Source organism: Escherichia sp. WS2035, from assembly GCF_046487065.1.
Taxonomy (GTDB): Bacteria; Pseudomonadota; Gammaproteobacteria; order Enterobacterales; family Enterobacteriaceae; genus Escherichia; species Escherichia coli.
The window spans coordinates 173,015-230,685 of sequence record NZ_JBJQKD010000005.1 but is presented as its reverse complement, the minus strand read 5'-3'; the positions used below and the strand labels follow the sequence as shown (position 1 = coordinate 230,685).

Annotated in this window: 52 protein-coding genes (1 of these 52 cut by a window edge); 30 read left to right on the top strand and 22 right to left on the bottom strand. The window is 51.3% G+C overall.

All coding sequences use genetic code 11. The features are described 5' to 3' along the window. Window positions 1-15 precede the first annotated feature (15 nt). Window positions 16-729, bottom strand: a complete 714-nt coding sequence (gene msyB, locus ACJHX4_RS11415; protein WP_001102393.1) for an acidic protein MsyB — start codon at window positions 727-729, stop codon at window positions 16-18. A gap of 25 nt (window positions 730-754) precedes the next feature. Then, window positions 755-1,159: a DUF2541 family protein gene (locus tag ACJHX4_RS11410; RefSeq protein ID WP_000843689.1), complete on the bottom strand. Its 405-nt coding sequence runs from the start codon at window positions 1,157-1,159 to the stop codon at window positions 755-757. Between the two features lie 370 nt (window positions 1,160-1,529). Between ACJHX4_RS11410 and dnaK the strand changes: the two genes are divergently transcribed. After that, a complete protein-coding gene (gene dnaK, locus ACJHX4_RS11405) occupies window positions 1,530-3,446 on the top strand; it encodes a molecular chaperone DnaK (protein WP_000516135.1) in 1,917 nt (638 codons plus the stop codon). 88 nt (window positions 3,447-3,534) lie between these two features. After that, window positions 3,535-4,665, top strand: coding sequence for a molecular chaperone DnaJ (dnaJ, locus tag ACJHX4_RS11400; protein WP_001118464.1), 1,131 nt, complete (start codon window positions 3,535-3,537; stop codon window positions 4,663-4,665). A 103-nt stretch (window positions 4,666-4,768) separates the two neighbouring features. On the opposite strand, the gene mokC is transcribed toward dnaJ, so the two are convergent. Then, entirely contained in the window at window positions 4,769-4,921 is a 153-nt protein-coding gene (gene mokC, locus ACJHX4_RS11395; RefSeq protein ID WP_000809168.1) for a type I toxin-antitoxin system toxin MokC, read from the bottom strand. A 613-nt stretch (window positions 4,922-5,534) separates the two neighbouring features. Here mokC and ACJHX4_RS11390 point away from each other — a divergent pair. The 5 genes from ACJHX4_RS11390 to nhaR all read left to right on the top strand — a co-directional run bounded on the left by ACJHX4_RS11390 (window position 5,535) and on the right by nhaR (window position 11,564). After that, window positions 5,535-6,296, top strand: coding sequence for an outer membrane protein OmpK (locus ACJHX4_RS11390; protein WP_001274833.1), 762 nt, complete (start codon window positions 5,535-5,537; stop codon window positions 6,294-6,296). 20 nt (window positions 6,297-6,316) lie between these two features. Then, window positions 6,317-7,810, top strand: coding sequence for a sulfatase (locus tag ACJHX4_RS11385; RefSeq protein ID WP_001173016.1), 1,494 nt, complete (start codon window positions 6,317-6,319; stop codon window positions 7,808-7,810). A 128-nt stretch (window positions 7,811-7,938) separates the two neighbouring features. Then, window positions 7,939-9,198, top strand: a complete 1,260-nt coding sequence (locus ACJHX4_RS11380; RefSeq protein WP_000494928.1) for a hypothetical protein — start codon at window positions 7,939-7,941, stop codon at window positions 9,196-9,198. 234 nt (window positions 9,199-9,432) lie between these two features. Further along, window positions 9,433-10,599, top strand: a complete 1,167-nt coding sequence (gene nhaA, locus ACJHX4_RS11375) for a Na+/H+ antiporter NhaA (protein ID WP_000681384.1) — start codon at window positions 9,433-9,435, stop codon at window positions 10,597-10,599. A 65-nt stretch (window positions 10,600-10,664) separates the two neighbouring features. Continuing rightward, window positions 10,665-11,564 (top strand): transcriptional activator NhaR, encoded by a 900-nt coding sequence (gene nhaR / locus ACJHX4_RS11370; RefSeq protein ID WP_001295755.1) that lies wholly within the window; start codon window positions 10,665-10,667, stop codon window positions 11,562-11,564. 57 nt (window positions 11,565-11,621) lie between these two features. Here nhaR and ACJHX4_RS11365 read toward each other — a convergent pair whose 3' ends face one another. From ACJHX4_RS11365 to rpsT, 3 genes are all read right to left on the bottom strand, one after another. Next, the gene (locus tag ACJHX4_RS11365; RefSeq protein WP_000008156.1) at window positions 11,622-13,661 is read right to left on the bottom strand and encodes a TIM-barrel domain-containing protein; all 2,040 of its coding nucleotides are present in this window, start codon (window positions 13,659-13,661) and stop codon (window positions 11,622-11,624) included. Window positions 13,662-13,688: 27 nt separating this feature from the next. Beyond that, window positions 13,689-15,062, bottom strand: coding sequence for an MFS transporter (locus tag ACJHX4_RS11360; protein WP_247773261.1), 1,374 nt, complete (start codon window positions 15,060-15,062; stop codon window positions 13,689-13,691). Window positions 15,063-15,450: 388 nt separating this feature from the next. Beyond that, window positions 15,451-15,714, bottom strand: coding sequence for a 30S ribosomal protein S20 (gene rpsT, locus ACJHX4_RS11355; RefSeq protein WP_001274021.1), 264 nt, complete (start codon window positions 15,712-15,714; stop codon window positions 15,451-15,453). Window positions 15,715-15,816: 102 nt separating this feature from the next. On the opposite strand from rpsT, the gene ACJHX4_RS11350 reads away from it, so the two are divergent. The 11 genes from ACJHX4_RS11350 to carB all read left to right on the top strand — a co-directional run bounded on the left by ACJHX4_RS11350 (window position 15,817) and on the right by carB (window position 29,039). Beyond that, a complete protein-coding gene (locus tag ACJHX4_RS11350) occupies window positions 15,817-16,035 on the top strand; it encodes a DUF2575 family protein (protein WP_012896724.1) in 219 nt (72 codons plus the stop codon). 7 nt (window positions 16,036-16,042) lie between these two features. After that, on the top strand, window positions 16,043-16,984 hold the full coding sequence (gene ribF, locus ACJHX4_RS11345) for a bifunctional riboflavin kinase/FAD synthetase (RefSeq protein WP_000767329.1): 942 nt from the start codon (window positions 16,043-16,045) through the stop codon (window positions 16,982-16,984). A gap of 42 nt (window positions 16,985-17,026) precedes the next feature. Then, window positions 17,027-19,843: an isoleucine--tRNA ligase gene (gene ileS, locus ACJHX4_RS11340; protein ID WP_001286823.1), complete on the top strand. Its 2,817-nt coding sequence runs from the start codon at window positions 17,027-17,029 to the stop codon at window positions 19,841-19,843. Beyond that, window positions 19,843-20,337: a signal peptidase II gene (gene lspA, locus ACJHX4_RS11335; RefSeq protein WP_000083380.1), complete on the top strand. Its 495-nt coding sequence runs from the start codon at window positions 19,843-19,845 to the stop codon at window positions 20,335-20,337. The genes ileS and lspA overlap by 1 nt, the downstream gene beginning before the upstream one ends. A 107-nt stretch (window positions 20,338-20,444) precedes the next feature. Further along, window positions 20,445-20,894, top strand: coding sequence for an FKBP-type peptidyl-prolyl cis-trans isomerase (gene fkpB, locus ACJHX4_RS11330; protein ID WP_000004655.1), 450 nt, complete (start codon window positions 20,445-20,447; stop codon window positions 20,892-20,894). A gap of 1 nt (window position 20,895) precedes the next feature. Next, window positions 20,896-21,846: a 4-hydroxy-3-methylbut-2-enyl diphosphate reductase gene (gene ispH, locus ACJHX4_RS11325; RefSeq protein WP_001166395.1), complete on the top strand. Its 951-nt coding sequence runs from the start codon at window positions 20,896-20,898 to the stop codon at window positions 21,844-21,846. Window positions 21,847-21,911: 65 nt separating this feature from the next. Further along, window positions 21,912-22,826 carry a ribonucleoside hydrolase RihC gene (gene rihC, locus ACJHX4_RS11320; protein ID WP_000550598.1) on the top strand — a complete coding sequence of 305 codons (915 nt, stop codon included), beginning with the start codon at window positions 21,912-21,914 and terminating at the stop codon, window positions 22,824-22,826. A 22-nt stretch (window positions 22,827-22,848) separates the two neighbouring features. After that, window positions 22,849-23,214, top strand: coding sequence for a DUF805 domain-containing protein (locus ACJHX4_RS11315; RefSeq protein ID WP_000220881.1), 366 nt, complete (start codon window positions 22,849-22,851; stop codon window positions 23,212-23,214). Window positions 23,215-23,374: 160 nt separating this feature from the next. Further along, a complete protein-coding gene (gene dapB / locus ACJHX4_RS11310) occupies window positions 23,375-24,196 on the top strand; it encodes a 4-hydroxy-tetrahydrodipicolinate reductase (RefSeq protein WP_001531366.1) in 822 nt (273 codons plus the stop codon). 455 nt (window positions 24,197-24,651) lie between these two features. Continuing rightward, complete coding sequence (carA, locus tag ACJHX4_RS11305) at window positions 24,652-25,800, top strand: glutamine-hydrolyzing carbamoyl-phosphate synthase small subunit (RefSeq protein ID WP_001295757.1); 1,149 nt, start codon at window positions 24,652-24,654, stop codon at window positions 25,798-25,800. A gap of 17 nt (window positions 25,801-25,817) precedes the next feature. Beyond that, on the top strand, window positions 25,818-29,039 hold the full coding sequence (carB, locus tag ACJHX4_RS11300) for a carbamoyl-phosphate synthase large subunit (protein ID WP_001126342.1): 3,222 nt from the start codon (window positions 25,818-25,820) through the stop codon (window positions 29,037-29,039). A gap of 7 nt (window positions 29,040-29,046) precedes the next feature. Here the strand turns inward: carB and ACJHX4_RS11295 are convergent, their stop codons facing one another. Beyond that, entirely contained in the window at window positions 29,047-29,265 is a 219-nt protein-coding gene (locus ACJHX4_RS11295) for a hypothetical protein (protein ID WP_000196510.1), read from the bottom strand. 34 nt (window positions 29,266-29,299) lie between these two features. On the opposite strand from ACJHX4_RS11295, the gene caiF reads away from it, so the two are divergent. Beyond that, window positions 29,300-29,695, top strand: coding sequence for a carnitine metabolism transcriptional regulator CaiF (caiF, locus tag ACJHX4_RS11290; RefSeq protein ID WP_000333124.1), 396 nt, complete (start codon window positions 29,300-29,302; stop codon window positions 29,693-29,695). A 118-nt stretch (window positions 29,696-29,813) separates the two neighbouring features. Here the strand turns inward: caiF and caiE are convergent, their stop codons facing one another. The 6 genes from caiE to caiT form a co-directional block, all read right to left on the bottom strand. Continuing rightward, on the bottom strand, window positions 29,814-30,404 hold the full coding sequence (gene caiE / locus ACJHX4_RS11285) for a carnitine operon protein CaiE (RefSeq protein ID WP_001295758.1): 591 nt from the start codon (window positions 30,402-30,404) through the stop codon (window positions 29,814-29,816). A gap of 5 nt (window positions 30,405-30,409) precedes the next feature. After that, complete coding sequence (gene caiD, locus ACJHX4_RS11280) at window positions 30,410-31,195, bottom strand: crotonobetainyl-CoA hydratase (protein ID WP_000004399.1); 786 nt, start codon at window positions 31,193-31,195, stop codon at window positions 30,410-30,412. A 108-nt stretch (window positions 31,196-31,303) separates the two neighbouring features. Then, window positions 31,304-32,857, bottom strand: coding sequence for a crotonobetaine/carnitine-CoA ligase (gene caiC / locus ACJHX4_RS11275; RefSeq protein ID WP_001531367.1), 1,554 nt, complete (start codon window positions 32,855-32,857; stop codon window positions 31,304-31,306). Between the two features lie 72 nt (window positions 32,858-32,929). Next, a complete protein-coding gene (caiB, locus tag ACJHX4_RS11270; RefSeq protein ID WP_000349970.1) occupies window positions 32,930-34,147 on the bottom strand; it encodes an L-carnitine CoA-transferase in 1,218 nt (405 codons plus the stop codon). A 128-nt stretch (window positions 34,148-34,275) separates the two neighbouring features. After that, window positions 34,276-35,418, bottom strand: a complete 1,143-nt coding sequence (gene caiA / locus ACJHX4_RS11265) for a crotonobetainyl-CoA dehydrogenase (protein WP_000347117.1) — start codon at window positions 35,416-35,418, stop codon at window positions 34,276-34,278. 30 nt (window positions 35,419-35,448) lie between these two features. Continuing rightward, window positions 35,449-36,963, bottom strand: coding sequence for an L-carnitine/gamma-butyrobetaine antiporter (caiT, locus tag ACJHX4_RS11260; protein WP_000787105.1), 1,515 nt, complete (start codon window positions 36,961-36,963; stop codon window positions 35,449-35,451). 472 nt (window positions 36,964-37,435) lie between these two features. Here caiT and ACJHX4_RS11255 point away from each other — a divergent pair, with 472 nt between their 5' ends. From ACJHX4_RS11255 to ACJHX4_RS11210, 10 genes are all read left to right on the top strand, one after another. Continuing rightward, entirely contained in the window at window positions 37,436-38,206 is a 771-nt protein-coding gene (locus tag ACJHX4_RS11255) for an electron transfer flavoprotein FixA (RefSeq protein WP_000692217.1), read from the top strand. Between the two features lie 14 nt (window positions 38,207-38,220). Beyond that, window positions 38,221-39,162 carry an electron transfer flavoprotein subunit alpha/FixB family protein gene (locus ACJHX4_RS11250; protein ID WP_001091513.1) on the top strand — a complete coding sequence of 314 codons (942 nt, stop codon included), beginning with the start codon at window positions 38,221-38,223 and terminating at the stop codon, window positions 39,160-39,162. Between the two features lie 50 nt (window positions 39,163-39,212). After that, entirely contained in the window at window positions 39,213-40,499 is a 1,287-nt protein-coding gene (locus ACJHX4_RS11245) for an FAD-dependent oxidoreductase (RefSeq protein WP_001287712.1), read from the top strand. Continuing rightward, window positions 40,496-40,783 (top strand): ferredoxin-like protein FixX, encoded by a 288-nt coding sequence (fixX, locus tag ACJHX4_RS11240; protein WP_000203744.1) that lies wholly within the window; start codon window positions 40,496-40,498, stop codon window positions 40,781-40,783. The genes ACJHX4_RS11245 and fixX overlap by 4 nt, the downstream gene beginning before the upstream one ends. 58 nt (window positions 40,784-40,841) lie before the next feature. After that, on the top strand, window positions 40,842-42,173 hold the full coding sequence (locus tag ACJHX4_RS11235) for an MFS transporter (protein ID WP_001183209.1): 1,332 nt from the start codon (window positions 40,842-40,844) through the stop codon (window positions 42,171-42,173). A 107-nt stretch (window positions 42,174-42,280) separates the two neighbouring features. Next, window positions 42,281-42,811 (top strand): glutathione-regulated potassium-efflux system oxidoreductase KefF, encoded by a 531-nt coding sequence (gene kefF / locus ACJHX4_RS11230; protein ID WP_000600725.1) that lies wholly within the window; start codon window positions 42,281-42,283, stop codon window positions 42,809-42,811. Then, window positions 42,804-44,666 (top strand): glutathione-regulated potassium-efflux system protein KefC, encoded by a 1,863-nt coding sequence (gene kefC / locus ACJHX4_RS11225; RefSeq protein WP_000377124.1) that lies wholly within the window; start codon window positions 42,804-42,806, stop codon window positions 44,664-44,666. Before kefF ends, kefC begins: the two co-directional genes overlap by 8 nt. Window positions 44,667-44,857: 191 nt before the next feature. Next, window positions 44,858-45,337 (top strand): type 3 dihydrofolate reductase, encoded by a 480-nt coding sequence (gene folA, locus ACJHX4_RS11220; RefSeq protein WP_000624375.1) that lies wholly within the window; start codon window positions 44,858-44,860, stop codon window positions 45,335-45,337. Between the two features lie 85 nt (window positions 45,338-45,422). Continuing rightward, on the top strand, window positions 45,423-45,656 hold the full coding sequence (locus ACJHX4_RS11215) for a type II toxin-antitoxin system CcdA family antitoxin (protein WP_000125566.1): 234 nt from the start codon (window positions 45,423-45,425) through the stop codon (window positions 45,654-45,656). 2 nt (window positions 45,657-45,658) lie between these two features. Then, window positions 45,659-45,943 carry a CcdB family protein gene (locus tag ACJHX4_RS11210; RefSeq protein ID WP_001160964.1) on the top strand — a complete coding sequence of 95 codons (285 nt, stop codon included), beginning with the start codon at window positions 45,659-45,661 and terminating at the stop codon, window positions 45,941-45,943. Between the two features lie 26 nt (window positions 45,944-45,969). On the opposite strand, the gene apaH is transcribed toward ACJHX4_RS11210, so the two are convergent. The 6 genes from apaH to lptD are packed head-to-tail and all read right to left on the bottom strand — an operon-like array spanning window position 45,970 to window position 52,705. After that, complete coding sequence (gene apaH / locus ACJHX4_RS11205) at window positions 45,970-46,818, bottom strand: bis(5'-nucleosyl)-tetraphosphatase (symmetrical) ApaH (RefSeq protein WP_000257181.1); 849 nt, start codon at window positions 46,816-46,818, stop codon at window positions 45,970-45,972. Window positions 46,819-46,824: 6 nt separating this feature from the next. After that, window positions 46,825-47,202 carry a Co2+/Mg2+ efflux protein ApaG gene (apaG, locus tag ACJHX4_RS11200; RefSeq protein ID WP_000610901.1) on the bottom strand — a complete coding sequence of 126 codons (378 nt, stop codon included), beginning with the start codon at window positions 47,200-47,202 and terminating at the stop codon, window positions 46,825-46,827. A gap of 2 nt (window positions 47,203-47,204) precedes the next feature. Further along, window positions 47,205-48,026, bottom strand: a complete 822-nt coding sequence (rsmA, locus tag ACJHX4_RS11195) for a 16S rRNA (adenine(1518)-N(6)/adenine(1519)-N(6))-dimethyltransferase RsmA (RefSeq protein WP_001065365.1) — start codon at window positions 48,024-48,026, stop codon at window positions 47,205-47,207. Next, a complete protein-coding gene (pdxA, locus tag ACJHX4_RS11190) occupies window positions 48,023-49,012 on the bottom strand; it encodes a 4-hydroxythreonine-4-phosphate dehydrogenase PdxA (protein ID WP_000241227.1) in 990 nt (329 codons plus the stop codon). The genes rsmA and pdxA overlap by 4 nt, the downstream gene beginning before the upstream one ends. Beyond that, on the bottom strand, window positions 49,012-50,298 hold the full coding sequence (gene surA / locus ACJHX4_RS11185) for a peptidylprolyl isomerase SurA (protein WP_000800457.1): 1,287 nt from the start codon (window positions 50,296-50,298) through the stop codon (window positions 49,012-49,014). The genes pdxA and surA overlap by 1 nt, the downstream gene beginning before the upstream one ends. 52 nt (window positions 50,299-50,350) lie before the next feature. Further along, on the bottom strand, window positions 50,351-52,705 hold the full coding sequence (lptD, locus tag ACJHX4_RS11180; protein ID WP_000746171.1) for an LPS assembly protein LptD: 2,355 nt from the start codon (window positions 52,703-52,705) through the stop codon (window positions 50,351-50,353). Between the two features lie 254 nt (window positions 52,706-52,959). On the opposite strand from lptD, the gene djlA reads away from it, so the two are divergent. Continuing rightward, complete coding sequence (gene djlA, locus ACJHX4_RS11175; RefSeq protein WP_001200577.1) at window positions 52,960-53,775, top strand: co-chaperone DjlA; 816 nt, start codon at window positions 52,960-52,962, stop codon at window positions 53,773-53,775. A 149-nt stretch (window positions 53,776-53,924) separates the two neighbouring features. Here the strand turns inward: djlA and rluA are convergent, their stop codons facing one another. The 3 genes from rluA to polB form a co-directional block, all read right to left on the bottom strand. Continuing rightward, window positions 53,925-54,584, bottom strand: coding sequence for a bifunctional tRNA pseudouridine(32) synthase/23S rRNA pseudouridine(746) synthase RluA (gene rluA, locus ACJHX4_RS11170; protein ID WP_000525208.1), 660 nt, complete (start codon window positions 54,582-54,584; stop codon window positions 53,925-53,927). An 11-nt stretch (window positions 54,585-54,595) separates the two neighbouring features. Then, the gene (gene rapA, locus ACJHX4_RS11165) at window positions 54,596-57,502 is read right to left on the bottom strand and encodes an RNA polymerase-associated protein RapA (RefSeq protein ID WP_001117001.1); all 2,907 of its coding nucleotides are present in this window, start codon (window positions 57,500-57,502) and stop codon (window positions 54,596-54,598) included. 164 nt (window positions 57,503-57,666) lie between these two features. Continuing rightward, window positions 57,667-57,671: the 3' portion of a DNA polymerase II gene (gene polB, locus ACJHX4_RS11160; protein WP_000035602.1), read on the bottom strand. The gene runs 2,347 nt beyond the window's last position; only the last 5 of its 2,352 coding nucleotides appear in the window; its start codon lies off the right edge, out of view — the gene reads right to left on this strand; the stop codon is at window positions 57,667-57,669.

The window sequence follows — 57,671 nt, the reverse complement described above, 5'->3', positions numbered from 1 at the left end:
CCCCGGTTTCCGGTATCAGACCTGAGTGGCGCTAACCATCCGGCGCAGGCAGGCGATTTGCAGTACGGCTGGAATTGTCACGCGATAGGCACTGCCGCTGACCGCTTTAACCCCATTTAATGCTGCGCCCACAGGGCCTCCCAGACCCGCGCCGCGCAGCAAACCATGCCCAAGCACGCTCATTGCTGCGTGGGTGCGTAAAATGCGGGTCAATTGGCTGGAAAGCAAATGCGACACACCTTTTGCCAATAATTTGTCTTTCATCAGCAGCGGCAGCAGCTCTTCCAGCTCATTCACCCTGGCATCGACCGCGTGCAGAAACTCCTGCTTATGTTCCTCGTCCATTTTCTTCCAGGTATTACGCAGAAATTGTTCCAGTAACTGTTGCTCAATTTCAAACGTAGACATCTCTTTGTCGGCTTTCAGCTTCAATCGCTTTGAAACATCGAGCAAAATGGCGCGATACAATTTACCGTGTCCGCGCAGTTTGTTGGCGATACTATCGCCACCAAAATGCTGTAATTCTCCGGCAATCAGCTGCCAGTTGCGGCGGTGTCGCTCGGGATGTCCTTCCATCGATTTAAACAGTTCGTTGCGCATCAGTACGCTGGAGAGGCGAGTTTTGCCTTTTTCATTATGGGTGAGCAGCCGGGCGAAATTTGCCAACTGTTCCTCACTACAATGCTGGAGAAAATCCAGATCTGAATCATTCAGGTAATTAACATTCATTTTTTGTGGTTTCTATATTCTGGCGTTAGTCGTCGCCGATAATTTTCAGCGTGGCCATATCCGATGAGTTCACTGTATGACCGGAAAAGGTGATTTTTGAGACGCAGCGTTTGTTGTCGTTATCGCTGTTAATGTTGATCCAGTCAGTGGTTTGCCCTTCTTTTATTTCTGAAGGAATATTCAGGGTCTGACTGGCGCTTCGGGTGGCTTTGAAATAAATCGATGCACCGCTTAACTGCAAATCGCCATGGTCGGCTGAGAGTTGTATGCGTTTAACAATGCGACAAACAGGAAGTTTCAGCGCCAGATCGTTGGTTTCGTTTCGCGGCATTGCAATGACGCCGAGGATTTTATGGTCGTTTGCCTGCGCCGTGCAGCACAGCATCAGGCTAATCGCCAGGCTGGCGGAAATCGTAATAACGGATTTCATAAGGATTCTCTTGGTGGGGAGGGGTAAGGGGATGAAACTAGTTTACCGCTGATAAAGAGAAGTTTCAGGCACGTAATATTTTCTTTTTATTACAATTTTTTGATGAATGCCTTGCTGCGATTCATTCTTTATATGAATAAAATTGCTGTCAGTTTCACGTCTTGTCCTGCCATATCGCGAAATTTCTGCGCAAAAGCACAAAAAATTTTTGCATCTCCCCCTTGATGACGTGGGTTACGACCCCATTTAGTAGTCAACCGCAGTGAGTGAGTCTGCAAAAAAATGAAATTGGGCAGTTGAAACCAGACGTTTCGCCCCTATTACAGACTCACAACCACATGATGACCGAATATATAGTGGAGACGTTTAGATGGGTAAAATAATTGGTATCGACCTGGGTACTACCAACTCTTGTGTAGCGATTATGGATGGCACCACTCCTCGTGTACTGGAGAACGCCGAAGGCGATCGCACCACGCCTTCTATCATTGCCTATACCCAGGATGGTGAAACTCTGGTTGGTCAGCCGGCTAAACGTCAGGCAGTGACGAACCCGCAAAACACCCTGTTTGCGATTAAACGCCTGATTGGCCGCCGCTTCCAGGACGAAGAAGTACAGCGTGATGTTTCCATCATGCCGTTCAAAATTATTGCTGCTGATAACGGCGACGCATGGGTCGAAGTTAAAGGCCAGAAAATGGCACCGCCGCAGATCTCTGCTGAAGTGCTGAAAAAAATGAAGAAAACCGCTGAAGATTACCTGGGTGAACCGGTAACTGAAGCTGTTATTACCGTACCGGCATACTTTAACGATGCTCAGCGTCAGGCAACCAAAGACGCAGGCCGTATCGCTGGTCTGGAAGTAAAACGTATCATCAACGAACCGACCGCAGCTGCGCTGGCTTACGGTCTGGACAAAGGTACTGGCAACCGTACTATCGCGGTTTATGACCTGGGTGGTGGTACTTTCGATATTTCCATTATCGAAATCGACGAAGTTGACGGCGAAAAAACCTTCGAAGTTCTGGCAACCAACGGTGATACCCACCTGGGTGGTGAAGACTTCGACAGCCGTCTGATCAACTATCTGGTTGAAGAATTCAAGAAAGATCAGGGCATTGACCTGCGCAACGATCCGCTGGCAATGCAGCGCCTGAAAGAAGCGGCAGAAAAAGCGAAAATCGAACTGTCTTCCGCTCAGCAGACCGACGTTAACCTGCCGTACATCACTGCAGACGCGACCGGTCCGAAACACATGAACATCAAAGTGACTCGTGCGAAACTGGAAAGCCTGGTTGAAGATCTGGTAAACCGTTCCATTGAGCCGCTGAAAGTTGCACTGCAGGACGCTGGCCTGTCCGTATCTGATATCGACGACGTTATCCTCGTTGGTGGTCAGACTCGTATGCCAATGGTTCAGAAGAAAGTTGCTGAATTCTTTGGTAAAGAGCCGCGTAAAGATGTTAACCCGGACGAAGCTGTAGCCATCGGTGCTGCTGTTCAGGGTGGTGTTCTGACTGGTGACGTAAAAGACGTACTGCTGCTGGACGTTACCCCGCTGTCTCTGGGTATCGAAACCATGGGCGGTGTGATGACCACGCTGATCGCGAAAAACACCACTATCCCGACCAAGCACAGCCAGGTGTTCTCTACCGCTGAAGACAACCAGTCTGCGGTAACCATCCATGTGCTGCAGGGTGAACGTAAACGTGCGGCTGATAACAAATCTCTGGGTCAGTTCAACCTGGATGGTATCAACCCGGCACCGCGCGGCATGCCGCAGATCGAAGTTACCTTCGATATCGATGCTGACGGTATCCTGCACGTTTCCGCGAAAGACAAAAACAGCGGTAAAGAGCAGAAGATCACTATCAAGGCTTCTTCTGGTCTGAACGAAGATGAAATCCAGAAAATGGTACGCGACGCAGAAGCTAACGCCGAAGCTGACCGTAAGTTTGAAGAGCTGGTACAGACTCGCAACCAGGGCGACCATCTGCTGCACAGCACCCGTAAGCAGGTTGAAGAAGCAGGCGACAAACTGCCGGCTGACGACAAAACTGCTATCGAGTCTGCGCTGACTGCACTGGAAACTGCTCTGAAAGGTGAAGACAAAGCCGCTATCGAAGCGAAAATGCAGGAACTGGCACAGGTTTCCCAGAAACTGATGGAAATCGCCCAGCAGCAACATGCCCAGCAGCAGACTGCCGGTGCTGATGCTTCTGCAAACAACGCGAAAGATGACGATGTTGTCGACGCTGAATTTGAAGAAGTCAAAGACAAAAAATAATCGCCCTATAAACGGGTAATTATACTGACACGGGCGAAGGGGAATTTCCTCTCCGCCCGTGCATTCATCTAGGGGCAAATCAAAAAAGATGGCTAAGCAAGATTATTACGAGATTTTAGGCGTTTCCAAAACAGCGGAAGAGCGTGAAATCAAAAAGGCCTACAAACGCCTGGCCATGAAATACCACCCGGACCGTAACCAGGGTGACAAAGAGGCCGAGGCGAAATTTAAAGAGATCAAGGAAGCTTATGAAGTTCTGACCGACTCGCAAAAACGTGCGGCATACGATCAGTATGGTCATGCTGCGTTTGAGCAAGGCGGCATGGGCGGCGGCGGTTTTGGCGGCGGCGCAGACTTCAGCGATATTTTTGGTGACGTTTTCGGCGATATTTTTGGCGGCGGACGTGGTCGTCAACGTGCGGCGCGCGGTGCTGATTTACGCTATAACATGGAGCTCACCCTCGAAGAAGCTGTACGTGGCGTGACCAAAGAGATCCGCATTCCGACTCTGGAAGAGTGTGACGTTTGCCACGGTAGCGGTGCAAAACCAGGTACACAGCCGCAGACCTGTCCGACCTGTCATGGTTCTGGCCAGGTGCAGATGCGCCAGGGTTTCTTTGCCGTGCAGCAGACCTGTCCACACTGTCAGGGCCGCGGTACGCTGATCAAAGATCCGTGCAACAAATGTCATGGTCATGGTCGTGTTGAGCGCAGCAAAACGCTGTCCGTTAAAATCCCGGCAGGGGTGGACACTGGAGACCGCATCCGTCTTGCGGGCGAAGGTGAAGCGGGCGAACACGGCGCACCGGCAGGCGACCTGTACGTTCAGGTTCAGGTTAAACAGCACCCGATTTTCGAGCGTGAAGGCAACAACCTGTATTGCGAAGTCCCGATCAACTTCGCTATGGCGGCGCTGGGCGGCGAAATCGAAGTGCCGACCCTTGATGGTCGCGTTAAACTGAAAGTTCCTGGCGAAACCCAGACCGGTAAGCTGTTCCGTATGCGTGGTAAAGGCGTCAAGTCTGTCCGCGGCGGCGCACAGGGTGATTTGCTGTGCCGCGTTGTCGTCGAAACACCGGTAGGCCTGAACGAGAAGCAGAAACAGCTGCTGCAAGAGCTGCAAGAAAGCTTTGGTGGCCCAACCGGCGAGCACAACAGCCCGCGCTCAAAGAGCTTCTTTGATGGTGTGAAGAAGTTTTTCGACGACCTGACTCGCTAACCTCCCCAAAAGCCTGCCCGTGGGCAGGCCAGGTAAAAAAAAGGGTGCGTTGAAGATATGCGAGCACCTGTAAAGTGGCGGGGATCACTCCCCGCCGTTGCTCTTACTCGGATTCGTAAGCCGTGAAAACAGCAACCTCCGTCTGGCCAGTTCGGATGTGAACCTCACAGAGGTCTTTTCTCGTTACCAGCGCCGCCACTACGGCGGTGATACAGATGACGATCAGGGCGACAATCATCGCCTTATGCTGCTTCATTGCTCTCTTCTCCTTGACCTTTCGGTCAGTAAGAGGCACTCTACATGTGTTCTGCATATAGGGGGCCTCGGGTTGATGGTAAAATATCACTCGGGGCTTTTCTCTATCTGCCGTTCAGCCAATGCCTGAGACAGACAGCCTCAAGCACCCGCCGCTATTATACTGCGCTTTTAATTCACTTCTGTTTTATCAATTCTTTTTCTGAAGACGCCTCGCATTTTTGCGGAATAATATTTCAATACATCAATTTATTTAACTTAAATATATCCAGGGATTCACAAAAAAGGTGTTTTCCTCTATCAAAAGTGAATGGCTAAAGGAAATTAATTATTAAAGGTTAGTGTAATACTATAGAGAGACAAAGAAATACGTTCAGCAGCCAATGCTAAGTTCATCATGAAAAATGCCTATAAATCAAAGGGTGATATTTAAAACAGACACATTTTCTGAAACACGATATCCCTCCGCCCGTTCGCAAAAGTAATCTGCGATCTTCATCACGCTTCGATAGTCATCTTTAAATATACTGGCCTGGTCATTCTTAATAAAAATGAATTGTCTGGTGTATTAATTCCTATGGAATCATAAAAACAATGAATGGAGAACATATTATATGTCTGCCAAAAGACGACTTCTTATTGCGTGTACCCTGATAACAGCTATCTATCATTTTCCTGCATATTCTTCATTAGAATATAAAGGAACCTTTGGTTCAATAAATGCGGGTTATGCAGACTGGAATAGTGGATTTGTAAACACTCACCGTGGTGAAGTATGGAAAGTGACTGCGGATTTTGGGGTAAATTTTAAAGAAGCAGAATTTTACTCATTTTATGAAAGTAATGTACTCAATCATGCTGTAGCAGGGCGAAATCATACGGTTTCAGTAATGACGCATGTCAGACTCTTTGACTCTGATATGACATTCTTTGGCAAAATTTATGGCCAATGGGATAACTCATGGGGTGACGATCTGGACATGTTTTATGGATTCGGTTACCTCGGCTGGAACGGCGAGTGGGGCTTTTTTAAACCGTATATTGGATTACATAATCAATCTGGTGACTACGTATCAGCTAAATATGGTCAAACGAATGGTTGGAATGGTTATGTTGTTGGCTGGACAGCAGTATTACCATTTACGTTATTTGACGAAAAATTTGTTTTATCTAACTGGAATGAAATAGAACTGGACAGGAACGATGCTTACACGGAGCAGCAATTTGGCCGGAACGGGTTAAATGGCGGTTTAACTATTGCCTGGAAGTTCTATCCTCGCTGGAAAGCCAGTGTGACGTGGCGTTATTTCGATAATAAGCTGGGCTACGATGGCTTTGGCGATCAAATGATTTATATGCTTGGTTATGATTTCTAATTTTTTATCAGGGAATAATTATGCAGAAAACGTTAATGGCCAGTTTGATCGGCCTTGCAGTTTGCACAGGGAATGCTTTTAGTCCTGCCTTAGCCGCAGAGGCTAAACAACCTAATTTAGTCATTATTATGGCGGATGATTTAGGTTATGGCGATTTAGCAACATATGGTCATCAGATCGTTAAAACACCTAATATCGACAGGCTTGCCCAGGAAGGGGTCAAATTTACTGACTACTATGCCCCCGCTCCTTTAAGTTCACCTTCACGCGCAGGGCTATTAACCGGCCGGATGCCATTTCGTACTGGAATTCGCTCATGGATTCCTTCAGGCAAAGATGTTGCCTTAGGGCGTAACGAACTCACGATTGCTAATCTACTCAAAGCGCAAGGGTACGACACGGCAATGATGGGTAAGCTGCATCTGAATGCAGGCAGCGATCGCACCGATCAGCCACAAGCACAAGATATGGGCTTTGATTACTCACTGGTTAATACGGCGGGCTTTGTTACCGACGCCACGCTGGATAACGCTAAAGAACGCCCGCGTTATGGCATGGTTTACCCGACAGGCTGGCTACGTAACGGGCAACCCACTCCACGAGCCGATAAAATGAGCGGTGAGTATGTCAGTTCGGAAGTCGTCAACTGGCTGGATAACAAAAAGGACAGCAAGCCTTTCTTCCTCTATGTTGCTTTTACCGAAGTGCATAGCCCCCTGGCTTCGCCCAAAAAATACCTCGATATGTACTCACAATATATGAGCGCGTATCAGAAGCAGCATCCTGATTTATTTTATGGCGACTGGGCAGACAAACCCTGGCGTGGTGTGGGGGAATATTATGCCAATATCAGCTATCTGGATGCACAGGTTGGAAAAGTGCTGGATAAAATCAAAGCTGTGGGTGAAGAAGATAACACAATCGTTATTTTTACCAGTGATAACGGTCCGGTAACGCGTGAAGCGCGCAAAGTGTATGAGCTGAATTTGGCAGGGGAAACGGATGGATTACGCGGTCGCAAGGATAACCTTTGGGAAGGCGGAATTCGTGTTCCAGCCATTATTAAATATGGTAAACATCTACCACAGGGAATGGTTTCAGATACACCCGTTTATGGTCTGGACTGGATGCCTACTTTAGCGAAAATGATGAACTTCAAATTACCTACAGACCGTACTTTCGATGGTGAATCGCTGGTTCCTGTTCTTGAGCAAAAAGCATTGAAACGCGAAAAGCCATTAATTTTCGGGATTGATATGCCATTCCAGGATGATCCAACCGATGAATGGGCGATCCGTGATGGTGACTGGAAGATGATTATCGATCGCAATAATAAACCGAAATATCTCTACAATCTGAAATCTGATCGTTATGAAACACTTAATCTGATCGGTAAAAAACCAGATATTGAAAAACAGATGTATGGTAAGTTTTTAAAATATAAAACTGATATTGATAATGATTCTCTAATGAAAGCCAGAGGTGATAAACCAGAAGCGGTGACCTGGGGCTAACCTGATAATCATAATAAATGTAATGTATGCCATTTAGGGCTATGCCCGCCTGATTCAGTGCTACGCATTGAATCAGGTTCTTTTCGCGTTGAACAATATCAAGATACGGCTATTCGCAGGGAGTGGATATGTTTACCAACGTAAATGTTGATTGTTGCAAAACACCAGGATGTAAAAACCTGGGGTTGCTGAATAGCCAGGATTATGTCGCACAGGGTAAAAATATTTTATGCCGTGAATGTGGTTACTTGTTTCCAGTGATATCTGAACAGTCGCTTAATATTTATCGTAATATTGTGAATCACTCCTGGAGAGGTTTGATTTGCCAATGTTCAACTTGCGGAGGCACGTCCCTCAAAAAATATGGATATTCTGCACAAGGCCAGAGAAGAATGTATTGCCATCATTGTGAGAAAACATTTATCACTCTGGAACATGTAATTACCACACCACGAGGAGCCCAGTTAGCATTGATGATTGAGCAAGGGGAGGCACTTGCGGATATCAGAAAGTCATTACTTCTTAACAGCACTGGACTTAGCCGTGAACTGTTAAAATTAGCGCGTGAAGCAAACTATAAAGAAAGTCGACAGTGTTTCCCAGCTTCTGATATTACCCTGAGTACCCGCGCTTTTCGCGTCAAGTATAATGGTAGCAATAACTCTCTTTATGCTCTTGTTACCGCAGAAGAACAAAGCGGCAGGGTGGTTGCCATCTCAACCAATTACTCCCCATCTGCCGTAGAGCAACATTATCAATACACATCGAACTATGAAGAGCGTATGTCTCCAGGGACGCTGGCACATCATGTCCAGCGCAAAGAGTTACTTACTATGCGGCGGGATACCTTGTTTGATATTGATTACGGCCCGGCAGTTTTACATCAAAACGATCCGGGAATGTTGGTAAAACCGGTTCTTCCGGCATATCGTCATTTTGAACTGGTCAGAATACTGACCGATGAGCATTCCAACAACGTTCAGCATTACCTTGATCACGAATGCTTTATATTGGGCGGCTGCCTGATGGCTAATTTGCAGCATATTCATCAAGGTCGCTGCCATATTTCCTTTGTCAAAGAGCGCGGTGTGGCACCCGCCACCATTGATTTTCCGCCGCGATTATTCCTTAGTGGTGGGGTACGAAATAATGTCTGGCGTGCATTTTCTAACCGCAATTATTCAATGGCTGTATGCAATCTCACTGGCAGTAAGAAAGTCCGCGAGATGCGGCATGCAACATTGAACAGTGCGACGCGTTTTATCCACTTTGTGGAGAACCATCCTTTCCTTATATCATTGAACCGAATGTCTCCTGCGAATGTCGTTTCTACATTAGATATCCTCAAACATCTGTGGAATAAAAAACTAGAGCATGGAACAATTTAATTATTACTTTTCCGAATAATTTCTTCAGAAATCTTGACATTAGACTATGATTAATGGGGTTTAAGGTCATCAGCCGCCGCTTTCGGGCATCAAAAACTCATCTCTCGCTGATGGCGCAATTCTTTTAATAGATCGTAAAAAGCGAGCTATTCCTACACTATAATCTGATTTTAACGATGATTCGTGCGGGGTAAAATCGTGAAAACGATCTATTCACCTGAAGAGAAATAAAAAGTGAAACATCTGCATCGATTCTTTAGCAGTGATGCCTCGGGAGGCATTATTCTCATTATTGCCGCTGTATTAGCGATGATTATGGCCAACAGCGGTGCAACCAGTGGATGGTATCACGACTTTCTTGAGACGCCGGTTCAGCTCCGGGTTGGGACACTTGAGATCAACAAGAACATGCTGCTATGGATCAATGACGCTCTGATGGCGGTATTTTTCCTGTTGGTTGGTCTGGAAGTTAAACGCGAGCTGATGCAAGGTTCGCTGGCCAGTCTGCGCCAGGCGGCATTTCCTGTTATTGCCGCAATCGGCGGGATGATTGTCCCGGCATTGCTCTATCTGGCTTTTAACTATGCCGATCCTATCACTCGCGAAGGCTGGGCAATCCCGGCGGCGACTGACATTGCCTTTGCACTTGGTGTGTTGGCGCTGTTGGGAAGTCGTGTTCCGTTAGCGCTGAAGATCTTTTTGATGGCTCTGGCTATTATCGACGATCTTGGGGCCATCATTATCATCGCATTGTTCTACACTAATGACTTATCGATGGCCTCTCTTGGCGTCGCGGCTGTAGCAATTGCGGTACTCGCGGTATTGAATCTGTGTGGTGTACGCCGCACGGGCGTTTATATTCTGGTTGGCGTGGTGCTGTGGACAGCGGTGTTGAAATCAGGTGTCCATGCAACGCTGGCTGGCGTCATTGTCGGCTTCTTTATTCCGTTAAAAGAGAAGCATGGGCGCTCTCCGGCTAAACGTCTGGAGCATGTTTTGCATCCATGGGTGGCGTATCTGATTTTGCCGCTGTTTGCATTTGCTAATGCTGGCGTTTCACTGCAAGGTGTCACGCTGGAAGGTTTGACCTCCATTCTGCCATTAGGGATCATCGCTGGTTTGCTGATTGGCAAGCCACTGGGTATTAGTCTGTTCTGCTGGTTGGCGCTGCGTTTGAAACTGGCACATCTGCCAGAGGGAACGACTTACCAGCAAATTATGGCGGTTGGTATCCTGTGCGGTATCGGTTTTACTATGTCTATCTTTATTGCCAGCCTGGCATTTGGTAGCGTAGATCCAGAACTGATTAACTGGGCAAAATTAGGTATCCTTGTCGGTTCAATTTCTTCGGCGGTAATTGGATATAGCTGGTTACGCGTTCGTTTACGTCCATCAGTTTGACAGGACGATGTACTGGGGAGCCATAAACGGCTCCCTTTTCATTGTTATCAGGGAGAGAAATGAGCATGTCTCATATCAATTACAACCACTTGTATTACTTCTGGCATGTCTACAAAGAAGGTTCTGTGGTTGGCGCAGCGGAGGCGCTTTATTTAACACCACAAACCATTACCGGGCAGATCCGGGCGCTGGAAGAGCGCCTGCAAGGGAAACTATTTAAGCGTAAAGGACGTGGTCTGGAACCCAGCGAACTGGGGGAACTGGTCTATCGCTATGCCGATAAAATGTTCACCTTAAGCCAGGAAATGCTGGATATCGTCAACTATCGCAAAGAGTCCAACTTATTGTTTGATGTTGGTGTGGCAGATGCACTTTCCAAACGTCTGGTCAGTAGCGTACTTAACGCCGCAGTGGTAGAAGGCGAGCCGATTCATCTTCGCTGCTTCGAATCCACCCACGAAATGCTGCTGGAGCAATTAAGTCAGCATAAACTGGATATGATCATTTCCGACTGTCCGATAGATTCTACGCAGCAGGAAGGCCTGTTCTCCGTGAGAATTGGCGAATGTGGCGTGAGTTTCTGGTGTACAAATCCACCACCGGAAAAACCGTTCCCGGCTTGTCTGGAAGAACGGCGGCTTTTGATTCCTGGGCGACGTTCAATGTTAGGGCGCAAATTGCTTAACTGGTTTAACTCCCAGGGATTAAACGTAGAAATCCTTGGCGAGTTTGATGATGCCGCGTTGATGAAAGCTTTTGGTGCGATGCACAATGCAATCTTCGTTGCTCCAACGCTTTATGCATATGACTTTTATGCCGATAAAACTGTCGTAGAAATTGGTCGCGTCGAGAATGTGATGGAAGAGTACCATGCTATTTTTGCTGAGCGGATGATTCAGCACCCGGCGGTACAGCGAATCTGCAATACGGATTATTCTTCGTTGTTTTCTCCCGCCTCACGATAGCTATTAAAACTCACGCCCCGCTACATACGGGGCGTGCTAATGAACAAACGATGTCCTTTAAACGGGAAATATCTGGCGATATTTCCCTTTCTCGCGAATGAATACCGGTATCTGGTGCAGCGGTGCGCAATGATGAAGCGTTTGCCCACCCGCGTAGTGTTCATGGGTATAAAAATCGATCCATGTCTCTCCAGCAGGCAACCAGACATCACGTGAACGTGTACCTTCGTGCATTACAGGGGCAACGAGAAGGTCTGGGCCAAAGCAGTACTGATCATAAATATTCCAGCTTTCTGCCTGGTCAGGAAATTCAAAGAACATCGTGCGCATTATCGGGCTGTTCTTCTCGTGCGTCTCAGCCATAATTTTACTGATATAAGATTTCAGTTTTTCACGCAACTGCAGGCAGGAAGTGAGAATTTCACCGGTTTCTTCACCATAGCTCCAGACTTCATTCGGCGCGCCAGTCGGACATTGTGCTATGCCATCACGATAGGGTTGTTCAGGCAAAACCTGCGGGTCGCGGTTGCCATGTAAACGCATTACTGGGCTGAATACCCCCCACTGGAACCAGCGAATTAACAGTTCATGGAATTTCGGATCGTGAATATTACCGCCGTGGAAACCACCAATATCGGTTGTCCACCACGGGATCCCGGCAATTCCCATGTTCAAGCCAGCGGCAAACTGATTACGCAAAGAACGGAAAGAGGAGTGAATATCGCCTGACCACACCAGAGCGCCATATTTCTGACTGCCAGCCCAGGCACAGCGCAGCAGGTTAATCACCTGCTTTTCACCAGCCGCGGTCATACCATCGAAGAACGTTTTGGCGTACATACGCGGATAGATATTACCGACTTCCAGCACAGGCCCTGCGTAGTAACGATAGTTGTCATAATCGTAAACACCGAACTCTGGCTCGGCTTCATCCAGCCAGAACAGTTTCACGCCTTTATCGTAATAATTGCGTTTGGCTTTGTTCCAGACATATTCCCGTGCGCCAGGATGGGTAGCATCAAAGAACGTGGTGTTGCCAAGGAAATCCATATTGATAGGCAAACCACGCTCGGTGTGGACCAGCCAGCCGTTTTCTTTCATCTCCCGATAACTCTCGGTACGGTTATCAACCGTGGGCCAGAAGGAGACCATCAGTTCAATGCCCATCTCTTTTAGTTCGGCAATCATGGCATCGGGATCGGGCCAGTCGCGCAGATCGAACATCCAGTCACCCTGATTCGGCCAATGGAAGAAATCGATGACAATCACCGAAATAGGCAAATTACGCTGCTTGTAGCCACGTGCAACTTCTAGTAACTCTTGCTGATTACGGTAGCGCAACTTGCACTGCCAGAATCCCATGGCGTAATCGGGCATCATTGGCGGCGTACCGGTAACACGTGCATAGGCGGCGCTGATTTCTGCGGGAGTATCCCCTGCGGTAACCCAGTAGTCCAACTGTTCGCTAACTTCTGCCACCCATTCCGTGCCATTTTGCGCGAAAGTGACGCGACCCACCGCTGGGTTATTCCACAGAAAACCATAGCCGCGATTAGAAAGCAGGAAGGGAACCGATGCCTGAGAATTACGCTGCGCCAGCTCTAGCATACAGCCTTTTAAATCCAGATTTGGCTGCTGGTACTGCCCCATGCCAAACAACTTTTCGCCATCGTTGGCTTCGAACCGCGCCTTGATTGTGTATTTCCCGCCGGGAATCGGTTTGAACTCGCGGGCCTGTAAATTCAGGGCGCTGACATACTGACCGTGGGCCGACTCATCTTCGCCAATTTCGCCGCGCTGACGCCAGAACTCCTGCAGCAGGCATTTTTCTGCATTACGCCAGAAAGAGATCTGACCCTGCAGATTAACAATGGCGGTGATTTTGCCGTTTTGTAGTGTTGCCTGCTTTTCTTCATATGTGATATAGGCGACAGCATCACCTTTTTCTTCTGTTAATGCCCAGTTTTCATTGCGCATCATCGGCAGATGGCGACCGCTACGCACACGTAAACTGTTCTCACCCCATGCTTCAATCCAGAGATAACGATCGTCTTGTTGCCAGACCAGACGATGGGGATCTTGCTTAATAAACGACATAATTTCCTCCAGGAGCTTGTGACATGTTTAAGGGTTATGAACTTGCAAATCGTGTTGGATGCACTCTTCCATCGCTTCATATTTACGAAAGAAGAGCAGTGGAATGGCGGCGAGTGCAAAGAGCACGGCTGGCACCCAGATAAACGCCCAGCTAATACCGTCCAGACCGGCGGCAGTTTGTGGCTGGTTGGGAATATAGCCAAAGCTGTTCATAATCCAGGCGGCGAAGGCGGTGCCGATACCACTGCCCATCTTGATGCAGAAGGTACTGCCGAAGGCGATTAGAATGCCGGTAGCTTTAATCCCTGTTTTCCAGCGACCAAAATCAACCGCGAAACCAAGCATGGCGAAGGGCATAGAGCAGGCAATGCCACTGCCAATATTCGCCAGCATCCAGGCGGCAATCATCAAAGGAATATTGTCTCCAGCCAGCCACATCAGTCCTCCGCCGAACATGGCGACCAGCAGGCCGGTGATCCAAATCCAGGTTTTGGAGAGGTAACGGCTGAAAAACGGAATTGCGATGATAAACAAAATCTGAATGGTGGCGAGGCTGTTGATCAAGGGAACTAAATCTTTGCGATCCAGGTTGTAGGTTAAATAGTAAACAATGGTTGTGTTGCGCTGCTGTAAGGCAATCCAGAAGATGAGATTTGCCAGCACCATCAGGATCCACGGCCAGTTGCCTTTCATTGCCGAAAAGCTCTTTTTCATCGGCAGACGTGGTTCCTGCTGTATTTTGTCGGTATCCAGTTCTCGAATATTTTTGAAGGCAAATAGCGTTAGCGCACAGGAGATTACGGAAAAGACGATAGCAGTATAAATAAATCCTGCCTTATCATTACCGTTTCCAAGAAAAGCCACTAACGGTAGCGCCGTCGCATTCATTAATAACACGCCAATTTGCCCGCCGGTCATCCGGTAAGAGTTTAATACCAACCGTTCTTTTGGTGATAACGTCATCAAAGGTAATATTGCGCTTAGCGGCGTGTTTAAACCGGTAAAAAGAATGCTGGCTAACATGTACGATATTGCTGAATATATGGTTTTACCTGTCATACTGATATCTGGCGACCAGAATGAGAGTGCGCTAAATACAGCAAAAGGTAATGGCAACCATAAAAACCACGGCCGACATTTACCGTAGCGGGAATGCGTTTTATCAATAATAATCCCCCATACCGGGGCATCGATACCGTCTACAATACGCGCCAGTAGCAGGATGATGCCAGCTACGGCAAGGCTTATGCCCGCCACGTCAGTGTAGAAATAGAGAATGTAGGTGGAGCCAAAACAGTAGAGCAGATTACCTGCAACATCCAGCGAACCATAGCTGATCCGTTGTATTAAAGGCTGTGAATCGGATGCGGATGATTTATCAGTTTCAAGTACGGAACTCATTATATTCTCTCCAGAACAAGAATGCCTGGCTCAGAAAAACGACTTTTACTTTCTAAGCAAATACATGCTAACTATCCTTGATGCGTATTTATTAATGATGTAAAGCAACGTTGTGGCAATGAGAGTAATTAAAGTGGGGAAGAGCGACAATTATAATTTTTCGTTTTAAGGTTGCGTTAATTAGTTTTTTATTCAGTTTTCCTGCTATTTGTTATACAGTTCACGTTTTACAGCCAAATGAAATATTTTATCTTTCACAATGAAAAAGCATCAATTATATTTATGATGTATTCATGGAGAAAATATATAATCGATTAACGGTAACTTCCGCAGGCATAAAAAAACCCGCCAGAGCGGGTTTTTTTACAAAGCTGACAACAACAGGCAATTAAGCCAGTTTGTTGATCTGTGCAGTCAGGTTAGCCTTATGACGTGCAGCTTTGTTTTTGTGGATCAGACCTTTAGCAGCCTGACGGTCCACGATTGGTTGCATTTCGTTAAATGCTTTCTGTGCAGCAGCTTTGTCGCCAGCTTCGATAGCTGCGTATACTTTCTTGATGAAAGTACGCATCATAGAGCGACGGCTTGCGTTGTGCTTACGAGCCTTTTCAGACTGAATGGCGCGCTTCTTAGCTGATTTGATATTAGCCAAGGTCCAACTCCCAAATGTGTTCTATATGGACAATTCAAAGGCCGAGGAATATGCCCTTTTAGCCTTCTTTTGTCAATGGATTTGTGCAAATAAGCGCCGTTAATGTGCCGGCACTCGTTACGTAGTGATGGCGCAGGATTCTACCAGCTTGCGGGGTGTGAATACAGCTTTTCCGCGAGAAAAATTGCAGTAGGCGGTCAGTTTCTTCCCATGATTTGCGCCATAGCAATGAAAAGCCACTTCTTTCTGATTTCGGTACTCAATCGCCGGTTAACCTTGACCGCTGTACAAGGTATACTCGGACGATTTTCACTGTTTTGAGCCAGACATGAAGCTGATACGCGGCATACATAATCTCAGCCAGGCCCCGCAAGAAGGGTGTGTGCTGACTATTGGTAATTTCGACGGCGTGCATCGCGGTCATCGCGCGCTGTTACAGGGCTTGCAGGAAGAAGGGCGCAAGCGCAACTTACCGGTGATGGTGATGCTTTTTGAACCTCAACCACTGGAACTGTTTGCTACTGATAAAGCCCCGGCACGGCTGACCCGGCTGCGGGAAAAACTGCGTTATCTTGCAGAGTGTGGCGTTGATTACGTGCTGTGCGTGCGTTTTGACAGGCGTTTTGCGGCGTTAACCGCGCAAAACTTCATCAGTGATCTTCTGGTGAAGCACTTGCGGGTAAAATTTCTTGCCGTAGGTGACGATTTCCGCTTTGGCGCTGGTCGTGAAGGCGATTTCTTGTTATTACAGAAAGCGGGTATGGAATACGGCTTCGATATCACCAGCACGCAAACTTTTTGCGAAGGTGGCGTGCGTATCAGCAGCACCGCCGTGCGTCAGGCGCTGGCGGATGACAATCTGGCTCTGGCAGAAAGTTTACTGGGGCACCCGTTTGCCATCTCCGGGCGTGTAGTCCACGGTGATGAATTAGGGCGCACTATAGGTTTCCCGACGGCGAATGTACCGCTACGCCGTCAGGTTTCCCCGGTGAAAGGGGTTTATGCGGTAGAAGTGTTGGGCCTTGGCGAAAAGCCGTTACCCGGCGTTGCAAACATCGGAACACGCCCAACGGTTGCCGGTATTCGCCAGCAACTGGAAGTGCATTTGTTAGATGTTGCAATGGACCTTTATGGTCGCCATATACAAGTAGTGCTGCGTAAAAAAATACGCAATGAGCAGCGATTTGCATCGCTGGACGAACTGAAAGCGCAGATTGCGCGTGATGAATTAACCGCCCGCGAATTTTTTGGGCTAACAAAACCGGCTTAAGCCTGTTATGTAATCAAACCGAAATACGGAACCGAGAATCTGATGAGTGACTATAAATCAACCCTGAATTTGCCGGAAACAGGGTTCCCGATGCGTGGCGATCTCGCCAAGCGCGAACCGGGAATGCTGGCGCGTTGGACTGATGATGATCTGTACGGCATCATTCGTGCAGCTAAAAAAGGCAAAAAAACCTTCATTCTGCATGATGGCCCTCCTTATGCGAATGGCAGCATTCATATTGGTCACTCGGTTAACAAGATTCTGAAAGACATTATCATTAAGTCCAAAGGGCTTTCTGGATATGACTCGCCGTATGTGCCTGGCTGGGACTGTCATGGTCTGCCAATCGAACTGAAAGTAGAGCAAGAATACGGTAAGCCGGGGGAGAAATTCACCGCCGCTGAGTTCCGCGCCAAGTGCCGCGAATACGCTGCGACCCAGGTTGACGGTCAGCGCAAAGACTTTATCCGTCTGGGCGTGCTGGGCGACTGGTCGCACCCGTACCTGACCATGGACTTCAAAACTGAAGCCAACATCATCCGCGCGCTGGGCAAAATCATCGGCAACGGTCACCTGCACAAAGGCGCGAAGCCGGTGCACTGGTGCGTTGACTGCCGTTCTGCACTGGCAGAAGCGGAAGTTGAGTATTACGACAAAACTTCTCCGTCCATCGACGTCGCTTTCCAGGCGGTCGATCAGGATGCGCTGAAAACGAAATTTGGCGTAAGCAATGTTAACGGCCCAATTTCGCTGGTTATATGGACCACCACGCCGTGGACGCTGCCTGCTAACCGCGCAATCTCCATTGCACCTGATTTTGATTATGCGCTGGTGCAAATCGACGGTCAGGCCGTGATTCTGGCGAAAGATCTGGTTGAAAGCGTAATGCAGCGTATCGGCGTTAGCGATTACACCATTCTTGGCACGGTGAAAGGTGCTGAGCTGGAACTGTTGCGCTTTACCCATCCGTTTATGGACTTCGATGTTCCGGCAATTCTTGGCGACCACGTTACGCTGGATGCCGGTACCGGTGCCGTTCATACCGCGCCAGGCCACGGTCCGGACGACTATGTGATCGGTCAAAAATATGGTCTGGAAACCGCTAACCCGGTTGGCCCGGACGGCACTTATCTGCCGGGTACTTACCCGACTCTGGATGGCGTTAACGTCTTCAAAGCGAACGATATTGTCATTGCGTTGTTGCAGGAAAAAGGCGCACTGTTGCACGTTGAGAAAATGCAACACAGCTATCCGTGCTGCTGGCGTCATAAAACGCCGATCATCTTCCGCGCGACGCCGCAGTGGTTCGTCAGCATGGATCAGAAAGGTCTGCGTGCGCAGTCACTGAAAGAGATCAAAGGCGTGCAGTGGATCCCTGACTGGGGCCAGGCGCGTATCGAGTCGATGGTTGCTAACCGTCCTGACTGGTGTATCTCTCGTCAGCGTACCTGGGGCGTGCCGATGTCACTGTTCGTGCACAAAGACACAGAAGAACTGCATCCGCGTACTCTCGAACTGATGGAAGAAGTGGCAAAACGCGTTGAAGTTGACGGCATCCAGGCGTGGTGGGATCTCGATGCGAAAGAGATCCTCGGCGACGAAGCTGACCAGTATGTGAAAGTACCGGATACGCTGGATGTATGGTTTGACTCCGGATCTACCCACTCTTCCGTTGTTGATGTGCGTCCGGAATTTGCCGGTCACGCAGCGGACATGTATCTGGAAGGTTCTGACCAACACCGTGGCTGGTTCATGTCTTCCCTGATGATCTCTACCGCGATGAAGGGCAAAGCGCCATATCGTCAGGTACTGACTCACGGCTTTACCGTGGATGGTCAGGGTCGCAAGATGTCTAAATCCATCGGTAACACCGTTTCGCCGCAGGATGTGATGAACAAACTGGGTGCGGATATTCTGCGTCTGTGGGTGGCATCAACCGACTACACCGGCGAAATGGCTGTTTCTGACGAGATTCTGAAACGTGCTGCCGACAGCTATCGTCGTATCCGTAACACCGCGCGCTTCCTGCTGGCAAACCTGAACGGTTTTGATCCGGCAAAAGATATGGTGAAACCGGAAGAGATGGTGGTACTGGATCGCTGGGCCGTAGGTTGTGCGAAAGCGGCACAGGAAGACATCCTCAAGGCGTACGAAGCATACGATTTCCACGAAGTGGTACAGCGTCTGATGCGCTTCTGCTCCGTTGAGATGGGTTCCTTCTACCTCGACATCATCAAAGACCGTCAGTATACCGCCAAAGCGGACAGCGTGGCGCGTCGTAGCTGCCAGACTGCGCTGTATCACATCGCAGAAGCGCTGGTTCGCTGGATGGCACCAATCCTCTCCTTCACCGCTGATGAAGTGTGGGGCTACCTGCCGGGCGAACGTGAAAAATACGTCTTCACCGGCGAGTGGTACGAAGGCCTGTTTGGTCTGGCAGACAGTGAAGCAATGAACGATGCGTTCTGGGACGAGCTGTTGAAAGTGCGTGGCGAAGTGAACAAAGTCATTGAGCAAGCGCGTGCCGATAAGAAAGTGGGCGGCTCGCTGGAAGCTGCAGTAACCTTGTATGCAGAACCGGAACTGGCGGCGAAACTGACCGCGCTGGGCGATGAATTACGATTTGTCCTGTTGACCTCCGGCGCTACCGTTGCAGACTATAACGACGCACCTGCTGATGCCCAGCAGAGCGAAGTCCTCAAAGGGCTGAAAGTCGCGTTGAGTAAAGCCGAAGGTGAGAAGTGCCCTCGCTGCTGGCACTACACCCAGGATGTCGGCAAGGTGGCGGAACACGCAGAAATCTGCGGCCGCTGTGTCAGCAACGTCGCCGGTGACGGTGAAAAACGTAAGTTTGCCTGATGAGTCAATCGATCTGTTCAACAGGGCTACGCTGGCTGTGGCTGGTGGTAGTCGTGCTGATTATCGATCTGGGCAGCAAATACCTGATCCTCCAGAACTTTGCTCTGGGGGATACGGTCCCGCTGTTCCCGTCGCTTAATCTGCATTATGCGCGTAACTATGGCGCGGCGTTTAGTTTCCTTGCCGATAGCGGCGGCTGGCAGCGTTGGTTCTTTGCCGGTATTGCGATTGGTATTAGCGTGATCCTGGTAGTGATGATGTATCGCTCGAAGGCCGCGCAGAAGCTAAACAATATCGCTTACGCGCTGATTATTGGCGGCGCGCTGGGCAACCTGTTCGACCGCCTGTGGCACGGCTTCGTTGTCGATATGATCGACTTCTACGTCGGCGACTGGCACTTCGCCACCTTCAACCTTGCCGATACTGCCATTTGTGTCGGTGCGGCACTGATTGTGCTGGAAGGTTTTTTACCTTCTAAAGCGAAAAAACAATAATAAACCCTGCCGGATGCGATGCTGACGCATCTTATCCGGCCTACAGATTGCTGCGAAATCGTAGGCCGCATCCGGCAAAAATCCTCAAAATATAAGAGCAAACCTGCATGTCTGAATCTGTACAGAGCAATAGCGCCGTCCTGGTGCACTTCACGCTGAAACTCGATGATGGCACCACCGCTGAGTCTACCCGCAACAACGGTAAACCGGCGCTGTTCCGCCTGGGTGATGCTTCTCTTTCTGAAGGGCTGGAGCAACACCTGCTGGGGCTGAAAGTGGGCGATAAAACCACCTTCTCGCTGGAGCCAGATGCGGCGTTTGGCGTGCCGTCACCGGACCTGATTCAGTACTTCTCCCGCCGTGAATTTATGGATGCAGGCGAGCCAGAAATTGGCGCAATCATGCTTTTTACCGCAATGGATGGCAGTGAGATGCCTGGCGTGATCCGCGAAATTAACGGCGACTCCATTACCGTTGATTTCAACCATCCGCTGGCCGGGCAGACCGTTCATTTTGATATTGAAGTGCTGGAAATCGATCCGGCACTGGAGGCGTAACATGCAGATCCTGTTGGCCAACCCGCGTGGTTTTTGTGCCGGGGTAGACCGCGCTATCAGCATTGTTGAAAACGCGCTGGCCATTTACGGCGCACCGATATATGTCCGTCACGAAGTGGTGCATAACCGCTACGTGGTCGATAGCCTGCGCGAGCGTGGGGCTATCTTTATTGAGCAGATTAGCGAAGTACCGGACGGCGCGATCCTGATTTTCTCCGCACACGGTGTTTCTCAGGCAGTACGTAACGAAGCGAAAAGCCGCGATTTGACGGTGTTTGATGCCACCTGTCCGCTGGTGACCAAAGTGCATATGGAAGTCGCCCGCGCCAGCCGTCGTGGTGAAGAATCTATTCTCATCGGTCACGCCGGGCACCCGGAAGTGGAAGGGACGATGGGCCAGTACAGCAACCCGGAAGGGGGAATGTATCTGGTCGAATCGCCAGACGATGTGTGGAAACTGACGGTCAAAAATGAAGAGAAGCTCTCCTTTATGACCCAAACCACGCTGTCGGTGGATGACACGTCTGATGTGATCGACGCGCTGCGTAAACGCTTCCCGAAAATTGTCGGTCCGCGCAAAGATGACATCTGCTACGCCACGACTAACCGTCAGGAAGCGGTACGCGCCCTGGCAGAGCAGGCGGAAGTAGTACTGGTGGTTGGTTCGAAAAACTCCTCCAACTCCAACCGTCTGGCGGAACTGGCCCAGCGTATGGGCAAACGCGCATTTTTGATTGACGATGCGAAAGATATCCAGGAAGAGTGGGTGAAAGAGGTTAAATGCGTCGGCGTGACTGCGGGCGCATCGGCTCCGGATATTCTGGTGCAGAATGTGGTGGCACGCTTGCAGCAGCTTGGCGGTGGCGAAGCCATTCCGCTGGAAGGCCGCGAAGAAAATATCGTCTTCGAAGTGCCGAAAGAGCTGCGTGTCGATATTCGTGAAGTCGATTAAGTCATTAGTAGTCTAAGTTATGCGAAAATGCCGGTCTTGTTACCGGCATTTTTTATGGAGAAAACATGCATTTACCTATCTTCCTCGATACAGACCCCGGCATTGACGATGCCGTTGCCATTGCCGCCGCGATTTTTACCCCCGAACTCGATCTGCAACTGATGACCACAGTCGCGGGTAATGTTTCGGTAGAGAAAACCACCCGCAACGCCCTGCAACTGCTGCATTTCTGGAATGTGGATATTCCGCTTGCCCAGGGCGCTGCCGTACCACTGGTTCGTGCGCCGCGCGATGCGGCATCTGTACACGGTGAATCGGGAATGGCTGGCTATAACTTTGTTGAACACAACCGTCAGCCACTGGGTATACCGGCGTTTCTGGCAATTCGTGATGCCCTGATGCGTGCGCCAGAGCCCGTTACCCTGGTGGCTATCGGTCCGTTAACCAATATTGCGCTGTTACTTTCACAATGCCCGGAATGTAAGCCGTATATTCGCCGTCTGGTGATCATGGGCGGTTCTGCTGGTCGCGGCAACTGCACACCAAACGCCGAGTTTAATATCGCTGCCGATCCAGAAGCGGCAGCCTGTGTCTTCCGTAGCGGCATCGAAATCGTCATGTGCGGTCTGGATGTCACCAATCAGGCAATATTAACCCCTGACTATCTCGCTACTTTGCCGGAGTTGAATCGCACCGGAAAAATGCTACACGCCCTGTTTAGCCACTACCGTAGCGGCAGTATGCAAAGTGGACTACGTATGCACGATCTTTGCGCTATCGCCTGGCTGGTGCGCCCGGAATTGTTCACACTCAAACCGTGTTTTGTCGCGGTAGAAACTCAGGGTGAATTTACCTCAGGCACGACGGTTGTTGATATCGACGGTTGCCTGGGCAAACCAGCCAATGTACAGGTGGCGCTGGATCTGGATGTGAAAGGCTTCCAGCAGTGGGTGGCTGAGGTGCTGGCCCTGGCGCTCTAATAATAAAACAAGGAAGTGTTCTATGACGTATGGAGAAGCGTATCTGGAAGGGTGGAAAAACATCTTTAATTATGAAGGTGTTTCCAATCGCTTCGAGTTCTGGTCGTTTATGATTGGTAGTGGCGTTATCTGTCTGCTTCCGCTTTTATGTTGGTGGTTAGCGGTAACAATTAACAATGACTATGGTGTTTTCATTTTTTTTGCGCTGCCCGCGTCATTTATTTTAACGTTGATTTTTGCCGTACCGGCGATAGCGTTAGCCGTCAGAAGGATGCACGATATCGGATATTCAGGGTGGTGGGTTACCATTGTCGTGTTGATCCCTGTTACGGGCGTAATTCTGCTTATACTGTGCTGCCTGCCGTCAAAGTCACAAGACCAGGCATAATGCCAGAGGGTATGACGCATCACTTTCTGCGTCATGCCTTTCACTGATATCCCTCCCTGTTTATCATTAATTTCTAATTATCAGCGTTTTTGGCTGGCGGCGTAGCGATGCGCTGGTTACTCTGAAAACGGTCTATGCAAATTAACAAAAGAGAATAGCTATGCATGATGCAAACATCCGCGTTGCCATCGCGGGAGCCGGGGGCCGTATGGGCCGCCAGTTGATTCAAGCGGCGCTGGCATTAGAAGGCGTGCAGCTGGGCGCGGCGCTGGAGCGCGAAGGATCTTCTTTACTGGGCAGCGATGCGGGCGAACTGGCCGGAGCCGGGAAAACAGGCGTTACTGTGCAAAGTAGTCTTGATGCGATAAAAGATGATTTTGATGTGTTTATCGATTTTACCCGTCCGGAAGGTACGCTGAACCATCTCGCTTTTTGTCGCCAGCATGGCAAAGGGATGGTGATCGGCACTACGGGGTTTGACGAAGCCGGTAAACAGGCGATTCGTGACGCCGCCGCCGATATTGCGATTGTCTTTGCCGCCAATTTTAGCGTTGGCGTTAACGTCATGCTTAAACTGCTGGAGAAAGCAGCCAAAGTGATGGGGGACTACACCGATATCGAAATTATTGAAGCACATCATAGACATAAAGTTGATGCGCCGTCAGGCACCGCACTGGCAATGGGAGAGGCGATCGCCCACGCTCTTGATAAAGATCTGAAAGATTGCGCGGTCTACAGTCGTGAAGGCCATACCGGTGAACGTGTGCCTGGCACCATTGGTTTTGCCACCGTGCGTGCAGGTGACATCGTTGGCGAACATACCGCGATGTTTGCCGATATTGGCGAGCGTCTGGAGATCACCCATAAGGCATCCAGCCGCATGACATTTGCTAACGGTGCGGTAAGATCGGCTTTGTGGTTGAGTGGTAAGGAAAGTGGTCTTTTTGATATGCGAGATGTGCTTGGTCTCAATAATCTGTAACCACAAAATATTTATAATGATGCAAAAATAACACATTTAATTCATTGAATATAAAGGGCTTTAATTTTTGGCCCTTTTATTTTTGGTGTTATGTTTTTAAATTTAATGCAAATGCTGAAAGTTACATGTTTTGTATTCTGTTTTTGTTGTTTTAATGTAAATTTTGACCATTTGGTCCACTTTTTTCTACTCATTTTGATTTCATGCAATCTTCTTGCTGCGCAAGCGTTTTCCAGAACATGTTATATGATCTTTTTGTCGCTTAATGCCTGTAAAACATGCATGAGCCACAAAATAATATAAAAAATCCCGCCATTAAGTTGACTTTTAGCTCCCATATCTCCAGAATGCCGCCGTTTGCCAGAAATTCGTCGGTAAGCAGATTTGCATTGATTTACGTCATCATTGTGAATTAATATGCAAATAAAGTGAGTGAATATTCTCTGGAGGGTGTTTTGATTAAGTCAGCGCTATTGGTTCTGGAAGACGGAACCCAGTTTCACGGTCGGGCCATAGGGGCAACAGGTTCGGCGGTTGGGGAAGTCGTTTTCAATACTTCAATGACCGGTTATCAAGAAATCCTCACTGATCCTTCCTATTCTCGTCAAATCGTTACTCTTACTTATCCCCATATTGGCAATGTCGGCACTAATGACGCCGATGAAGAATCTTCTCAGGTACATGCCCAAGGTCTGGTGATTCGCGACCTGCCGCTGATTGCCAGCAACTTTCGTAATACCGAAGACCTCTCTTCTTACCTGAAGCGCCATAACATCGTGGCGATTGCCGATATCGATACCCGTAAGCTGACGCGTTTACTGCGCGAGAAAGGCGCACAGAATGGCTGCATTATCGCAGGCGATAACCCGGATGCGGCGCTGGCGTTAGAAAAAGCCCGCGCGTTCCCTGGCCTGAATGGCATGGATCTGGCAAAAGAAGTGACTACCGCAGAACCCTATAGCTGGACACAAGGGAGCTGGACGCTGACCGGCGGTCTGCCAGAAGCGAAAAAAGAAGACGAGCTGCCGTACCACGTCGTGGCTTATGATTTTGGTGCCAAGCGCAACATCCTGCGGATGCTGGTGGATAGAGGCTGTCGTCTGACCATCGTTCCGGCGCAAACTTCTGCGGAAGATGTGCTGAAAATGAATCCAGACGGCATCTTCCTCTCCAACGGTCCTGGCGACCCGGCCCCGTGCGATTACGCCATTACCGCCATCCAGAAATTCCTCGAAACCGATATTCCGGTATTCGGCATCTGCCTCGGCCATCAGCTGCTGGCGCTGGCGAGCGGTGCGAAGACTGTCAAAATGAAATTTGGTCACCACGGCGGCAACCATCCGGTTAAAGATGTTGAGAAAAATGTGGTGATGATCACCGCCCAGAACCACGGTTTTGCGGTGGATGAAGCAACATTACCTGCAAACCTGCGTGTCACACATAAATCCCTGTTCGACGGTACGTTACAGGGCATTCATCGTACCGATAAACCGGCGTTCAGCTTCCAGGGACACCCGGAAGCCAGCCCTGGTCCACACGACGCCGCGCCGTTGTTTGACCACTTTATCGCGTTAATTGAGCAGTACCGTAAAACCGCTAAGTAATCAGGAGTAAAAGAGCCATGCCAAAACGTACAGATATAAAAAGTATCCTGATTCTGGGTGCGGGCCCGATTGTTATCGGTCAGGCGTGTGAGTTTGACTACTCTGGCGCGCAAGCGTGTAAAGCCCTGCGTGAAGAGGGTTACCGCGTCATTCTGGTGAACTCCAACCCGGCGACCATCATGACCGACCCGGAAATGGCTGATGCAACCTACATCGAGCCGATTCACTGGGAAGTGGTACGCAAGATTATTGAAAAAGAGCGCCCGGACGCGGTGCTGCCAACCATGGGGGGGCAGACGGCGCTGAACTGTGCGCTGGAGCTTGAGCGTCAGGGCGTGCTGGAAGAGTTCGGCGTCACCATGATTGGTGCCACTGCCGATGCGATTGATAAAGCCGAAGACCGCCGCCGTTTCGACGTAGCGATGAAGAAAATCGGTCTGGAAACTGCGCGTTCCGGTATCGCTCATTCAATGGAAGAAGCGCTGGCGGTTGCCGCTGAAGTTGGCTTCCCGTGCATTATTCGCCCATCCTTTACCATGGGCGGTAGCGGCGGCGGTATCGCTTATAACCGCGAAGAGTTTGAAGAAATTTGCGCCCGCGGTCTGGATCTTTCTCCGACTAAAGAGCTGCTGATTGATGAGTCGCTGATCGGCTGGAAAGAGTACGAGATGGAAGTGGTGCGTGATAAAAACGACAACTGTATCATCGTCTGCTCTATCGAAAACTTTGATGCGATGGGCATCCACACCGGTGACTCCATCACTGTCGCGCCAGCCCAAACGCTGACCGACAAAGAATATCAAATCATGCGTAACGCCTCGATGGCGGTACTGCGTGAAATCGGCGTTGAAACCGGTGGTTCCAACGTCCAGTTTGCGGTGAACCCGAAAAACGGTCGCCTGATTGTTATCGAAATGAACCCACGCGTGTCTCGCTCCTCTGCGCTGGCGTCGAAAGCCACTGGTTTCCCGATTGCCAAAGTGGCGGCGAAACTGGCGGTGGGTTACACCCTCGACGAGCTGATGAACGACATCACCGGTGGGCGTACTCCGGCCTCCTTCGAGCCGTCCATCGACTATGTGGTTACTAAAATTCCTCGCTTCAACTTCGAGAAATTCGCCGGTGCTAACGACCGTCTGACCACTCAGATGAAATCGGTTGGCGAAGTGATGGCGATTGGTCGCACGCAGCAGGAATCCCTGCAAAAAGCGCTGCGCGGCCTGGAAGTGGGCGCAACTGGCTTCGATCCGAAAGTGAGTCTCGACGACCCGGAAGCGCTGACTAAAATCCGCCGCGAACTGAAAGATGCAGGCGCAGAGCGTATCTGGTATATCGCTGATGCCTTCCGCGCGGGCCTGTCTGTAGACGGCGTGTTTAATTTGACCAACATTGACCGCTGGTTCCTGGTACAGATTGAAGAGCTGGTGCGTCTGGAAGAGAAAGTCGCAGAAGTGGGCATCACTGGCCTGAACGCTGAATTCCTGCGCCAGCTGAAACGCAAAGGCTTTGCCGATGCGCGTCTGGCAAAACTCGCGGGCGTGCGTGAAGCAGAAATCCGCAAGCTGCGCGACCAGTATGACTTGCACCCGGTTTATAAGCGCGTGGATACCTGTGCGGCAGAGTTCGCCACCGACACCGCTTACATGTACTCCACTTATGAAGAAGAGTGCGAAGCGAATCCGTCCACCGATCGTGAAAAAATCATGGTGCTCGGCGGCGGCCCGAACCGTATCGGTCAGGGTATCGAATTCGACTACTGCTGTGTACACGCCTCGCTGGCGCTGCGCGAAGATGGTTATGAAACCATTATGGTTAACTGTAACCCGGAAACCGTCTCCACCGACTACGACACCTCTGACCGTCTCTACTTCGAGCCGGTAACGCTGGAAGACGTGCTGGAAATTGTGCGTATTGAGAAGCCGAAAGGCGTTATCGTCCAGTACGGCGGTCAGACCCCGCTGAAACTGGCGCGCGCGCTGGAAGCTGCTGGCGTACCGGTTATCGGTACCAGCCCGGATGCCATCGACCGTGCGGAAGACCGTGAACGCTTCCAGCATGCGGTTGAGCGTCTGAAACTGAAACAACCTGCGAACGCCACCGTTACCACCATCGAAATGGCGGTTGAGAAAGCGAAAGAGATTGGCTACCCGCTGGTGGTGCGTCCGTCTTACGTTCTCGGCGGTCGGGCGATGGAAATCGTCTATGACGAAGCTGACCTGCGTCGCTACTTCCAGACAGCGGTCAGCGTATCTAACGATGCGCCAGTGTTGCTGGACCACTTCCTTGATGACGCAGTAGAAGTTGACGTGGATGCCATCTGCGACGGCGAAATGGTGCTGATTGGCGGCATCATGGAGCATATTGAGCAGGCGGGTGTGCACTCCGGTGACTCCGCATGTTCACTGCCAGCCTACACCTTAAGTCAGGAAATTCAGGATGTGATGCGCCAGCAGGTGCAGAAACTGGCCTTCGAACTGCAGGTGCGCGGCCTGATGAACGTGCAGTTTGCGGTGAAAAACAACGAAGTCTACCTGATTGAAGTTAACCCGCGTGCGGCGCGTACCGTTCCGTTCGTCTCCAAAGCCACCGGCGTACCGCTGGCAAAAGTGGCGGCGCGTGTGATGGCTGGCAAATCGCTGGCTGAGCAGGGCGTAACCAAAGAAGTTATCCCGCCGTACTACTCGGTGAAAGAAGTGGTGCTGCCGTTCAATAAATTCCCGGGCGTTGACCCGCTGTTAGGGCCAGAAATGCGCTCTACCGGGGAAGTCATGGGCGTGGGCCGCACCTTCGCTGAAGCGTTTGCCAAAGCGCAGCTGGGCAGCAACTCCACCATGAAGAAACACGGTCGTGCGCTGCTTTCCGTGCGCGAAGGCGATAAAGAACGCGTGGTGGACCTGGCGGCAAAACTGCTGAAACAGGGCTTCGAGCTGGATGCGACTCACGGCACGGCGATTGTGCTGGGCGAAGCGGGTATCAATCCGCGTCTGGTGAACAAGGTGCATGAAGGCCGTCCGCACATTCAGGACCGTATTAAGAATGGCGAATATACCTACATCATCAACACCACCTCAGGTCGTCGTGCGATTGAAGACTCCCGCGTGATCCGTCGCAGTGCGCTGCAATATAAAGTGCATTACGACACCACCCTGAACGGCGGCTTTGCCACCGCGATGGCGCTGAATGCCGATGCGACCGAAAAAGTAATTTCGGTGCAGGAAATGCACGCGCAGATCAAATAATAGCGTGTCATGGCGGATATTTTTCATCCGCTAATTTGATCAAATAACTAATACGGTTCTCTGATGAGGACCGTTTTTTTTGCCCATTAAGTAAATCTTTTGGGGAATCGATATTTTTGATGACATAAGCAGGATTTAGCTCACACTTATCGACGGTGAAGTTGCATACTATCGATATATCCACAATTTTAATATGGCCTTGTTTAATTGCTGCAAAACGAGTCATAGCCAGTCTTTTAATTTGTGAAACTGGAGTTCGTATGTGTGAAGGATATGTTGAAAAACCACTCTACTTGTTAATCGCCGAATGGATGATGGCTGAAAATCGGTGGGTGATAGCAAGAGAGATCTCTATTCATTTCGATATTGAACACAGCAAGGCGGTTAATACCCTGACTTATATTCTGTCGGAAGTCACAGAAATAAGCTGCGAAGTTAAGATGATCCCTAATAAGCTGGAAGGGCGGGGATGCCAGTGTCAGCGACTGGTTAAAGTGGTTGATATCGATGAGCAAATTTACGCGCGTCTGCGCAATAACAGCCGGGATAAATTAGTCGGCGTAAGAAAGACGCCGCGTATTCCTGCCGTTCCGCTCACGGAACTTAACCGCGAGCAGAAGTGGCAGATGATGTTGTCAAAGAGTATGCGTCGTTAATGTCATTTCGTTGATACCACGCAGCCTGGTTGCCGGATGCGATGCTGGCGCATCTTATCCGGCCTACGGTTGCTTTCCAGCCAGGTCGGATAAGGCGTTTACGCCGCATCCGGCAAGATCACCGTTTCGGCGTCACATCCGTCGTCCCCTGCAAACGGGGGCGATTTTCCTCCATTTGCCTCAGTGGCTGCGTTTCATGTAACGATGCATGACAGCGCCCGACAAGATCCTGATACTCTTTGGTATTCAACCGTTTCCAGTGTAACTCGTCGTCACTCACGCTGCGTACAGCGCGGGCTGGCGTACCCATCAACAACTGGCGTTTCTCGCCGCGAAAGCCCGCTTTGACAAAGCTCATAGCGGCAACAATGCTCTCTTCGCCAATGACCGCGCCATCCATAATCACGCTGTTCATCCCGACCAGTGCATCGCGACCAATCACACAACCATGCAGGATCGCTCCGTGCCCGATATGACCGTTTTCCCCAACGATGGTGTCAGTGTCGCAGTAGCCATGCATAATGCAGCCATCCTGAATATTGGCTCCCGCTAGCACGATCAACCGCCCGTAGTCACCACGCAGTGAGGCGAGTGGGCCGATGTAGACACCGGCTCCCACAATCACATCGCCAATCAATACTGCACTGGGATGGACAAACGCCGTCGGGTGAACAACCGGAATTAACCCCTCAAAGGCGTAATAGCTCACGGTTGTTAACGTCCTTTCCACACTGGATCGCGCTTCTCGGCAAACGCCAGCGGCCCTTCAATGGCATCTTCCGAATGCAGAACCGATGGATAGTGTTTCAACACGCCGCTGCGAATATAGCGATACGCTTCTTCTACCGGCATTTCGCTGGTGGTGCGGTAGATCTCTTTCAGCGCCGCAATCGCCAGCGGAGCGCTGTTAACCAGCTGCTGCGCCAGTTCGCGGGCGTTATCCATCAGTTCCGCCTGGCTAACCACGCGGTTGACTACCCCCCAACGCAGCGCCTCTTCTGCGCCCATTCGTCTGCCGGTCATCACCATTTCATTGACGATGGCAGGCGGCAGGATCTTCGGCAGACGCAGCACGCCGCCGCTGTCAGGAACGATGCCCAGTTTGGCTTCCGGTAGGGCGAAGCTGGCGTTATCGGCACAAACAATAAAATCTGCCGCCAGCGCCAGTTCAAAGCCGCCGCCAAAGGCATAGCCGTTCACAGCGGCGATGACCGGTTTGTCGAGATTGAAAATTTCGGTTAATCCCGCAAAACCTCCCGGGCCAAAGTCAGCATCCGGTGCTTCGCCTTCTGCTGCCGCTTTTAAATCCCAGCCCGCGGAAAAGAATTTCTCTCCGGCACCGGTAATAATGGCGACACGTAATTGCGGATCGTCACGGAAATTTAGAAATACTTCGCCCATTTCAAAGCTGGTTTTTGCATCAATAGCATTCGCTTTTGGACGATCAAGGGTAATTTCCAGAATTGATCCATTGCGGGTCAGATGTAATGATTCACTCATTCCTTTTCTCCATTTTTGCTTTTTCAGGGACGACAACATCCCTGCAAAAAATGCATATTGTTTTAGAGCGTGATTATTAGCTGACAGGGTAGTTCCCTGCCGTTTCATTTATTTCAGATTCTTTCTAATTATTTTCCCCGAGCAATTACGTGGCAGATCTTTTCTGATCTCCAGATAAGAGGGCACTTTAAATTTCGCCATATTTTGTTCGCAGAAGCGGAAAAATTCCTCTTCGCTCAATGTTTCACCTTCATTCAGCACCACAAATGCTTTGATGGCTTCATCGCGAATCGAATCTTTAATACCCACAACCACGATATCCTGAATTTTGGGATGGGTGGCGATGATATTTTCGAGCTCCACGCAGGAGACATTCTCGCCACCGCGTTTGATCATATTGCAGCGGCGATCGACGAAATAAAAAAAGCCCTCTTCGTCGCGGTATCCGGTATCGCCGGTATGTAGCCAGCCATCGGCTTCCAGCACTTTCGCAGTGGCTTTCGGGTTGAGAAAATACTCTTTGAAGATGGTTTTCCCTGGTACGCCTTTAATACAGATTTCACCGATTTCACCTGCCGGGAGCGGGCGATTGTGATCGTCGCGGATCTCCGCTTCGTAGCAAAACCCCGCCCGACCAATTGACGGCCAGCGTCGTTTATCGCCAGGGCGATCGCCGATAATGCCAACAATGGTTTCCGTCATCCCGTAAGACGTCAGCAAGCGGACGCCGAAGCGTTCACAAAAAGCGTCTTTTTCCTGCTCTGACAGGTTGAGATAAAACATCACTTCCCGCAGGCAGTGTTGCCTGTCATTCACAGAAGGTGGTTGTACCATCAGGGTACGGATCATCATCGGAATACATTCGGTAACGGTGGCACGGTACTTCTGTACCTGCCCCCAGAAGGCGCGGACGCTGTATTTCTCGACCAGCACAAAGGTGGCCCCGGCAGAAAATGCCGCCATTGCCGCAGTACACTGGCAATCGATATGAAATGCAGGCATTACCGTCAGGTAGATGTCATCATCACGCAGTGCGCACTGCCAGGCGGAGTAATATCCAGCGAAGCGCAGGTTGTAATGAGTTATCACCACCCCTTTCGGTCGGGAGGTGGTGCCGGAGGTGAAGAGAATTTCCGCCGTATCGTCAGTCGATAGCGGCGGTGCATAGCACAAGGTGGCAGGTTGTTGATTTTTCAGTTGAGTAAACGAACTCACGCCATCATCAGCGGGAAGTGCCATATCTGTCAGGCAAATGTGCCGCAACTGAGGGGCATCTTCCTGCTGAATCTGTTGATACATAGGATAAAATTGCGCACTGGTCACCAGCAGGCACGCCTGGCTATTTTGCAGGATCCACGTGCTTTCTTCGCGCAACAGGCGGGCGTTAATCGGCACCATAATCGCGCCAATTTTTGCCAACCCGAACCAGCAAAAGATAAATTCCGGGCAGTTGTCGAGATGTAGAGCAACCTTGTCGCCTTTGCGAATCCCCAGCGTATAAAACAGGTTTGCCGTGCGGTTAATCTCCTGATTTAACTCAAGATAACTATACCGGTTAACGACTCCGCTGCTGGATTCACAAATCAGCGCCGTTTTATGACCGTAAACGTCCGCCAGATCGTCCCACATTTGACGTAGATGTTGTCCGCCAATGATATCCATTGCACCTCTATCCATTTTGTTCGTTTGTTATTGAGCGGGCACTAGTCAGGCAAGCTGACTGACGCCACGCGTTTAGTCCTCAACTTTGGCCAGACCTTTGCTGACCAACTCCTGAATGTCGTTTTCGCTGTAGCCGATATTTTTCAAAATGGCAGCCGTGTCCATGCCATGTGAGGGCATTCCGCGCCAGATTTGTCCGGGGTTATTTTTGAATTTCGGCATGATATTCGGCCCTTTGCAGGTGCGACCATCCATCGTTTGCCACTGAGTGATTGATTCGCGAGCCACATACTGTGGATTGCTTTCCAGTTCCGGTACGGTCAGTACTTTGGCACAGGCGATATTCAGTTCGGCAAAGCGTTCTTTAACTTCTGCGATGGTATGTGCCGCCAGCCAGGCATCGAGTTTCTCTTCTACCAGTGGGCCGTAAGGGCATTCGATACGGTGGATAAGCTGGGTGCCTTCCGGAATTTCTGGCGTGCCGAGCAGATGTGCGAGGCCAATATCTTTAAAGCACTCTGCAATTTGAGTAATGCCCACCAGTTCCATCACGATGTAGCCGTCGGCGCATTTATACAGACCGCAACCGGCGTAGTAGGGATCTTTCCCTTTGGTCATGCGCGGGCACATTTCGCCGCCGTTGAAGTAATCCATCATGAAGTACTGGCCCATACGCAGCATCACTTCATACATGGCGATGTCGATGCTTTCGCCTTTGCCGGTTTCACGCACTTTATGCAGTGCTGCCAGCGCCGCCGTGGTGGCAGTCAGGCCAGAAAAGTAATCGGCGGTATACGGGAAGGCAGGCATTGGCTGGTCAACATCACCGTTCTGAATCAGGTAACCACTGAAGGCCTGGGCGATAGTGTTATAGGCCGGAAGATTGGTGTACTCCTCGGTGCCATACTGACCAAAACCGGACAGGTGAGCGATAACCAGTTTTGGGTTGTGCTGCCACAGGACTTCATCGGTAATGCCACGACGGGCAAAGGCCGGACCTTTACTGGCTTCGATGAAGATATCGGTGGTTTCCATTAATTTCAGAAACGCTTCACGACCTTCATCTTTGAAGATATTTAACGACAGCGCGTGCAGGTTGCGGCGGGAAAGTTGCGGGTAGTTCGGTTGAACGCGAATGGTGTCGGCCCAGGCGACGTTTTCGATCCAGATAACTTCCGCGCCCCATTCTGCGAACATTTGTCCGGCAAACGGTCCGGCGATTTCGATACCGGAGAAGACAACGCGCAATCCGGACAGCGGCCCGAATTTCGGCATGGTTAGATGATCCATTATTAGCTCCTGAAAAATTTATGTAGCGCATGACTGCCGGATGCGGCGTAAACGCCTTATCCGGCCGACATTCGTGCTCCTGTAGGCCTGATAAGACGCGTCAGCGTCGCATCAGGCAGCGCACGGACTTAGCGGTATTGCTTCAGCACCGCGCGGCCCAGCGTCAGGATCTGCATTTCGTCAGATCCTCCGGAAACGCGGTCTACACGCAGGTCACGCCAGAAGCGGCTGATGCGGTGATTACCCGCAATCCCGACACCGCCCAGCACCTGCATTGCGCTATCCACCACTTCAAATGCCGCATTGGCGCAGAAGTATTTGCACATCGCTGCATCGCCAGAGGTGATGGTGCCGTTGTCTGCTTTCCACGCTGCTTCATACAGCATGTTTTTCATGGAGTTTAATTTGATCGCCATGTGGGCGAATTTTTCCTGAATCAACTGGAAACGACCAATAGCCTCGCCAAACTGCACGCGCTGGTTGGCGTAGCGCGCCGCATCTTCAAAGGCGCACATCGCCGTACCGTAGTTGGTCAGGGCTACCAGGAAACGTTCATGGTCGAACTCTTCTTTGACGCGGTTAAAGCCGTTACCTTCCCGACCGAACATGTCTTTCTCGTCCAGTTCCACATCGTCAAAGGTGATTTCACAGCAGCTATCCATACGCAGACCGAGCTTCTCAAGTTTGGTCACTTTGATGCCCGGTTTGCTCATATCAACAAACCATTCGGTGTAGACAGGTTTGTCCGGAGAAGCCCCGTCGCGCGCCATCACCACGATGTACGGGGTGTAGGCGCTGCTGGTAATAAAACACTTACTACCATTAAGATAAATCTTACCATTTCTACGGGTATAAGTCGTTTTCAGGCTACCCACGTCGGAGCCTGCGCCCGGTTCGGTAATCGCTGAGTTCCACATCTGCTTACCGGTGCCGCGGAAAGCCATGATCTTGTCGATCTGCTCTTGCGTACCTTCACGCAGGAAGGTGTTAAACCCGCCCGGTAACTGATACAGCACGTAAGTTGGCGCTCCCAGACGACCCAGTTCCATCCACACGGCGGCGAGAGTAACAAACCCCGCGTCCAGACCACCGTGCTCTTCAGGGATCAGCAGACTGTCGATACCCATATCCGCCAGGGCTTTGACAAAACGTTCCGGGTAGACGCTGTCACGGTCGCACTCGGCAAAATAGGCCTCCCAGTTTTCGCTGGCCATCAGTTCGCGGATACCGGCGACAAACAGTTCCTGCTCATCATTTAAATTAAAATCCATCTTTCAACCTCTTGATATTTTTGGGGTTAATTAATATTTCCAGTTCTGTTTCGCGTCTTTAATAAAGGAGAGCGTCACCATGATGTTGACGAAGAACAGCGGGCATCCTCCGGCGATAATGGCGGTTTGAATCGGTTTCAGGCCGCCGAGCGCCAGCAGAACAATGCCGATAATGCCAACCAGAACTGACCAACCAATGCGCACCAGCAGCGGGGGTTCTTCGCCGTCACGTACTTCGCGGCAAGTGGACATCGCCAGGGTATAAGAGCAGGCGTTAACCAGCGTAACGGTGGCAATAAAGCAGAGGATGAAGAAGCCCCACATGGTGGCGGTGCTGAGTGGCAGAGCGGCCCAGGTTTCGATGATGGCGCGCGCCACACCGTACTGTTCGATCAGATTTGGAATGTTGATGATGTTTTTATCTATCAACAGCAGGGTGTTACTACCGAGTACAGTCCACAGGATCCAGGTTGACGCTGTCAGCCCCAGCACCATGCCGAAGCACAGTTCACGCACGGTACGACCACGGGAGATGCGGGCGAGGAAGATACTCATCTGGATAGCGTAAATCACCCACCATGCCCAGTAGAACACGGTCCAGCCCTGCGGGAAGCCGCCTTTAGCGATGGGATCGGTATAGAACAACATGCGCGGCAGATACATCAGCAACATCCCCACCGAATCGGTGAAGTAGTTCATGATGAAGCTGGCACCGCTGACGATGAACACCCAACCCAGCATCAGGAAGCTCAGGTAACTACGCACGTCACTGGCGATACGTACCCCTTTTTGCAGACCGCAAGCGACGCAAATGGCGTTGAGGATAATCCAGCAGGTAATGATGATAGCGTCCAGTTGCAGGGTATGCGGAATGCCAAACAACCATTGCATACACTCGGTTACCAGCGGCGTGGCAAGGCCCAGACTGGTACCCATCGCGAAGATCAAGGCGACGAGATAGAAGTTGTCGACGATAGTGCCGAACAACCCTTTGGCGTGTTTTTCACCTACCAGCGGCACCAGGGTCGAGCTGGGGCGAATCACTTCCATTTTGCGGACAAAGAAGAAGTAAGCGAAGGCGACTGAAAGGAAGCTGTAAGTGGCCCACGGCAGAGGTCCCCAGTGGAACAAGCTGTAAGCCAGCCCCAACTCTTTCGCGCCTGTTGAGTTCGGTTCTAAGCCAAACGGCGGGGTGGAGATGTAGTAGTAGATCTCAATCGATCCCCAGAACAGTACGGCAGCAGACGTACAGGAGGCGAACATCATAAAGATCCAACTGGCGGTACTAAATTCTGGTGGTTCGTTACCTAAACGCTTTTTGGCATACGGGCCAAACACCAGCCAGAACCAGCCGAAAAGCATCACCACCATATACCATTCAAATGCCCATCCCCATACATTGGTGACGTAACTGAATACAGCATTAATAACGACATTCGCTGCATCCAGATCTCTGACTGTAAGCCAACAAAGTATGCCGACGATTATTAACGGCGGAAAGAAAACCTTCGGTTCTATTCCCGTTTTTCTCTTTTCATTCTTCATGAGTTAATTCCACTGTGAAAACGAATATTTATTTTGCGTTCCCGTTTGTTTTATTTTTGTTAACATTTAATATAATTATTATTAACCTCGTGGACGCGTTAATGGCTAACTCATAATGGGTATTCAATAAGCTGCATTCTGTGATTGTTGTCACATTTTTGTTTCGGGTGAATAGAGGGCATTTTTTCGTTAATTTTGATTATTAATCAGTTTGTTATGTTCTGTTGTGGGTAAAAAAATAGCATCTGACTTTCAATATTGGTGATCCATAAAACAATATTGAAAATTTCTTTTTGCTACGCCATGTTTTCAATATTGGTGAGGAGCTTAACAATATTGAAAGTTGGATTTATCTGCGTGTGACATTTTCAATATTGGTGATTAAAGTTTTATTTCCAAATTAAAGGGCGTGATATCTGTAATTAACACCACCGATATGAACGACGTTTCCTTCATGATTTCTGGAGATGCAATGAAGATTATTACTTGCTATAAGTGCGTGCCTGATGAACAGGATATTGCGGTCAATAATGCTGATGGTTCGTTAGACTTCAGCAAAGCCGATGCCAAAATAAGCCAATACGATCTCAACGCTATTGAAGCGGCTTGCCAGCTAAAGCAACAGGCAGCAGAGGCGCAGGTGACGGCCTTAAGTGTGGGCGGTAAAGCCCTGACCAACGCCAAAGGGCGTAAAGATGTGCTATCGCGCGGTCCGGATGAACTGATTGTGGTGATTGATGACCAGTTCGAGCAGGCACTGCCGCAACAAACGGCGAGCGTACTTGCTGCAGCCGCTCAGAAAGCAGGCTTTGATTTGATCCTCTGTGGCGATGGTTCTTCCGACCTTTATGCCCAGCAGGTTGGTTTGCTGGTAGGCGAAATCCTTAATATTCCGGCAGTTAACGGCGTCAGCAAAATTATCTCCCTGACGGCAGATACCCTCACCGTTGAGCGCGAACTGGAAGATGAAACAGAAACCTTAAGCATTCCGCTGCCTGCGGTTGTTGCTGTTTCCACTGATATCAACTCCCCACAAATTCCTTCGATGAAAGCCATTCTCGGCGCGGCGAAAAAGCCAGTCCAGGTATGGTCGGCGGCGGATATCGGTTTTAACGCAGAGGCAGCCTGGTCAGAACAACAGGTTGCCGCGCCGAAACAGCGCGAGCGTCAGCGCATCGTGATTGAAGGCGACGGCGAAGAACAGATCGCCGCATTTGCTGAAAATCTTCGCAAAGTCATTTAATTACAGGGGATGCTATGAACACGTTTTCTCAAGTCTGGGTATTCAGCGATACCCCTTCTCGTCTGCCGGAACTGATGAACGGTGCGCAGGCTTTAGCTAATCAAATCAACACGTTCGTCCTCAATGATGCCGACGGCGCACAGGCAATCCAGCTCGGCGCTAATCATGTCTGGAAATTAAGCGGCAAACCAGACGAGCGGATGATCGAAGATTACGCCGGTGTCATGGCTGACACTATTCGCCAGCACGGCGCAGACGGTCTGGTGCTGTTGCCAAACACCCGTCGCGGCAAATTACTGGCGGCGAAACTGGGTTACCGCCTTAACGCGGCGGTGTCTAACGATGCCAGCGCTGTTAGCGTGCAGGACGGTAAAGCGACAGTGAAACACATGGTTTACGGCGGTCTGGCGATTGGCGAAGAACGCATTGCCACGCCGTATGCGGTACTGACCATCAGCAGCGGCACGTTCGATGCGGCTCAGCCAGACGCGTCACGCACTGGCGAAACGCACACCGTGGAGTGGCAGGCTCCGGCTGTGGCGATTACCCGCACGGCAACCCAGGCGCGTCAGAGCAACAGCGTCGATCTCGACAAAGCCCGCCTGGTGGTCAGCGTCGGTCGCGGTATTGGCAGCAAAGAGAACATTGCGCTGGCAGAACAGCTTTGTAAGGCGATAGGTGCGGAGTTGGCCTGTTCTCGTCCGGTGGCGGAAAACGAAAAATGGATGGAGCACGAACGCTATGTCGGTATCTCCAACCTGATGCTGAAACCTGAATTGTACCTGGCGGTGGGGATCTCCGGGCAGATCCAGCACATGGTTGGCGCTAATGCGTCGCAAACCATTTTCGCCATCAACAAAGATAAAAATGCGCCGATCTTCCAGTACGCGGATTACGGCATTGTTGGCGACGCCGTGAAGATCCTTCCGGCACTGACCGCAGCTTTAGCGCGTTGATCCACTCTGGCAGGGCTGCATTCCGGCCCTGCCGCTGACAGGGAGCTCTTATGTCCGAAGATATCTTTGACGCCATCATCGTCGGTGCAGGGCTTGCCGGTTCGGTTGCCGCACTGGTGCTCGCCCGCGAAGGTGCGCAAGTGTTAGTTATCGAGCGAGGCAATTCCGCAGGTGCCAAGAACGTCACTGGCGGGCGTCTCTATGCCCACAGTCTGGAACACATTATTCCTGGTTTCGCTGACTCCGCCCCCGTAGAACGCCTGATCACCCATGAAAAACTTGCGTTTATGACGGAAAAGTCAGCGATGACTATGGACTACTGCAATGGCGACGAAACCTCTCCATCCCAGCGTTCTTACTCCGTTTTGCGCAGTAAATTTGATGCCTGGCTGATGGAGCAGGCCGAAGAAGCGGGCGCGCAGTTAATTACCGGGATCCGCGTCGATAACCTCGTACAGCGCGATGGCAAAGTCGTCGGTGTAGAAGCCGATGGCGATGTGATTGAAGCGAAAACGGTGATCCTTGCTGATGGGGTGAATTCCATCCTTGCCGAAAAGCTGGGGATGGCAAAACGCGTTAAACCGACGGATGTGGCGGTTGGCGTGAAGGAACTGATCGAGTTACCGAAGTCGGTTATTGAAGACCGTTTTCAGTTGCAGGGTAATCAGGGCGCGGCTTGCCTGTTTGCGGGATCACCCACCGATGGCCTGATGGGCGGTGGCTTCCTTTATACCAATGAAAATACCCTGTCGCTGGGGCTGGTTTGTGGTCTCCATCATCTGCATGACGCAAAAAAATCGGTGCCGCAAATGCTGGAAGATTTCAAACAACATCCGGCCGTTGCACCGCTGATCGCGGGCGGCAAGCTGGTGGAATATTCCGCTCACGTAGTGCCGGAAGCAGGCATCAACATGCTGCCGGAGCTGGTCGGTGACGGCGTATTGATTGCCGGTGATGCTGCCGGAATGTGTATGAACCTCGGTTTTACCATTCGCGGTATGGATCTGGCGATTGCCGCCGGGGAAGCAGCAGCAAAAACTGTGCTTTCAGCGATGAAAAGCGACGATTTCAGTAAGCAAAAACTCGCGGAATATCGTCAGCATCTTGAGAGTGGCCCGCTGCGCGATATGCGCATGTACCAGAAACTACCGGCGTTCCTTGATAACCCACGCATGTTTAACGGCTACCCGGAACTGGCGGTGGGCGTGGCGCGTGACCTGTTCACCATTGACGGCAGTGCGCCGGAACTGATGCGCAAGAAAATCCTCCGCCACGGCAAGAAAGTGGGCTTCATCAATCTGATCAAGGATGGCATGAAAGGAGTGACCGTTTTATGACTTCTCCCGTCAATGTGGACGTCAAACTGGGCGTCAATAAATTCAATGTCGATGAAGAGCATCCGCACATTGTTGTGAAGGCCGATGCCGATAAACAGGCCCTGGAGCTGCTGGTGAAAGCGTGCCCCGCAGGTCTGTACAAGAAGCGGGATGACGGCAGTGTGCGCTTCGATTACGCCGGATGTCTGGAGTGCGGCACCTGTCGCATTCTGGGGCTGGGGTCGGCGCTGGAACAGTGGGAATACCCGCGCGGCACCTTTGGTGTGGAGTTCCGTTACGGCTGATGTTGGTTTGATACGTAATGCCGTACTGACTCTCATTGCAAAAAAACAGGAATAACCCATGCAACCGTCCAGAAACTTTGATGATCTTAAATTCTCCTCTATTCACCGCCGCATTTTGCTGTGGGGAAGCGGTGGTCCGTTTCTGGATGGTTATGTACTGGTAATGATTGGCGTGGCGCTGGAGCAACTGACTCCGGCGCTGAAACTGGACGCTGACTGGATTGGCTTGCTGGGCGCGGGAACGCTCGCCGGGCTGTTCGTTGGCACATCGCTGTTTGGCTATATCTCCGATAAAGTCGGACGGCGCAAAATGTTCCTCATTGATATCATCGCCATCGGCGTGATATCGGTGGCAACGATGTTTGTCTCATCCCCCGTCGAACTGTTGGTGATGCGGGTACTTATCGGCATTGTCATTGGTGCGGATTATCCCATCGCCACCTCAATGATCACCGAGTTCTCCAGTACCCGTCAGCGGGCGTTTTCCATCAGCTTTATTGCCGCGATGTGGTATGTCGGCGCGACCTGCGCCGATTTGGTCGGCTATTGGCTTTATGATGTGGAAGGCGGCTGGCGCTGGATGCTGGGTAGCGCAGCGATTCCCTGTTTGTTGATTTTGATTGGTCGATTCGAACTGCCTGAATCTCCCCGCTGGTTGTTACGCAAAGGGCGAGTAAAAGAGTGCGAAGAGATGATGATAAAACTGTTTGGCGAACCGGTGGCTTTCGAGGAAGAGCAGCCGCAGCAAACCCGTTTTCGCGATCTGTTTAATCGCCGCCATTTTCCTTTTGTTCTGTTTGTTGCCGCTATCTGGACCTGCCAGGTGATCCCCATGTTCGCCATTTACACCTTTGGCCCGCAAATCGTTGGTTTGTTGGGATTGGGGGTTGGCAAAAACGCGGCACTGGGGAACGTGGTGATTAGCCTGTTCTTTATGCTCGGCTGTATTCCGCCGATGCTGTGGCTAAACACTGCCGGACGGCGTCCATTGTTGATTGGCAGCTTTGCCATGATGACGCTGGCGCTGGCGGTTTTGGGGCTGATCCCGGATATGGGGATCTGGCTGGTAGTGATGGCCTTTGCGGTGTATGCCTTTTTCTCTGGCGGGCCGGGTAATTTGCAGTGGCTCTATCCTAATGAACTCTTCCCGACGGATATCCGCGCCTCTGCCGTGGGCGTGATTATGTCCTTAAGCCGTATTGGCACTATTGTATCGACCTGGACACTGCCGATCTTTATCAATAATTACGGTATCAGTAACACGATGCTAATGGGGGCGGGTATCTCGCTATTTGGCTTGTTGATTTCCGTAGCGTTTGCCCCGGAGACTCGAGGGATGTCACTGGCGCAGACCAGCAATATGACGATCCGCGGGCAGAGAATGGGGTAATTTGTTCAGATTTCTCTCTTTTCTGAATCAATATTATTGACTATAAGCTGCGTGAATATATGACTACACTTTGTGGGAAAACAAAGGCGTAATCACGCGGGCTACCTATGATTCTTATAATTTATGCGCATCCATATCCGCATCATTCCCATGCGAATAAACGGATGCTTGAACAGGCAAGGACGCTGGAAGGCGTCGAAATTCGCTCTCTTTATCAACTCTATCCTGACTTCAATATCGACATTGCCGCCGAACAGGAGGCGCTGTCTCGTGCCGATCTGATCGTCTGGCAGCACCCGATGCAGTGGTACAGCATTCCACCGCTTCTTAAACTTTGGATCGATAAAGTTTTCTCGCACGGCTGGGCTTACGGTCACGGCGGCACGGCGCTGCACGGCAAACATTTGCTGTGGGCGGTGACGACCGGCGGCGGGGAAAGCCATTTTGAGATTGGTGCGCATCCGGGCTTTGATGTGCTGTCGCAGCCGCTACAGGCGACGGCAATCTACTGCGGGCTGAACTGGCTGCCACCGTTTGCCATGCACTGCACCTTTATTTGTGACGACGAAACCCTCGAAGGGCAGGCGCGGCACTATAAGCAACGTCTGCTGGAATGGCAGGAGGCACATCATGGATAGCCATACGCTTATTCAGGCGCTGATTTATCTCGGTTCGGCGGCGCTGATTGTTCCCATTGCGGTACGTCTCGGTCTGGGATCGGTTCTTGGCTACCTGATCGCCGGCTGCATTATTGGCCCGTGGGGGCTGCGACTGGTGACCGATGCCGAATCTATTCTGCACTTTGCAGAGATTGGCGTGGTGCTGATGCTGTTTATTATCGGCCTCGAACTCGATCCACAAAGGCTGTGGAAGCTGCGTGCGGCAGTGTTCGGCGGTGGCGCATTGCAGATGGTGATTTGCGGCGGCCTGCTGGGGCTGTTTTGTATGTTACTTGGGCTGCGCTGGCAGGTCGCAGAATTGATCGGCATGACGCTGGCGCTCTCATCAACGGCGATTGCCATGCAGGCGATGAATGAACGCAATCTGATGGTGACGCAAATGGGCCGCAGTGCCTTTGCGGTGCTGCTGTTCCAGGATATCGCGGCGATCCCACTGGTGGCGATGATCCCGCTACTGGCAGCGAGTAGTGCCTCGACGACGATGGGCGCATTTGTTCTCTCGGCGTTAAAAGTGGCGGGCGCGCTGGTGCTGGTGGTATTGCTGGGGCGCTATGTCACGCGTCCGGCACTGCGTTTTGTTGCCCGCTCTGGCTTGCGGGAAGTGTTTAGTGCCGTGGCGTTATTCCTCGTGTTTGGCTTTGGTTTGCTGCTGGAAGAGGTCGGCTTGTCGATGGCGATGGGCGCGTTTCTGGCGGGCGTACTGCTGGCAAGCTCGGAATACCGTCATGCGCTGGAAAGCGATATCGAACCATTTAAAGGTTTGCTGCTGGGGCTGTTTTTCATCGGCGTTGGCATGTCGATAGACTTTGGCACGCTGCTTGAAAATCCGTTGCGCATTGTCATTTTGCTGCTCGGTTTCCTCATCATCAAAATCGCCATGCTGTGGCTGATTGCCCGGCCGTTGCAGGTGCCAAATAAACAGCGTCGCTGGTTTGCGGTGCTGTTAGGGCAGGGCAGTGAGTTTGCCTTTGTAGTATTTGGTGCGGCGCAGATGGCGAATGTGCTGGAGCCAGAGTGGGCGAAATCGCTGACCCTGGCGGTGGCACTGTCGATGGCGGCAACGCCGATTCTGCTGGTGATCCTCAATCGCCTTGAGCAATCTTCTACTGAAGAGGCGCGTGAAGCCGATGAGATCGACGAAGAACAGCCGCGGGTAATCATTGCCGGATTCGGTCGTTTTGGGCAGATAACCGGACGTTTACTGCTCTCCAGCGGGGTGAAAATGGTGGTGCTCGATCACGACCCGGACCATATCGAAACGCTGCGTAAATTCGGTATGAAAGTGTTTTATGGCGATGCCACGCGGATGGATTTACTGGAATCTGCCGGAGCGGCGAAAGCGGAAGTGCTGATTAACGCCATCGACGATCCGCAAACCAACCTGCAACTGACGGAGATGGTGAAAGAACATTTCCCACATTTGCAGATTATTGCCCGCGCCCGCGATGTCGACCACTACATTCGTTTGCGTCAGGCAGGCGTTGAAAAGCCGGAGCGTGAAACCTTCGAAGGTGCGCTGAAAACCGGGCGTCTGGCACTGGAAAGTTTAGGTCTGGGGCCGTATGAAGCGCGAGAACGTGCCGATGTGTTCCGCCGCTTTAATATTCAGATGGTGGAAGAGATGGCAATGGTTGAGAACGACACCAAAGCCCGTGCGGCGGTCTATAAACGCACCAGCGCGATGTTAAGTGAGATCATTACCGAAGACCGTGAACATCTGTCATTAATTCAACGACATGGCTGGCAGGGAACCGAAGAAGGGAAACATACTGGCAATATGGCGGATGAACCGGAAACGAAGCCCTCATCCTAATAAAGAGTGACGTAAATCACGCTTTACAGCTAACTGTTTGTTTTTGTTTCATTGTAATGCGGCGAGTCCAGGGAGAGAGCGTGGACTCGCCAGCAGAATATAAAATTTTCCTCAACATCATCCTCGCACCAGTCGACGACGGTTTACGCTTTACGTATAGTGGCGACAATTTTTTTTATCGGGAAATCTCAATGATCAGTCTGATTGCGGCGTTAGCGGTAGATCGCGTTATCGGCATGGAAAACGCCATGCCGTGGAACCTGCCTGCCGATCTCGCCTGGTTTAAACGCAACACTTTAAATAAACCCGTGATTATGGGCCGCCATACCTGGGAATCCATCGGTCGTCCGTTGCCAGGACGCAAAAATATTATCCTCAGCAGTCAACCGGGTACGGACGATCGCGTAACGTGGGTGAAGTCGGTGGATGAAGCCATTGCGGCGTGTGGTGACGTACCAGAAATCATGGTGATTGGCGGCGGTCGCGTTTATGAGCAGTTCCTGCCGAAAGCGCAAAAACTGTATCTGACGCATATCGACGCGGAAGTGGAAGGCGACACCCATTTCCCGGATTACGAGCCGGATGACTGGGAATCGGTATTCAGTGAATTCCACGACGCCGATGCGCAGAACTCTCACAGCTATTGCTTTGAGATTCTGGAGCGGCGGTAATTTCGTATATTAGAATTCCGGCATCACTGATACGTGCAGATATCCGTGTATACTAGACGTATAAATTGTACAGGAGCACGAGATCATGACTGCAAAACGTACCACACAAAGTGTGACCGTCACCGTCGACCGTGAGTTAGTCAATCGCGCTCGTGATGCAGGCTTAAATATGAGCGCCACCCTTACGGTTGCGCTCAATGCTGAACTTAAAAAACATGCAGCAACACGTTGGCGTGAAGAGAACGCAGAAGCTATCGCTGCGTTAAATCAATTGGCTGATGAAACCGGATGTTTCTCTGATGAGTACCGGAGCTTCTAGCGATGCAATTTACGGTATACCGCAGTCGCGGCAGGAACGCCGCGTTTCCCTTTGTTATTGATGTTACCAGCGACATTATTGGTGAGATTAATCGCCGTATCGTTATTCCATTAACACCTATTGAACGATTTAGCCGTATTCGCCCACCAGAACGGCTTAACCCAATCCTTTTACTGATAGACGGCAAAGAATATGTGCTCATGACGCATGAGACTGCAACTGTTCCAGTTAACGCGCTGGGAACGAAATTTTGCGATGCCAGCGCGCACCGAACGTTGATTAAATGAGCATTAGATTTTATGCTCGACGGGATTTAAGACGCTACCGCCTCTCCCTCACTCAAATCCTTATGCCGGTTCGACGGCTGGACAAAATACTGTTTATCTTCCCAGCGCAGGCAGGTTAATGTACCACCCCAGCAGCAGCCGGTATCCAGCGCGTAAATACCTTCCGGCGTACCTTTGCCTTCCAGCGATGCCCAGTGACCAAAGGCGATGTTGTACTCTTCAGCGACGGGGCCAGGAATCGCAAACCACGGTTTCAGTGGGGCAGGGGCCTCTTCCGGCGATTCTTTGCTGTACATATCCAGTTGACCGTTCGGGAAGCAAAAACGCATACGGGTAAAGGCGTTGGTGATAAAACGCAGTCTTCCCAGCCCCCGCAATTCCGGTGACCAGTTATTTGGCATATCGCCGTACATGGCATCAAGGAAGAAGGGATAGGAGTCACTCGACAGCACCGCTTCTACATCGCGCGCGCACTCTTTGGCGGTCTGCAGATCCCACTGCGGCGTGATCCCGGCGTGGGCCATCACCAACTTTTTCTCTTCGTCGATTTGCAGCAAAGGCTGGCGACGCAGCCAGTTAAGCAGCTCGTCGGCATCCGGCGCTTCCAGCAGCGGTGTCAGGCGATCTTTCGGTTTATTGCGGCTGATCCCGGCAAATACCGCCAGCAGATGCAGATCGTGATTACCCAGCACCAGACGTACGCTGTCGCCTAAGGATTTCACATAGCGCAGAACATCCAGCGAACCCGGGCCGCGCGCGACCAGATCGCCCGTCAGCCAGAGGGTATCTTTCCCAGGGGTAAATTCTACTTTATGCAGCAATGCGATCAGTTCATCGTAACAACCATGAACGTCGCCAATAAGGTATGTCGCCATATTCTTTTAATGAATGAGTGTGGGAACGGCGAGTCGGAATACGGGAATGTCGATGCTGAAAGGGACGCCATTTTCATCGATCATTTCGTAGTGACCCTGCATGGTGCCCAGCGGGGTTTCAATGATTGCACCGCTGGTGTACTGGTACTCTTCGCCAGGCGCGATAAGTGGCTGGACGCCAACCACTCCTTCGCCCTGGACTTCGGTTTCACGGCCATTGCCATTGGTGATCAGCCAGTAACGCCCCAACAACTGCACTGGCGCTCGCCCCAGATTGCGTATGGTTACGGTATAAGCAAAAACGTAACGTTCATTATCAGGTGAAGATTGGGCCTCAATGTAGACGCTTTGAACCTGAATACACACTCGGGGCGAATTGATCATCGTTAACTCTCCTGCAAAGGCGCGTTCTCCGCCAGATAGTTCGCCATCTGGCAATATTGCGCGACAGAGATATTTTCCGCTCGCATCGCCGGGTCGATCCCCATTCCCGTTAACACCCCGACGCTAAACAGGTTGCCGAGGCTGTTACGAATGGTTTTACGACGCTGGTTAAAGGCTTCGGTGGTGATGCGGCTCAACACGCGAACATCTTTAACCGGGTGAGGCATCGTTGCATGAGGAACCAGGCGCACGACGGCGGAATCCACTTTGGGTGGTGGTGTAAAGGCTGACGGCGGTACTTCCAGCACCGGGATCACGTTGCAATAGTATTGCGCCATGACGCTTAATCGACCATACGCCTTGCTGTTCGGTCCTGCAACCAGACGATTCACCACTTCTTTTTGCAACATAAAGTGCATGTCGGCAATGGCATCAGTATAGCTAAACAGATGGAACATCAACGGCGTGGAGATGTTATAAGGCAGGTTGCCGAAAACACGCAGCGGCTGGCCCATTTTCGCGGCCAGTTCACCAAAGTTAAAGGTCATCGCATCCTGCTGATAAATCGTCAGTTTCGGGCCTAAGAATGGATGCGTTTGCAGACGTGCCGCCAGATCGCGGTCAAGTTCGATGACCGTCAGCTGGTCCAGACGTTCGCCGACCGGTTCGGTCAATGCCGCCAGACCGGGGCCGATTTCGACCATCGCCTGGCCCTTCTGCGGGTTAATGGCAGAAACAATGCTGTCGATCACGAACTGATCGTTGAGAAAGTTTTGCCCGAAGCGTTTACGGGCTAAGTGGCCCTGGTGGACTCGATTATTCATTGGGTGTTAACAATCATTTTGATGGCGAGATTAAGCGCCGTAATAAAACTGCCGACATCGGCTTTACCACGTCCCGCCAGTTCAAGCGCGGTGCCGTGGTCCACTGATGTGCGAATAAAGGGCAGGCCCAGCGTAATGTTCACACCGCGCCCGAAGCCCTGGTATTTTAGCACGGGAAGACCCTGATCGTGGTACATCGCCAGCACGGCGTCGGCGTTATCGAGATATTTCGGCTGAAACAGGGTATCGGCAGGCAGCGGCCCGTTGAGTTTCATCCCCTGTTCCCGCAGCTCGTCGAGTACCGGAATAATGGTGTCTATCTCTTCCGTACCCATATGACCGCCTTCGCCCGCGTGCGGATTCAGCCCGCAGACCAGAATGCGCGGTTCGGCAATACCAAATTTGGTCCGCAAATCGTGATGCAAAATAGCAATCACTTCGTGCAAAAGGGCAGGGGTGATAGCATCTGCGATATCGCGCAGCGGTAAATGCGTCGTTGCCAGCGCCACGCGAAGTTCTTCGGTCGCCAGCATCATCACCACTTTTTTCGCCTGCGAACGCTCTTCGAAAAACTCGGTATGACCGGTAAACGGAATGCCTGCGTCGTTAATGACGCCTTTATGCACGGGGCCTGTGATCAGCGCAGCAAATTCACCGTTCAGACAGCCATCACACGCTCGCGCCAGCGTTTCCACCACATAGTGCCCATTTTCAACCGCTAACAGCCCCACAGTGACAGATTCACGTAGCGCGACAGGAAGTAGCGTTAATGTGCCCGCAGTTTGCGGTTGTGCAGGGGAGTTGGGGGAATAAGGGCGGAGGGTGAGCGGCAAACCGAGCATCGCTGCCCGGTCGGTAAGGAGAGTGGCATCGGCACAAACAACCAGTTCGACCGGCCACTCACGCTGTGCAAGCTGGACAATTAAGTCCGGGCCAATCCCGGCGGGCTCGCCGGGAGTGATCACAACACGTTGGGTTTTAACCATTAGTTGCTCAGGATTTTAACGTAGGCGCTGGCACGTTGTTCCTGCATCCAGCTTGCTGCTTCTTCCGAGAACTTACGGTTCATCAGCATGCGGTATGCACGATCTTTCTGTGCCGCGTCGGTTTTATCGACATTACGGGTATCCAGCAGTTCGATTAAATGCCAGCCGAATGAAGAGTGAACCGGTGCACTCATTTGACCTTTGTTCAGGCGGGTCAGGGCGTCACGGAAGGCCGGATCGAAAATATCTGGTGTAGCCCAGCCGAGATCACCGCCCTGGTTAGCAGAGCCTGGATCCTGAGAGAACTCTTTCGCTGCGGCAGCAAAAGTCGTTTTACCACTCTTGATATCGGCAGCAATCTGTTCCAGTTTCACGCGGGCCTGTTCGTCAGTCATGATCGGCGACGGTTTCAGCAGAATATGGCGAGCATGAACTTCGGTCACCGAGATATTTTTGCTTTCGCCGCGCAGGTCGTTAACTTTCAGAATATGGAAGCCAACGCCGGAACGAATCGGGCCAACAATGTCGCCTTTCTTCGCGGTGCTTAATGCCTGGGCGAAGATCCCCGGCAACTCCTGAATACGGCCCCAGCCCATCTGGCCGCCGTTCAGCGCCTGCTGGTCGGCAGAATGAGCAATCGCCAGCTTACCGAAATCAGCGCCGTTACGCGCCTGATCGACAATCGCGCGCGCCTGGCTTTCCGCTTCGTTCACCTGATCAGAGGTCGGGTTTTCCGGCAGCGGGATCAGGATGTGGCTCAGGTTCAGCTCAGTGCTGGCGTCGTTTTGGTTACCCACTTGCTGCGCCAGGGATTCGACTTCCTGCGGCAGGATGGTGATGCGACGACGCACCTCGTTGTTACGCACTTCAGAGATAATCATCTCTTTGCGGATCTGGTTACGATAGGTGTTGTAGTTCAGACCATCGTAAGCCAGACGGCTGCGCATCTGATCCAGCGTCATGTTGTTCTGTTTCGCGATGTTAGCAATCGCCTGATCCAGCTGCTCATCGGAGATTTTCACTCCCATTTTCTGCCCCATCTGCAGGATAATTTGATCCATGATCAAACGTTCCATGATTTGGTGGCGCAGCGTCGCGTCATCAGGAAGTTGTTGCCTTGCCTGAGCAGCGTTCAGTTTTACCGACTGCATTAATCCATCAACGTCGCTTTCCAGCACGACGCCGTTATTGACGACGGCTGCGACTTTATCGACTACCTGGGGGGCAGCGAAACTGGTATTCGCGATCATGGCGATACCGAGAAGCAGCGTTTTCCAGTTCTTCATACTTTTTCCATTTCAATTAACCGCACTGCGGATTACGTGGTAAATCAACAAATCACAAAGTGTTTTGATACGGCAGAATGTTCGAACGCAGCATCTCTTGCGTACCCAGACCGTAGTTGGAGCTCAGGCCGCGAAGTTCGATGTTAAAGCCGATTGCGTTGTCATATACCGCATGTTGTTTATCGTTATCCCAACCGTTCAGCTTCCGCTCGTAACCGACGCGAATCGCATAGCAGCAGGAGCTGTATTGCACACCTAACATAGAGTCGGCTTGCTTGTTCGCATTGGTGTCGTAGTAGTAGGCCCCAACAATGGACCAACGATCGGCAATTGGCCAGCTGGCGACGGCACCTACCTGCGAAATACCATTCTTATATTGCTCAGCAGTGGAATAGTACTTAGGCAGCGTAGCCTGAATATATTCCGGGCTGGCGTAACGGTAATTCAGCTGTACCAGACGGTCTTCATCACGACGGTATTCAATGCTGGAGTTACTGGTCGCTACGTTATCCAGACGTGTATCGTACTGAATCCCGCCACGCAATCCCCAACGATCGGAGATGCGCCAGTAAGTATCGCCTGCCCATACCAGTGAGCCCGTTTTGTCGTCATTCTCCCATGTTATGTTGTCATCGCCAGTGCGAGACTCCGTGAAATAGTAGATTTGACCAACGGAAATATTAAAACGTTCAACGGCAGCATCATCATATATGCGAGATGTGACACCGGTCGTCACCTGGTTAGCGGAGGCAATACGGTCAAGACCGCCGTAAGTCCGGTCCCGGAACAGGCCGGAGTAGTCAGATTGCAGCAGCGAAGAGTCGTAGTTATAGATTTTGCTCTGATCGCGATATGGCACATACAGATACTGCGCGCGTGGTTCCAGTGTCTGGGTATAGCCCGGCGCCAGCATTTCCATATCACGCTCGAAGACCATTCTACCGTCTACCTTGAACTGCGGCATTACACGGTTAGCGGACTCTGCCAGCCTGGTCGTGTTTCTGGAGTTATACCAGTCAAGATTGGTTTGCTGATAATGGGTTGCCAGCAACTTCGCTTCGGTATTGATGCTGCCCCAGTTATTAGAGAGCGGCAGATTGATGGTCGGTTCCAGGTGAACACGGGTTGCTTCAGGCATGTCGTCTCTGGTGTTAACAAAGTGCACTGCCTGACCGTAAATACGCGTATCAAACGGACCAACATCATTCTGGTAGTAGTTAACGTCTAACTGCGGCTCTGCCGAGTAGCTACTGGTGTTCTGCTCGCTGAAGACCTGGAACTGCTTGGTTGAAACGGTGGCATTGAAGTTTTGCACCGCATAGCCAACGCTGAATTTTTGCGTTGCGTAGCCGTCGGTACTGGAACCGTATTTGTTATCGAAGTCATTGAAGTAGCTAGGATCGCTGACTTTGGTGTAGTCGACGTTGAAACGCCACACCTGATCCATGACCCCGGAGTGGTTCCAGTAGAACAACCAACGACGTGAACTGTCATCGTTCGGGTGTTCATCTTTATAGACTTTATCTGAAGGCAGATAGTCCAGTTCCATCAAGCCAGCGCCCGCCTGGGAGAGGTAGCGGAATTCGTTCTCCCACATGATGTTGCCACGACGATGCATATAATGCGGCGTGATGGTGGCATCCATATTTGGCGCGATGTTCCAGTAATATGGCAGGTAGAACTCAAAGTAGTTGGTGGTGGTGTACTTGGCGTTCGGGATCAAGAAACCAGAGCGACGTTTGTCACCCACCGGCAACTGCAAATACGGGCTATAAAAGATCGGTACCGGACCCACCTTAAAGCGGGCGTTCCAGATCTCCGCAACTTGTTCTTCGCGGTCATGAATAATTTCGCTACCTACCACGCTCCAGGTGTCAGAACCCGGCAGACAGGAGGTAAAGCTACCGTTATCCAGAATGGTATAGCGGTTTTCGCCACGTTGTTTCATCAGGTCCGCTTTACCGCGCCCCTGGCGACCCACCATCTGGTAATCACCTTCCCAGACGTTGGTATCTTTGGTGTTCAGATTCGCCCAGCCTTTCGGCCCTTTGAGGATCACCTGGTTATCGTCGTAATGGACATTACCGAGCGCATCAACGGTACGTACCGGCTCCGGTTGTCCTGGTGCCTCTTTTTGATGGAGCTGCACTTCGTCGGCCTGCAGACGGCTGTTACCCTGCATGATATCCACGCTGCCAGTAAACACGGCGTCATCCGGGTAGTCCCCTTTCGCGTGGTCAGCATTGATAGTCACGGGTAAGTCATTGGTATCGCCCTGTACCAGAGGACGGTCATAGCTTGGCACGCCCAACATGCACTGTGAGGCGAGGTCGGCTGCCAGTCCCTGTTGACTATAAAGGGCGGTGGCAATCATGGTGGCCAGGAGAGTGGGGATACGTTTTTTCATACGTTGATTTTATTGTTCCATCATCGGTAACGTTGCGCGTGACAAACGGTCAGAGACTAACGTACTCGTCATCTCTACGCTAGTGTTAATCCTGTCCGAATAGCGTCAGTGGTGTTAGGCACGGCATTGAATGACAGGTATGATAATGCAAATTATAGGCGATGTCCCACAATTGACCGCAGCCGGAAAACGGTAAAAGCACCTTTATATTGTGGGAGATAGCCCTGATATCCGTGTGTCGATTTGGGGAATATATGCAGTATTGGGGAAAAATCATTGGCGTGGCCGTGGCCTTACTGATGGGCGGCGGCTTTTGGGGCGTAGTGTTAGGTCTGTTAATTGGCCATATGTTTGATAAAGCCCGTAGCCGTAAAATGGCGTGGTTCGCCAACCAGCGTGAGCGTCAGGCGCTGTTTTTTGCCACCACTTTTGAAGTGATGGGCCATTTAACCAAATCCAAAGGTCGCGTCACGGAGGCTGATATTCATATCGCCAGCCAGTTGATGGACCGAATGAACCTTCATGGCGCTTCCCGTACTGCGGCGCAAAATGCGTTCCGGGTGGGAAAATCAGATAATTACCCGCTGCGCGAAAAGATGCGCCAGTTTCGCAGTGTCTGCTTTGGTCGTTTTGACTTAATTCGTATGTTTCTGGAGATCCAGATTCAGGCGGCGTTTGCTGATGGTTCACTGCACCCGAATGAACGGGCGGTGCTGTATGTCATTGCCGAAGAGTTAGGCATCTCCCGCGCCCAGTTTGACCAGTTTTTGCGCATGATGCAGGGCGGTGCACAGTTTGGCGGCGGTTATCAGCAGCAATCTGGCAGTGGTAACTGGCAGCAAGCGCAGCGTGGCCCGACGCTGGAAGATGCCTGTAATGTGCTGGGCGTGAAGCCGACGGATGATGCGACCACCATCAAACGTGCCTACCGTAAGCTGATGAGTGAACACCATCCCGATAAGTTGGTGGCGAAAGGTTTGCCGCCTGAGATGATGGAGATGGCGAAGCAAAAAGCGCAGGAAATTCAGCAGGCCTATGAGCTGATAAAGCAGCAGAAAGGGTTTAAATAAGTTTCAACGTGTAGGCCTGATAAGACGCGGTAGGCCGGATAAGACGCGCCAGCGTCGCATCCGGCGAGCAGCATCAGACAATCGGCGCACAATTGCCGGATGTGGCGTGAACGCCTTATCCGGCCTACCGAACTTCGCCAGCGTGACTATTAAAAATCCGCTGGTGCTTTAAACGTCATACTATTGCCATACGCCGGATGGGTAATCGTCAGCATCTCTGCATGTAGCAACAAACGCGGTGCCATTGCTCTCGCTTCTGGTGATGCATAAAAACGATCGCCGAGAATCGGATGACCCAGCGCCAGCATATGCACACGCAGCTGATGCGAACGCCCGGTAATCGGTTTTAACACCACTCTTGCCGTGTTATCCGCCGCATATTCCACCACTTCATACTCCGTCTGCGCAGGTTTACCTGTTTCGTAACAGACTTTCTGTTTCGGGCGGTTTGGCCAGTCGCAAATCAGCGGCAGATCCACCAGACCTTCCGCAGGGGATGGATGCCCCCAGACGCGGGCCACATACTGTTTTTTCGGCTCGCGCTCGCGGAACTGGCGTTTTAACTCCCGCTCCGCGGCTTTGGTCAGCGCCACTACAATCACGCCGCTGGTAGCCATATCCAGACGATGCACCGATTCTGCCTGCGGATAATCACGCTGAATGCGCGTCATCACGCTGTCTTTGTGCTCTTCCAGACGACCCGGCACAGACAACAAACCGCTCGGCTTGTTGACCACCATAATATGGTCATCCTGATACAGGACAACCAGCCAGGGTTCCTGCGGCGGATTGTAGTTTTCCATCCCCATCTTCGGCTCCGTTACTGATGCGTCACAACGATCAAACGCAGGGCATCCAGACGCCAGCCTGCCTGATCCAGGCTTTCCATTACCTGCTGACGGTTGCTCTCAATGGCGGTCAGTTCGTCGTCACGAATGTTCGGGTTAACTGCACGCAGCGCTTCCAGACGAGACAGCTCGGCAGACAGTTTTTCGTCGGCTTCGTTACGCGCTGCATCAATCAATGCACGGGCAGATTTCTCGATCTGCGCTTCCCCCAGCTGAAGGATAGCGTGAACATCCTGCTGCACCGCGTTAACCAGCTTGCTGCCGGTGTGACGGTTAACCGCGTTAAGCTGACGGTTAAAGGTTTCAAATTCTACCTGCGCCGCCAGGTTGTTGCCGTTTTTATCCAGCAGCATACGTACCGGCGTCGGTGGCAGGAAGCGGTTGAGCTGCAACTGCTTCGGAGCCTGGGCTTCAACCACATAAATCAGTTCCACCAACAGCGTACCTACCGGCAACGCTTTGTTTTTCAACAGTGAAATCGTGCTGCTACCGGTATCGCCAGAAAGGATCAGATCCAGACCGTTGCGGATCAGCGGATGCTCCCAGGTAATAAACTGTGCATCTTCACGCGCCAGCGCCACTTCACGGTCGAAGGTGATGGTGATGCCATCTTCCGACAGGCCAGGGAAGTCCGGCACCAGCATATGATCGGACGGCGTCAGCACGATCATGTTGTCGCCGCGATCGTCCTGATTGATACCGATAATATCGAACAGGTTCATGGCGAAGGCGATCAGATTGGTATCGTCATCCTGCTCTTCAATGCTTTCTGCCAGTGCCTGGGCTTTTTCGCCACCGTTGGAATGGATCTCCAGCAGGCGGTCACGCCCCTGTTCCAGTTGTGCTTTCAGCGCTTCGTGCTGCTCGCGGCAGTTTTTGATTAGATCGTCAAAGCCTTCGGTCTCATCCGGTGAAGCCAGATAGTTAATCAGATCGTTGTATACGCTATCGTAAATAGTGCGTCCGGTCGGGCAGGTGTGCTCGAACGCATCCAGACCTTCGTGATACCAGCGCACCAGCACCGACTGAGCCGTTTTTTCCAGATAAGGCACATGGATCTGAATATCGTGCGCCTGACCGATACGATCCAGACGCCCAATACGCTGCTCCAGCAGATCCGGGTTGAATGGCAGGTCAAACATCACCATGTGGCTGGCGAACTGGAAGTTACGTCCTTCAGAACCGATTTCCGAGCACAGCAGTACCTGCGCACCGGTGTCTTCTTCAGCAAACCAGGCGGCAGCGCGGTCACGTTCGATAATCGACATGCCTTCGTGGAACACTGCGGCGCGAATACCTTCACGTTCGCGCAGTACCTGCTCCAGTTGCAGCGCAGTGGCCGCTTTGGCGCAGATCACCAGCACTTTCTGAGAGCGATGACTGGTCAGGTAGCCCATCAGCCATTCAACGCGCGGATCGAAGTTCCACCAGGTGGCGTTATCGCCTTCAAATTCCTGATAAATACGCTCCGGATAGAGCATATCGCGAGCGCGATCTTCCGCACTTTTGCGTGCGCCCATAATGCCGGAGACTTTAATAGCGGTCTGATACTGCGTCGGCAGTGGCAGCTTAATAGTATGCAGCTCGCGTTTCGGGAAGCCTTTCACACCGTTACGGGTGTTACGGAACAGCACGCGGCTGGTACCGTGGCGATCCATCAGCATCGAAACCAGTTCCTGACGGGCGCTCTGGGCATCTTCGCTGTCGCTGTTTGCTGCTTGCAACAGCGGCTCGATATCCTGCTCGCCGATCATCTCACCGAGCATGTTCAGTTCGTCATTGCTGAGTTTGTTACCCGCCAGCAGCATGGCAACGGCGTCCGCAACCGGACGATAATTTTTCTGCTCTTCAACGAATTGCGCAAAATCGTGGAAACGGTTCGGGTCCAGCAGACGCAGACGGGCGAAGTGGCTTTCCATCCCCAGCTGTTCCGGGGTTGCGGTCAGCAGCAGAACGCCCGGCACGTGCTCTGCCAGTTGTTCAATGGCCTGATATTCACGGCTCGGCGCATCTTCGCTCCACACCAGGTGATGCGCTTCATCGACCACCAGTAGATCCCACTCGGCTTCACAGAGATGTTCCAGACGCTGTTTGCTACGACGGGCAAAATCCAGCGAGCAAATCACCAGCTGCTCGGTATCGAACGGGTTGTAAGCATCGTGCTGAGCTTCGGCATAACGCTCATCATCAAACAGAGCAAAGCGCAGGTTGAAACGGCGCAGCATTTCTACCAGCCACTGATGCTGTAAGGTTTCCGGGACGATAATCAGCACACGTTCAGCAGCGCCAGAGAGCAGTTGCTGATGCAGGATCATCCCGGCCTCAATGGTTTTCCCTAAACCCACTTCGTCAGCCAACAGGACGCGCGGCGCGTGGCGGCGACCAACATCATGAGCGATGTTGAGCTGGTGCGGGATCAGGCTGGTACGCTGACCGCGCAGGCCGCTGTACGGCATACGGAACTGTTCGCTGGAATACTTACGCGCGCGATAACGCAGCGCAAAGCGGTCCATACGGTCAATCTGCCCGGCAAACAGACGGTCCTGCGGTTTGCTGAACACCAGTTTGCTATCAAGGAAAACTTCACGCAGGGCCACGCCGGACTCTTCAGTATCAAGGCGAGTACCGATATAGGTCAGCAAGCCATTTTCTTCTTTTACTTCTTCGACTTGCATCTGCCAGCCGTCATGGCTGGTAATGGTATCACCAGGGTTGAACATCACGCGGGTCACGGGGGAATCACTGCGTGCGTACAGACGGTTTTCACCAGTAGATGGGAAAAGTAAAGTGACAGTTCGCGCATCCACCGCGACAACGGTTCCAAGTCCCAATTCGCTTTCTGTATCGCTGATCCAGCGTTGACCAAGTGTAAAAGGCATATGTGTTCGGCTCTATATCTTTAATTGCAGGCAATAACCACCCGCTACCGTGCTTATGAGGTAGTGGTGTTATTCAGGTCCAGGAATGGAAAGGGCGCTATGGTACTGGATGGCAAAGCATTCGTCACGCATCAAAATGGTATCTGGCGAACTCTTTTTTTTGCTCAAA

Excerpts from the sequence above, each read along its gene's own strand:
- msyB (WP_001102393.1), bottom strand. The coding sequence starts at position 729 with ATGAATGTTAATTACCTGAATGATTCAGATCTGGATTTTCTCCAGCAT.
- ACJHX4_RS11410 (WP_000843689.1), bottom strand. The coding sequence starts at position 1,159 with ATGAAATCCGTTATTACGATTTCCGCCAGCCTGGCGATTAGCCTGATG.
- dnaK (WP_000516135.1), top strand. The coding sequence starts at position 1,530 with ATGGGTAAAATAATTGGTATCGACCTGGGTACTACCAACTCTTGTGTA.
- dnaJ (WP_001118464.1), top strand. The coding sequence starts at position 3,535 with ATGGCTAAGCAAGATTATTACGAGATTTTAGGCGTTTCCAAAACAGCG.
- mokC (WP_000809168.1), bottom strand. The coding sequence starts at position 4,921 with ATGAAGCAGCATAAGGCGATGATTGTCGCCCTGATCGTCATCTGTATC.
- ACJHX4_RS11390 (WP_001274833.1), top strand. The coding sequence starts at position 5,535 with ATGTCTGCCAAAAGACGACTTCTTATTGCGTGTACCCTGATAACAGCT.
- ACJHX4_RS11385 (WP_001173016.1), top strand. The coding sequence starts at position 6,317 with ATGCAGAAAACGTTAATGGCCAGTTTGATCGGCCTTGCAGTTTGCACA.
- ACJHX4_RS11380 (WP_000494928.1), top strand. The coding sequence starts at position 7,939 with ATGTTTACCAACGTAAATGTTGATTGTTGCAAAACACCAGGATGTAAA.
- nhaR (WP_001295755.1), top strand. The coding sequence starts at position 10,665 with ATGTCTCATATCAATTACAACCACTTGTATTACTTCTGGCATGTCTAC.
- ACJHX4_RS11365 (WP_000008156.1), bottom strand. The coding sequence starts at position 13,661 with ATGTCGTTTATTAAGCAAGATCCCCATCGTCTGGTCTGGCAACAAGAC.
- ACJHX4_RS11360 (WP_247773261.1), bottom strand. The coding sequence starts at position 15,062 with ATGAGTTCCGTACTTGAAACTGATAAATCATCCGCATCCGATTCACAG.
- ACJHX4_RS11350 (WP_012896724.1), top strand. The coding sequence starts at position 15,817 with ATGTGCCGGCACTCGTTACGTAGTGATGGCGCAGGATTCTACCAGCTT.
- ribF (WP_000767329.1), top strand. The coding sequence starts at position 16,043 with ATGAAGCTGATACGCGGCATACATAATCTCAGCCAGGCCCCGCAAGAA.
- ileS (WP_001286823.1), top strand. The coding sequence starts at position 17,027 with ATGAGTGACTATAAATCAACCCTGAATTTGCCGGAAACAGGGTTCCCG.
- lspA (WP_000083380.1), top strand. The coding sequence starts at position 19,843 with ATGAGTCAATCGATCTGTTCAACAGGGCTACGCTGGCTGTGGCTGGTG.
- fkpB (WP_000004655.1), top strand. The coding sequence starts at position 20,445 with ATGTCTGAATCTGTACAGAGCAATAGCGCCGTCCTGGTGCACTTCACG.
- ispH (WP_001166395.1), top strand. The coding sequence starts at position 20,896 with ATGCAGATCCTGTTGGCCAACCCGCGTGGTTTTTGTGCCGGGGTAGAC.
- rihC (WP_000550598.1), top strand. The coding sequence starts at position 21,912 with ATGCATTTACCTATCTTCCTCGATACAGACCCCGGCATTGACGATGCC.
- ACJHX4_RS11315 (WP_000220881.1), top strand. The coding sequence starts at position 22,849 with ATGACGTATGGAGAAGCGTATCTGGAAGGGTGGAAAAACATCTTTAAT.
- dapB (WP_001531366.1), top strand. The coding sequence starts at position 23,375 with ATGCATGATGCAAACATCCGCGTTGCCATCGCGGGAGCCGGGGGCCGT.
- carB (WP_001126342.1), top strand. The coding sequence starts at position 25,818 with ATGCCAAAACGTACAGATATAAAAAGTATCCTGATTCTGGGTGCGGGC.
- ACJHX4_RS11295 (WP_000196510.1), bottom strand. The coding sequence starts at position 29,265 with ATGACTCGTTTTGCAGCAATTAAACAAGGCCATATTAAAATTGTGGAT.
- caiF (WP_000333124.1), top strand. The coding sequence starts at position 29,300 with ATGTGTGAAGGATATGTTGAAAAACCACTCTACTTGTTAATCGCCGAA.
- caiD (WP_000004399.1), bottom strand. The coding sequence starts at position 31,195 with ATGAGTGAATCATTACATCTGACCCGCAATGGATCAATTCTGGAAATT.
- caiC (WP_001531367.1), bottom strand. The coding sequence starts at position 32,857 with ATGGATATCATTGGCGGACAACATCTACGTCAAATGTGGGACGATCTG.
- caiB (WP_000349970.1), bottom strand. The coding sequence starts at position 34,147 with ATGGATCATCTAACCATGCCGAAATTCGGGCCGCTGTCCGGATTGCGC.
- caiA (WP_000347117.1), bottom strand. The coding sequence starts at position 35,418 with ATGGATTTTAATTTAAATGATGAGCAGGAACTGTTTGTCGCCGGTATC.
- caiT (WP_000787105.1), bottom strand. The coding sequence starts at position 36,963 with ATGAAGAATGAAAAGAGAAAAACGGGAATAGAACCGAAGGTTTTCTTT.
- ACJHX4_RS11255 (WP_000692217.1), top strand. The coding sequence starts at position 37,436 with ATGAAGATTATTACTTGCTATAAGTGCGTGCCTGATGAACAGGATATT.
- ACJHX4_RS11250 (WP_001091513.1), top strand. The coding sequence starts at position 38,221 with ATGAACACGTTTTCTCAAGTCTGGGTATTCAGCGATACCCCTTCTCGT.
- ACJHX4_RS11245 (WP_001287712.1), top strand. The coding sequence starts at position 39,213 with ATGTCCGAAGATATCTTTGACGCCATCATCGTCGGTGCAGGGCTTGCC.
- fixX (WP_000203744.1), top strand. The coding sequence starts at position 40,496 with ATGACTTCTCCCGTCAATGTGGACGTCAAACTGGGCGTCAATAAATTC.
- ACJHX4_RS11235 (WP_001183209.1), top strand. The coding sequence starts at position 40,842 with ATGCAACCGTCCAGAAACTTTGATGATCTTAAATTCTCCTCTATTCAC.
- kefF (WP_000600725.1), top strand. The coding sequence starts at position 42,281 with ATGATTCTTATAATTTATGCGCATCCATATCCGCATCATTCCCATGCG.
- kefC (WP_000377124.1), top strand. The coding sequence starts at position 42,804 with ATGGATAGCCATACGCTTATTCAGGCGCTGATTTATCTCGGTTCGGCG.
- folA (WP_000624375.1), top strand. The coding sequence starts at position 44,858 with ATGATCAGTCTGATTGCGGCGTTAGCGGTAGATCGCGTTATCGGCATG.
- ACJHX4_RS11215 (WP_000125566.1), top strand. The coding sequence starts at position 45,423 with ATGACTGCAAAACGTACCACACAAAGTGTGACCGTCACCGTCGACCGT.
- ACJHX4_RS11210 (WP_001160964.1), top strand. The coding sequence starts at position 45,659 with ATGCAATTTACGGTATACCGCAGTCGCGGCAGGAACGCCGCGTTTCCC.
- apaH (WP_000257181.1), bottom strand. The coding sequence starts at position 46,818 with ATGGCGACATACCTTATTGGCGACGTTCATGGTTGTTACGATGAACTG.
- apaG (WP_000610901.1), bottom strand. The coding sequence starts at position 47,202 with ATGATCAATTCGCCCCGAGTGTGTATTCAGGTTCAAAGCGTCTACATT.
- rsmA (WP_001065365.1), bottom strand. The coding sequence starts at position 48,026 with ATGAATAATCGAGTCCACCAGGGCCACTTAGCCCGTAAACGCTTCGGG.
- pdxA (WP_000241227.1), bottom strand. The coding sequence starts at position 49,012 with ATGGTTAAAACCCAACGTGTTGTGATCACTCCCGGCGAGCCCGCCGGG.
- surA (WP_000800457.1), bottom strand. The coding sequence starts at position 50,298 with ATGAAGAACTGGAAAACGCTGCTTCTCGGTATCGCCATGATCGCGAAT.
- lptD (WP_000746171.1), bottom strand. The coding sequence starts at position 52,705 with ATGAAAAAACGTATCCCCACTCTCCTGGCCACCATGATTGCCACCGCC.
- djlA (WP_001200577.1), top strand. The coding sequence starts at position 52,960 with ATGCAGTATTGGGGAAAAATCATTGGCGTGGCCGTGGCCTTACTGATG.
- rluA (WP_000525208.1), bottom strand. The coding sequence starts at position 54,584 with ATGGGGATGGAAAACTACAATCCGCCGCAGGAACCCTGGCTGGTTGTC.
- rapA (WP_001117001.1), bottom strand. The coding sequence starts at position 57,502 with ATGCCTTTTACACTTGGTCAACGCTGGATCAGCGATACAGAAAGCGAA.